This is a genomic window from Shewanella sp. N2AIL, from assembly GCF_022690845.1.
Taxonomy (GTDB): Bacteria; Pseudomonadota; Gammaproteobacteria; order Enterobacterales; family Shewanellaceae; genus Shewanella; species Shewanella baltica.
The window spans coordinates 1-57,671 of record NZ_JALBYT010000009.1 but is presented as its reverse complement, the minus strand read 5'-3'; the positions used below and the strand labels follow the sequence as shown (position 1 = coordinate 57,671).

The 57,671-nt window shown below is 46.7% G+C and carries 43 protein-coding genes and 1 pseudogene (1 of these 44 running past the window's edge); 18 read left to right on the top strand and 26 right to left on the bottom strand.

Going from position 1 to position 57,671, the window contains the following annotated elements; all coding sequences use genetic code 11:
* Window positions 1-733, bottom strand: partial view of an ATP-dependent DNA helicase gene (locus MO387_RS07490; protein ID WP_199908725.1) — the 5' end (the start) only. It extends 1,277 nt beyond the left edge of the window; 733 of the gene's 2,010 nt are visible here — the first part of the coding sequence; its start codon is at window positions 731-733; its stop codon lies off the left edge, out of view.
* A 1,107-nt stretch (window positions 734-1,840) separates the two neighbouring features.
* Here MO387_RS07490 and hisG point away from each other — a divergent pair.
* From hisG to MO387_RS07430, 12 genes are all read left to right on the top strand, one after another.
* Entirely contained in the window at window positions 1,841-2,740 is a 900-nt protein-coding gene (hisG, locus tag MO387_RS07485; RefSeq protein ID WP_006086295.1) for an ATP phosphoribosyltransferase, read from the top strand.
* A gap of 3 nt (window positions 2,741-2,743) precedes the next feature.
* Window positions 2,744-4,045 carry a histidinol dehydrogenase gene (gene hisD, locus MO387_RS07480; RefSeq protein ID WP_242326178.1) on the top strand — a complete coding sequence of 434 codons (1,302 nt, stop codon included), beginning with the start codon at window positions 2,744-2,746 and terminating at the stop codon, window positions 4,043-4,045.
* A 44-nt stretch (window positions 4,046-4,089) separates the two neighbouring features.
* The gene (hisC, locus tag MO387_RS07475; RefSeq protein WP_242326177.1) at window positions 4,090-5,289 is read left to right on the top strand and encodes a histidinol-phosphate transaminase; all 1,200 of its coding nucleotides are present in this window, start codon (window positions 4,090-4,092) and stop codon (window positions 5,287-5,289) included.
* A 100-nt stretch (window positions 5,290-5,389) separates the two neighbouring features.
* Complete coding sequence (gene hisB, locus MO387_RS07470) at window positions 5,390-6,481, top strand: bifunctional histidinol-phosphatase/imidazoleglycerol-phosphate dehydratase HisB (protein ID WP_242326175.1); 1,092 nt, start codon at window positions 5,390-5,392, stop codon at window positions 6,479-6,481.
* Window positions 6,482-6,512: 31 nt separating this feature from the next.
* On the top strand, window positions 6,513-7,340 hold the full coding sequence (gene hisH, locus MO387_RS07465; protein ID WP_242326173.1) for an imidazole glycerol phosphate synthase subunit HisH: 828 nt from the start codon (window positions 6,513-6,515) through the stop codon (window positions 7,338-7,340).
* Between the two features lie 70 nt (window positions 7,341-7,410).
* Window positions 7,411-8,148: a 1-(5-phosphoribosyl)-5-[(5-phosphoribosylamino)methylideneamino]imidazole-4-carboxamide isomerase gene (gene hisA / locus MO387_RS07460; RefSeq protein WP_242326171.1), complete on the top strand. Its 738-nt coding sequence runs from the start codon at window positions 7,411-7,413 to the stop codon at window positions 8,146-8,148.
* The gene (gene hisF, locus MO387_RS07455) at window positions 8,130-8,903 is read left to right on the top strand and encodes an imidazole glycerol phosphate synthase subunit HisF (protein WP_006081894.1); all 774 of its coding nucleotides are present in this window, start codon (window positions 8,130-8,132) and stop codon (window positions 8,901-8,903) included. Before hisA ends, hisF begins: the two co-directional genes overlap by 19 nt.
* Window positions 8,904-9,037: 134 nt before the next feature.
* Window positions 9,038-9,679 (top strand): bifunctional phosphoribosyl-AMP cyclohydrolase/phosphoribosyl-ATP diphosphatase HisIE, encoded by a 642-nt coding sequence (gene hisIE, locus MO387_RS07450; RefSeq protein ID WP_242326170.1) that lies wholly within the window; start codon window positions 9,038-9,040, stop codon window positions 9,677-9,679.
* A gap of 576 nt (window positions 9,680-10,255) precedes the next feature.
* Window positions 10,256-11,443 carry an aromatic amino acid transport family protein gene (locus MO387_RS07445; RefSeq protein ID WP_242326168.1) on the top strand — a complete coding sequence of 396 codons (1,188 nt, stop codon included), beginning with the start codon at window positions 10,256-10,258 and terminating at the stop codon, window positions 11,441-11,443.
* A 412-nt stretch (window positions 11,444-11,855) separates the two neighbouring features.
* On the top strand, window positions 11,856-15,323 hold the full coding sequence (locus MO387_RS07440) for a YdbH domain-containing protein (protein ID WP_242326167.1): 3,468 nt from the start codon (window positions 11,856-11,858) through the stop codon (window positions 15,321-15,323).
* 13 nt (window positions 15,324-15,336) lie between these two features.
* Window positions 15,337-15,555 (top strand): YnbE family lipoprotein, encoded by a 219-nt coding sequence (locus tag MO387_RS07435; RefSeq protein ID WP_006086286.1) that lies wholly within the window; start codon window positions 15,337-15,339, stop codon window positions 15,553-15,555.
* Between the two features lie 24 nt (window positions 15,556-15,579).
* On the top strand, window positions 15,580-15,915 hold the full coding sequence (locus MO387_RS07430; protein ID WP_006081899.1) for a YdbL family protein: 336 nt from the start codon (window positions 15,580-15,582) through the stop codon (window positions 15,913-15,915).
* Between the two features lie 445 nt (window positions 15,916-16,360).
* Here the strand turns inward: MO387_RS07430 and MO387_RS07425 are convergent, their stop codons facing one another.
* From MO387_RS07425 to MO387_RS07360, 14 genes are all read right to left on the bottom strand, one after another.
* A complete protein-coding gene (locus MO387_RS07425; RefSeq protein ID WP_242326166.1) occupies window positions 16,361-17,461 on the bottom strand; it encodes a TIR domain-containing protein in 1,101 nt (366 codons plus the stop codon).
* A gap of 694 nt (window positions 17,462-18,155) precedes the next feature.
* Entirely contained in the window at window positions 18,156-18,689 is a 534-nt protein-coding gene (locus MO387_RS07420; protein WP_006081901.1) for a cell division protein ZapC, read from the bottom strand.
* A 200-nt stretch (window positions 18,690-18,889) separates the two neighbouring features.
* Window positions 18,890-19,909: a quinone-dependent dihydroorotate dehydrogenase gene (pyrD, locus tag MO387_RS07415; RefSeq protein WP_012089375.1), complete on the bottom strand. Its 1,020-nt coding sequence runs from the start codon at window positions 19,907-19,909 to the stop codon at window positions 18,890-18,892.
* A 63-nt stretch (window positions 19,910-19,972) separates the two neighbouring features.
* Window positions 19,973-24,817 carry an NAD-glutamate dehydrogenase gene (locus tag MO387_RS07410; protein WP_242326165.1) on the bottom strand — a complete coding sequence of 1,615 codons (4,845 nt, stop codon included), beginning with the start codon at window positions 24,815-24,817 and terminating at the stop codon, window positions 19,973-19,975.
* Between the two features lie 264 nt (window positions 24,818-25,081).
* Window positions 25,082-27,397, bottom strand: a complete 2,316-nt coding sequence (locus tag MO387_RS07405; RefSeq protein ID WP_242326164.1) for an MMPL family transporter — start codon at window positions 27,395-27,397, stop codon at window positions 25,082-25,084.
* Between the two features lie 32 nt (window positions 27,398-27,429).
* Entirely contained in the window at window positions 27,430-28,446 is a 1,017-nt protein-coding gene (locus tag MO387_RS07400) for a YCF48-related protein (RefSeq protein ID WP_242326163.1), read from the bottom strand.
* A 54-nt stretch (window positions 28,447-28,500) separates the two neighbouring features.
* The gene (locus MO387_RS07395; RefSeq protein ID WP_106650706.1) at window positions 28,501-29,865 is read right to left on the bottom strand and encodes a DUF1329 domain-containing protein; all 1,365 of its coding nucleotides are present in this window, start codon (window positions 29,863-29,865) and stop codon (window positions 28,501-28,503) included.
* A 13-nt stretch (window positions 29,866-29,878) separates the two neighbouring features.
* The gene (locus tag MO387_RS07390; protein ID WP_107947827.1) at window positions 29,879-31,918 is read right to left on the bottom strand and encodes a DUF1302 domain-containing protein; all 2,040 of its coding nucleotides are present in this window, start codon (window positions 31,916-31,918) and stop codon (window positions 29,879-29,881) included.
* A gap of 338 nt (window positions 31,919-32,256) precedes the next feature.
* The gene (locus tag MO387_RS07385; protein ID WP_006086278.1) at window positions 32,257-32,472 is read right to left on the bottom strand and encodes a DUF2835 domain-containing protein; all 216 of its coding nucleotides are present in this window, start codon (window positions 32,470-32,472) and stop codon (window positions 32,257-32,259) included.
* Between the two features lie 43 nt (window positions 32,473-32,515).
* The gene (pepN, locus tag MO387_RS07380; RefSeq protein ID WP_107947830.1) at window positions 32,516-35,065 is read right to left on the bottom strand and encodes an aminopeptidase N; all 2,550 of its coding nucleotides are present in this window, start codon (window positions 35,063-35,065) and stop codon (window positions 32,516-32,518) included.
* A gap of 84 nt (window positions 35,066-35,149) precedes the next feature.
* A complete protein-coding gene (prc, locus tag MO387_RS07375; RefSeq protein ID WP_006081910.1) occupies window positions 35,150-37,195 on the bottom strand; it encodes a carboxy terminal-processing peptidase in 2,046 nt (681 codons plus the stop codon).
* 28 nt (window positions 37,196-37,223) lie between these two features.
* Complete coding sequence (gene proQ, locus MO387_RS07370) at window positions 37,224-37,853, bottom strand: RNA chaperone ProQ (RefSeq protein ID WP_006081911.1); 630 nt, start codon at window positions 37,851-37,853, stop codon at window positions 37,224-37,226.
* Between the two features lie 282 nt (window positions 37,854-38,135).
* Complete coding sequence (locus tag MO387_RS07365; protein ID WP_107947832.1) at window positions 38,136-38,594, bottom strand: GAF domain-containing protein; 459 nt, start codon at window positions 38,592-38,594, stop codon at window positions 38,136-38,138.
* A 17-nt stretch (window positions 38,595-38,611) separates the two neighbouring features.
* Complete coding sequence (locus MO387_RS07360) at window positions 38,612-38,911, bottom strand: YebG family protein (protein ID WP_006081913.1); 300 nt, start codon at window positions 38,909-38,911, stop codon at window positions 38,612-38,614.
* Between the two features lie 207 nt (window positions 38,912-39,118).
* On the opposite strand from MO387_RS07360, the gene MO387_RS07355 reads away from it, so the two are divergent.
* From MO387_RS07355 to MO387_RS07345, 3 genes are read left to right on the top strand one after another with little or no spacing between them, the layout of a single operon-like run.
* Window positions 39,119-39,751, top strand: coding sequence for a paraquat-inducible protein A (locus MO387_RS07355; RefSeq protein ID WP_006081914.1), 633 nt, complete (start codon window positions 39,119-39,121; stop codon window positions 39,749-39,751).
* Between the two features lies 1 nt (window position 39,752).
* Entirely contained in the window at window positions 39,753-40,370 is a 618-nt protein-coding gene (locus MO387_RS07350) for a paraquat-inducible protein A (RefSeq protein WP_011846987.1), read from the top strand.
* Entirely contained in the window at window positions 40,357-42,996 is a 2,640-nt protein-coding gene (locus MO387_RS07345) for an MlaD family protein (RefSeq protein WP_107947834.1), read from the top strand. Before MO387_RS07350 ends, MO387_RS07345 begins: the two co-directional genes overlap by 14 nt.
* A 139-nt stretch (window positions 42,997-43,135) precedes the next feature.
* On the opposite strand, the gene MO387_RS07340 is transcribed toward MO387_RS07345, so the two are convergent.
* Window positions 43,136-44,362 carry a spore maturation protein gene (locus tag MO387_RS07340; RefSeq protein ID WP_107947836.1) on the bottom strand — a complete coding sequence of 409 codons (1,227 nt, stop codon included), beginning with the start codon at window positions 44,360-44,362 and terminating at the stop codon, window positions 43,136-43,138.
* A gap of 223 nt (window positions 44,363-44,585) precedes the next feature.
* Here MO387_RS07340 and rsmF point away from each other — a divergent pair, with 223 nt between their 5' ends.
* Complete coding sequence (gene rsmF / locus MO387_RS07335) at window positions 44,586-46,046, top strand: 16S rRNA (cytosine(1407)-C(5))-methyltransferase RsmF (protein WP_086010621.1); 1,461 nt, start codon at window positions 44,586-44,588, stop codon at window positions 46,044-46,046.
* 296 nt (window positions 46,047-46,342) lie between these two features.
* Here the strand turns inward: rsmF and MO387_RS07330 are convergent, their stop codons facing one another.
* From MO387_RS07330 to apbC, 9 genes are all read right to left on the bottom strand, one after another.
* Window positions 46,343-47,131, bottom strand: a complete 789-nt coding sequence (locus MO387_RS07330) for a YchF/TatD family DNA exonuclease (protein WP_006086270.1) — start codon at window positions 47,129-47,131, stop codon at window positions 46,343-46,345.
* Between the two features lie 196 nt (window positions 47,132-47,327).
* Window positions 47,328-47,654 carry a PilZ domain-containing protein gene (locus tag MO387_RS07325; RefSeq protein WP_006081920.1) on the bottom strand — a complete coding sequence of 109 codons (327 nt, stop codon included), beginning with the start codon at window positions 47,652-47,654 and terminating at the stop codon, window positions 47,328-47,330.
* A 6-nt stretch (window positions 47,655-47,660) separates the two neighbouring features.
* On the bottom strand, window positions 47,661-48,617 hold the full coding sequence (gene holB, locus MO387_RS07320; RefSeq protein ID WP_107404401.1) for a DNA polymerase III subunit delta': 957 nt from the start codon (window positions 48,615-48,617) through the stop codon (window positions 47,661-47,663).
* A complete protein-coding gene (tmk, locus tag MO387_RS07315; RefSeq protein ID WP_107947838.1) occupies window positions 48,611-49,237 on the bottom strand; it encodes a dTMP kinase in 627 nt (208 codons plus the stop codon). Before tmk ends, holB begins: the two co-directional genes overlap by 7 nt.
* A gap of 22 nt (window positions 49,238-49,259) precedes the next feature.
* Window positions 49,260-50,297 (bottom strand): endolytic transglycosylase MltG, encoded by a 1,038-nt coding sequence (gene mltG / locus MO387_RS07310; RefSeq protein ID WP_107947840.1) that lies wholly within the window; start codon window positions 50,295-50,297, stop codon window positions 49,260-49,262.
* Window positions 50,294-51,103: an aminodeoxychorismate lyase gene (gene pabC, locus MO387_RS07305; RefSeq protein ID WP_107947843.1), complete on the bottom strand. Its 810-nt coding sequence runs from the start codon at window positions 51,101-51,103 to the stop codon at window positions 50,294-50,296. Before pabC ends, mltG begins: the two co-directional genes overlap by 4 nt.
* A gap of 5 nt (window positions 51,104-51,108) precedes the next feature.
* Window positions 51,109-51,690: a dCTP deaminase gene (dcd, locus tag MO387_RS07300; RefSeq protein ID WP_006081925.1), complete on the bottom strand. Its 582-nt coding sequence runs from the start codon at window positions 51,688-51,690 to the stop codon at window positions 51,109-51,111.
* A gap of 31 nt (window positions 51,691-51,721) precedes the next feature.
* Window positions 51,722-52,360: a uridine kinase gene (gene udk / locus MO387_RS07295; RefSeq protein WP_006081926.1), complete on the bottom strand. Its 639-nt coding sequence runs from the start codon at window positions 52,358-52,360 to the stop codon at window positions 51,722-51,724.
* An 11-nt stretch (window positions 52,361-52,371) separates the two neighbouring features.
* A complete protein-coding gene (gene apbC, locus MO387_RS07290) occupies window positions 52,372-53,487 on the bottom strand; it encodes an iron-sulfur cluster carrier protein ApbC (RefSeq protein WP_012089389.1) in 1,116 nt (371 codons plus the stop codon).
* Window positions 53,488-53,647: 160 nt separating this feature from the next.
* Between apbC and metG the strand changes: the two genes are divergently transcribed.
* Together metG and MO387_RS07280 are read left to right on the top strand one after the other, a co-directional pair.
* Entirely contained in the window at window positions 53,648-55,717 is a 2,070-nt protein-coding gene (gene metG, locus MO387_RS07285; RefSeq protein ID WP_107947845.1) for a methionine--tRNA ligase, read from the top strand.
* A 308-nt stretch (window positions 55,718-56,025) separates the two neighbouring features.
* The gene (locus tag MO387_RS07280) at window positions 56,026-56,982 is read left to right on the top strand and encodes an AEC family transporter (RefSeq protein WP_107947847.1); all 957 of its coding nucleotides are present in this window, start codon (window positions 56,026-56,028) and stop codon (window positions 56,980-56,982) included.
* 114 nt (window positions 56,983-57,096) lie between these two features.
* Here the strand turns inward: MO387_RS07280 and MO387_RS07275 are convergent.
* A pseudogene (locus tag MO387_RS07275) lies at window positions 57,097-57,671 on the bottom strand (IS4-like element ISSba6 family transposase); the annotation flags it as partial.

Sequence of the window (57,671 nt, the reverse complement as noted above, 5' to 3'; positions counted from 1 at the left end):
CTTTCAGTACGCTATCGGCGAAAAACAAATGGTGGTTCACCACTATGATTTTCGCATCCATGGCACGGCTGCGCGCCTTGCGGGTAAAGCAGGCATCGTAAAAGTCGCAACGCTTACCAATACAGCTTTCTTTGGTACTGACCACGAGCGGCAGCGCCGAGGAATTCTCAGGTACTGAGGTTAAACCGCCAATATCGCCATCTTTACAGGTGCTTGCCCACTGATTGATTTTCAACAAATCATCCAATAAACGCGCATCGATATGTGTCGCCTCGCTCATTTGCTTATCGAGTCGCCACTGGCACAGATAATTATTGCGCCCCTTTAGCAGCGCCAGTTTGGGCTCAATCCCCAACATGGCGACCAGCGCGGGTAAATCTTTAAAAAACAACTGCTCTTGCAGATTTTTACTGCCGGTACTGACGATAACTTGCTTGCCGCTCAATATCGCAGGGATCAAATACGCAAAGGTTTTACCCACCCCTGTGCCCGCCTCAATCACCACATTACTCTTCGCCGCTATCGCCTCACTCACTTGCTGCGCCATCTGCATTTGGCTTGTTCGCGCACTAAACCCTTGAATGTGCTTAGACAATACTCCATCGGGCAAAAATGCGCGTTGCACTTCAGACGCAAGTCGACTCACCGCAGCAGCGCCTTTTGCGGCAGCAGGCTTAACCACTGTTTCTTTAGAGGAAGCATGCTTTGAGTTAGGTAGGCGGGAGCGAGTCAAAGGGAGAATCAATCCTTTATCAAGGTGTTAGAGAGCGTTATAAAAAATGTAGTAAGGCCACACTATAAACTGCTGAGCGAGTGCATTGTGATGACTTTAATTAACCACAAGCACTGGTTAGTACCGCAAGCCGCGGCGGTAAACGATAGCGTTAAGCTTAACGGCTCGAAGCATTATGCTGATTTAAGATAAGACTACAAGTTAGCAAAAATAATTTCTCGGGTTCTTTCCCTTGCGCCATACATGAGCCACCATTTAAAGCTGTTCATTATGGGTCGTCAGTTTTGATACAAAGCTCCCAAAACAAGATACTTGAGTACGCGCAGCATTAATTGCCATTGTTTCCCCAGTGACTCGCCATAAACTCGTCGCTGAAGGCTCGACGGCGGCATATATGGATATATTCACGGCGTGTCACTGGAATGACTGTGCTTAATGATTACATACACATTGACTTCACGACTTTCTCGGTCATTGGAACAGATTACGCTGATAATAGTTCGGCACGACTTGCCAACACATTTCGGTCCACTTTCAACATTCCATCAACAAATATGCTCAATGGCTTTATTTAGCGATAACCACCAGCCTTTCACAAAAACGCATAAATATTCTCATTTAATTCAAAATTGCTGTTGCAAAGGCTCATAAAAGCGGTTAGTTTAAATCCACTTATACGGATAGACGTCCGTAACAACGCATTCAACGCTTCACTGTATTTCGAGCAGTTGAGCCAATAAAACTAAATACCGAGAGAGTAAAATGAGCCCACTACTGAACGCTATCCACCACCATCACCACCATATGCGGTAGCCTTCGGACGCTCACTGCCGGAGGACTATATCCTTCTGGCGGACTGATTCAAGATGATCATAAACCCCTGGAAGGAATTCCGGGGGTTTTTTGCATTTAGGCGTTAATTTTGGTTTTAATTATGATTTTAATTTAATAAGAAATTTTAGATATTTTATAAATTATCAATACGTTAGCTAGATCCCTTAGCAAGATTACTTAGCTAGAGGCCATTGAACGGCAAGACGTATTAAACCGATTAAACAACACACTTTTGAATCTTTTAATTTTGATACTTTTGAGCGAGATAACACTATGACTGAATCGAACCGTTTACGCATCGCCATCCAAAAATCTGGCCGTCTTTCTACTGACTCTCAGCAACTGCTAAAAAGCTGTGGTGTTAAATTTTCCATTAATGAACAACGCCTTATCGCTCACGCCGACAATATGCCTATCGATTTACTGCGCGTTCGTGATGATGATATCCCAGGATTGGTGATGGACGGCGTGGTTGATATGGGGATCATCGGTGAAAACGTGCTCGAAGAAGAACAAATCGAGCGTCAAACACTGAACAAGCCCGCAGATTGCCTCAAACTGCGTCAGTTAGATTTCGGATCATGTCGCCTCTCGTTAGCCGTACCAACAGAATTCAGTTACGCCGATGCCTCCTCGTTAGAAGGATTACGCATCGCCACGTCTTACCCAAACCTGCTGCGCCGATTTATGCAACAAAAAGGCATAACTTATCGCGACTGTATGTTAAAAGGCTCGGTTGAAGTCGCCCCGCGTGCCGGCCTTGCCGATGGTATTTGTGATCTCGTGTCGACGGGCGCCACCTTAGAAGCCAACGGTTTATACGAAACCGAAGTGATTTACCGCTCTATGGCCTGCATCATTCAATCGACCCAAACCCAAACGCCGACTAAACAAGCACTCATCGACAAGATTCTGTCCCGCGTCAATGGCGTTATCCGCGCCCGTGAGAGCAAATATATCCTGCTGCACGCGCCAACCGAAACCTTAGATCAAATCGTCGCCCTGCTGCCCGGCGCTGAAAACCCAACCGTATTGCCATTAAATGATGATACTAACCGCGTCGCTATCCACGCCGTCAGTACCGAAGATTTGTTCTGGGATACCATGGAACAGCTGACCGCACTCGGTGCCAGCTCGATTCTGGTGATGCCAATCGAAAAAATGATGGGGTAATGTATGGAAATCCTAACTTGGTCAACCTTATCAACCACCGAGCAGAAAACGGCGCTGAAACGCTCGCCCTTAATTGGTGACAGCGGCTTAGAGCAAAGCGTTCGTGCCATTCTCGATGCGGTGGCAACGCGGGGTGATGCCGCCATTCAAGAATTTAATCAAAAATTTGATGGTTTCAATAGCGCTAAGATTGGTGAGCTGCGCATGGGCGAAGCTGAAATAGCTGCGGCAAGCGCACGGGTATCGCCAGAGCTGAAAGCTGCGATATCCAAAGCCATGGCGAACATAGATGTGTTTCACAGCGCCCAGCAATTTCGCCCAATTGATATGGAGACAGAGGCGGGAGTACGCTGCGAGCTACGTAGCGAACCGATTGAAAAAGTGGGTTTATATATCCCCGGTGGCAGCGCACCATTAATTTCTACCGTGATGATGCTTGCCCTGCCCGCCAAGATCGCCGGCTGCGAACAAAGAGTATTGGTCAGCCCACCGCCGATCAACGATGCCATTATCTATGCCGCCAATGCCTGCGGGATCACTGAAATTTATCAAGTGGGCGGCGCGCAGGCCATTGCGGCACTGGCCTTCGGCACGGAAACGATTCCCGCAGTTGATAAGATTTTTGGCCCAGGTAATCGCTATGTCACTGAGGCTAAACGCTTAGTGTCACAGGATGGTCGCTGCACTGTGTGTATCGATATGCCAGCAGGCCCTTCTGAGGTGTTGGTGATTGCCGATAGCGACGCCAATTGCGAATTCATTGCCGCCGATTTGCTTTCACAAGCTGAGCACGGCCCTGATTCACAAGTGATTTTAGTGACAGATTCGCAAGCTATCGCGGACGGCGTGAATGACGCACTGACAAGACAACTTGCCGTCCTGCCGCGTTGTGATATCGCGGCAACGGCGCTACTGAGCAGTCGCACTTTTGTTGTGGACGATATGCTACAAGCCGCGCAGGTTTCGAATCAATATGGGCCTGAGCACTTAATCATTCAAACGCGCTTTCCCCGAGAGGTATTGAAAAACATTCGCGCCGCTGGCTCGGTATTTTTAGGCGCCTATACGCCTGAATCTGTTGGCGATTATGCCAGTGGCACCAACCACGTGCTGCCGACTTACGGTTACAGCCGCGCCGTGTCGAGCCTGTCATTAGCCGATTTTAGCCGCCGCTTTACCGTGCAGGAACTCAGCGCTAAGGGCTTAATCGGATTGGGGCAAGCGGTCATGACGTTAGCCAGTAACGAATTGCTTGATGCACACAAAAATGCCGTAGCCATTCGTCTAGCTAGCCTAGAGAAATGATCCGCTTAATCTTAAGTGATTGAAAATATAGCTGAGTGAAGAAAATGAGCCAAGTGAGCAGCATGGAAAAGACAGCAGAACCCGCAGCATTAGCATCGACGTTAGCACCATTAACGGTAGCGCAATCGGCGCCGCTAAATTTAGCTGAGCGCCTAGCGCGCCCTGAGTTACTGGATTTAACGCCCTACCAGAGTGCCCGCAGACTGGGCGGTCGTGGTGATATTTGGATCAATGCCAACGAATCGCCGTTCAATAATGTCGATACGGCAGCGCTCGATTTATCGAAATTGAATCGTTACCCAGAATGCCAACCGCCGCAGCTTATCAATGCCTACAGCGAATACAGCGGCGTAAGCGCCAGCAAGATAGTCGCCAGCCGCGGCGCCGATGAAGCGATTGAACTGTTAATTCGCGCCTTTTGTATACCAGGCGTCGACAGCATCGCCTGCTTTGGCCCGACGTACGGCATGTATGCCATCAGCGCGAACACATTTAATGTGGGTGTTAAAGCGTTAAATCTCAGTGCAGAATATGGCTTGCCGACAAGCTATGCCGAGGACGTTCGCGGCGCAAAACTGGTGTTTATCTGCAATCCCAATAATCCGACCGGGACTGTGATCGACAAAGCCATTATCGAGCAAGCGATCAAAGCCCTGCCCGACGCGCTTGTGGTGATCGATGAGGCCTATATTGAGTTTTGCCCTGAATACAGTGTGGCGGATTTACTGGAAAGCTATCCGAATCTAGTGGTACTGCGCACCCTATCAAAAGCCTTTGCACTCGCCGGCGCACGCTGTGGTTTTATGCTGGCAAACGAGGCCGTAGTCGAAATTGTTATGCGCGTGATTGCGCCCTATCCTGTGCCGCTGCCAGTGAGTGAGGTCGCCACGCAAGCGCTATCAAGCGTAAGCGTTGCGCGGATGAAAGTGCAAATCGCAGAATTAAATGAGCAGGGCGCCAGACTCACAGCGGCGATCAGCGCCTATTGTTCAAAATCGAATAACTCAGATTCTCGAGCCCGCGTGCTTAAGCCTAACGGCAATTATGTACTGGCTGAATTTGATGATGTCGCCAAGGTCGCAGCGTTACTGCAAGGCAGCGGCGTTGTCGCCCGCGCCTACAAAGACCCAAGGCTTGCCAAGGCTATCCGCTTTAGCTTTAGTTCAAAGGCGGATACCGATGTGTTAGTGAATTTATTTGAATCGCAACACACTGAGCAGTCACCAGAAACGAATAATAAGTAACTGAACATAAAAACTAATAAAACCAATAAAAAGCGAATGCCGCGCTGAAGGTAAATCAGCTTAAGCATTAGCTAAACGAATTGAATTTGAAGGTAGAGCCATGAACCCACAATTTATCCCGAACGTTGCACAAAAAATTCTGTTTATCGACCGCGATGGCACCTTGATTGAAGAGCCCATCACCGACAAACAGGTCGATAGCCTAGCGAAATTAGTGTTTGAGCCACAGGTGATCCCCGCTTTGCTACGTCTGCAAAAGGCGGGATTTCGTTTAGTCATGGTCAGCAATCAAGATGGCCTTGGCACACCGTCTTTCCCGCAGGAAGATTTCGACGCGCCCCACAATATGATGATGCAAATCCTCAAAAGCCAAGGGGTGAACTTTGAAGATGTGGTGATTTGCCCGCACTTTAACGATGAAAATTGCAGCTGCCGTAAACCTAAGCTTGGGCTAGTAAAAGACTATCTCACCCAAGGCTGTATCGATTTCACCCAATCAGCTGTGATTGGTGATCGCGAGACCGATGTGGAACTGGGCAATGCCATGGGCATTAAAAGCCTGAAATATCAACGCGACACTTTGGGCTGGAACGCCATCGCCGATGCACTGCTCAATAAAGGCCGCACCGCGACGGTTGTGCGCACCACCAAAGAAACCGATATTCGTGTGACTGTGGACCTCGACAGTTCAGTCAAAGGCAAAATCGACACTGGCATTGGCTTTTTCGATCATATGCTCGATCAAATTGCCACCCACGGTAATTTTAGAATGGATGTGACAGTCGATGGCGATTTAGAAATCGACGATCACCACAGCGTCGAAGACACGGCGCTGGCCATAGGTGATGCCCTTCGCCAAGCGCTCGGTGACAAACGCGGCATTGCCCGTTTCGGCTTTAGTCTGCCGATGGACGAAGCCAAGGGCGAATGCCTGCTGGATATCTCTGGCCGTCCTTTTATCAAGTTCTCAGCCGATTTTGAACGTGAGCACGTAGGTGAAATGGCCACAGAAATGGTGCCACACTTCTTCCGCTCCTTTGCCGATGGCCTGCGCTGTACGCTGCATGTGTCGACCGAAGGTGATAACGATCACCACAAGGTCGAAGCCCTGTTTAAAGTGCTCGGCCGCGCGCTGCGCCAAGCGGTTAAAGTCGAAGGCGATATTCTGCCATCGAGCAAAGGCGTACTTTAAGGCATCAGCATAAATCGTTTAAGAGGTTAGGATGCAACAAGACACTCTATTAACAGCTGGTCAGCAATTAACAGCTAGCCCGCAATTAACAGCAAATGAATCACCAGATGCTGAAACCGTCATCATAGACACGGGCTGCGCCAATTTAAACTCAGTACGTTTCGCCTTCGAGCGTTTAGGCGCTAAGGTGTTGGTCACAGACGATAAAGCCAAAATCAAAGCGGCAAAACGTGTGGTGCTGCCGGGTGTGGGCACAGCGGGTGCCGCCATGGCGTCCTTGCATGAAAAAGGCTTAGTCGAACTCATTCAAGGCCTGACTCAACCTGTGCTGGGCGTATGTCTTGGCATGCAAATGTTGGCAGCGATTTCTAAGGAGCGCGGCGGAAAAGGTCAAGATTGCGAGTGCTTAGGCATAATCCCAACCGACATTTGTGAACTGGATACGCAGTTACTCAAAGCTGAAAGCCTACCTTTGCCACACATGGGTTGGAACCAACTTAAGCTCACGACAAACTCACAAGGCGCCAACAGCCCTAACGTTCACCCGCTGTTTGCGGGTATTGAAGATGGCAGTTATGTGTATTTCGTCCACAGTTACCGCGCGCCACTGAGTGAATTTACCTTAGCCGAATGTTCCTATGGCGAAGGCTTTAGCGCCGCCATAGGCAAAGGCAACTTTATGGGCGTGCAGTTCCACCCCGAAAAAAGTGCCGCCGTGGGCGCGCAAATTCTGCGTAACTTTTTACAGATGGACGAGTTACAGATGAACAAAGCTCTGGTGAACGAAGCTCTGATGAACGAAGCGCTGCAAAGCAGCTCTGCTGATGGCCAAGCGGGTGCAAAGAAGGCTGACCAATGAATAAATTACTCATTAAAAAACCATTTATTAATAAATTACTTATAAACAAATCAATTAAGGATCTGAGCTTATGATTATTCCTGCGATTGATTTAATTGATGGCAATGTTGTCCGCCTTTATCAAGGTGATTACGGCCAACAGACCACCTTTGATTTAAGTCCTTTGGCGCAGCTGCAATCCTATGAGGCACAAGGCGCGAAGTGGTTACATATTGTTGATTTAACAGGCGCGAAGGATCCCGCTAAACGCCAAACTCTCCTTATCAGTCAACTCGTGGCGGGACTAAACGCTAATATTCAAGTTGGCGGTGGCATTCGCACAGAAGAACAAGTCACTGAATTATTAAATATCGGCGTAAAACGTGTGGTAATTGGCTCGCTGGCGGTGAAAGAACCTGAGTTAGTTAAGCAATGGTTTATCAAATACGGCAGTGAAGCGATTTGCCTCGCACTCGATGTCAATATCAACCAGAGCGGTGAGAAAATTGTCGCCGTATCCGGTTGGCAAAGTGGCGGCGGTAAGAGTTTAGAATCCCTCGTGGAAACCTTTAGCGCTGTCGGCTTAAAGCATGCGCTAGTGACTGACATTAGCCGTGACGGCACCTTAACGGGCGCAAATACCGCGCTTTATCAAGAAATTGCCGCGAGCTATCCCGGTATCGCTTGGCAAGCCTCCGGCGGTATTGCAACTCTTGAGGATGTTGCCGCCGTGCGTGACAGCGGCGCGGCGGGCATCATTATAGGCAAAGCCTTGCTTATCAATCAGTTTAACGTGGTGGAGGCAATCCAATGCTGGCCAAACGACTAGTCCCCTGTTTAGATGTCAAAGACGGTAAAGTAGTGAAAGGCGTACAGTTTCGTAACCACGAAATTGTCGGTGATATCGTGCCCTTAGCCGCGCGTTATGCCGAAGAAGGCGCCGATGAGCTGGTATTTTATGACATTACCGCCAGCGCCCATGAACGTGTGGTCGATAAATCTTGGGTGAGCCGCGTGGCGGAGCAGATTGATATTCCCTTCTGCGTGGCAGGTGGCATTAAAACCATTAGCCAAGCCCGTGAATTATTAGCCTTTGGGGCGGATAAGATTTCGATTAACTCGCCCGCCTTAACCGATCCAAGTTTAATCTCACGACTGCAGGACGAGTTTGGCCGCCAGTGTATCGTGATTGGCATCGACTCCTTTTTCGATGCCACCAGCAACAGCTATAAGGTAAAGCAATTTACCGGCGATGAAGCGGCGACTAAGGATACGCAGTGGTTTACCCAAGACTGGGTTGAAGAAGTGCAAAAACGAGGTTGTGGTGAAATCGTGCTCAATGTGATGAACCAAGACGGCGTGCGCGGCGGCTACGATATCAAGCAGTTAAGCCTTGTTCGTGCCATCTGCGACGTGCCTTTAATTGCCTCTGGCGGCGCTGGAACTATGGCGCATTTCCGTGATGTGTTTATTGAAGCCAAGGTCGATGCGGCGCTGGCAGCGAGCGTATTCCACAAGGCGATTATCAACATCGGTGAGTTAAAAGCCTATTTAGCGGCCGAAGGCATTGCGATTAGGCGCTAGCGATTGCAATTAGACGCTCGCGGTCAATCGTTTATAGCGAGCTAATGCCGCCTACCGATACAGTAAGAGCATGAGTAAGAGCTAGCAACCACAATACGTCGCTAAAAAGTATCAACAAATTAAGAGTGAACACTATGTCTACGCAAACAAACACTAAAGCGGATTTTAGCGAGCTGGATTGGGACAAACAGGATGGACTTATTCCTGCCGTGATCCAAAATCACTTATCGGGCAAGGTATTAATGCTCGGTTACATGGATAAGGCCGCGCTGGAAAAAACCTTGAGCACAGGTGATGTGACCTTTTTCAGCCGCTCAAAACAGCGTTTATGGACTAAGGGTGAAACCTCGGGCAATACCCTAAAGTTGGTGGCTATCGATAAGGACTGCGATAACGACAGCCTGTTAGTGCAAGTGATCCCCAACGGCCCAACCTGCCACAAAGGCACCGAAAGTTGCTGGTTAGATGACAATGCGCACCCCTTTTTGAACAACCTCGCCAGCTTAATCACCTCGCGTAAAGGGCAAAATGCCGATTCCAGCTATACAGCGTCTTTATTTGCGCGCGGCACTAAACGTATCGCCCAAAAGGTCGGGGAAGAAGGTCTCGAAACCGCCCTTGCCGCTGCGACCCACGATAAGGAAGAGTTAGTTAACGAAGCCTCAGATCTTATCTATCACTTGCTGGTATTGCTTGAAGATCAAAACTTAAGCCTCAGTGACATCACAGCAAACTTGCTGGCAAGACATCAAAAGGCACTGCAGAGCAAAGCATAAACGTCTCACTGTCTCTGATTTCAAGCTAGTCTCTGATTTCAAGCTAATCGCTTACATCAAGAAATGCCGCACACTTAAGCCAAGTCTGCGGCATTTTTTATCACGCGATAAACGTGGCGAACTCCTCTTTCTTCTCCCCTCGTTAACCATAAACTCAGTGTGAGTTAGGTATGTCTTTAAGCTTAGTCACATGACAAAAAACAAACAAAATACTGTTGTAATGGTTGACAAGTACACCTCAACTCCCTATGGTAGCCTCCGTTGCCGTTAGGTTATTAAGGCAAGGCATAAAAACACTTATCCGTTTTTACTCAACACACGCTAAGGCAAGTTTTATGTGTTTCACACCCTTTTATTATCCCTATCTGTAGCCGCAATGGCATAGATAGGCTCCCTCGCCTGACCTTCCATTGTGGCCATATCCTTTCGGATCCGCTGAGCGCCACTGTCTCATTTGCTTAAATCATTTTGTGCTTGAATCGTTTCACATTGAATCACAGCAAAATATTTTATGACAGTTGCTTTCGGATCAAATCTTTAGCTCTTTTTCATCCGACACGCTTTTGAGATTATGTTATGACACAGAATAAAATTTTCGGCAGTTTGCTGCTTATCGCAGGCACCACAATTGGCGCGGGTATGCTGGCTTTGCCTATCGCATCGGCGGGACTTGGTTTTGGCACGTCCTCCGCCATCATGTTGATCCTGTGGGCGCTAATGGCCTATACAGCGCTGCTAATGGTGGAAATCCATCAATTCGCCCCCAGCGATGCCAGCCTTAATCACTTGGCGCAACGCTTATTGGGTCGTAAGGGCCAGTTGATCGCCAATAGCGCCTTGATGTTTTTACTGTACGCCCTTTGCGCCGCCTACATTGCCGGTGGCGGTGAGCAAGTGAACCAAAAGCTGAGCACTTGGCTAGAGCTAAGTTTGCCACCGCAGGCGGGCGCCATCCTGTTTACCCTGCTGATTGGGGCGATTGTGGGCATGGGAACTCACTGTGTGGACCTTATCAATCGCGGTTTATTTGCCCTTAAGCTATTGGCATTATTGCTTATGTTGGCCTTGTTACTGCCGCAGGTAGAAAGCCCACATTTGCTTGAACTTCCGCTCAACCAAGGTTTAATTATCACGGCTATTCCGGTGATTTTTACTTCCTTTGGTTTCCACGGTTCGATTCCATCAGTGGTGCGCTACTTAGGCGTTGAGGTCAAAGCCCTGCGCAGGATCATGCTGCTCGGCTCCGCTTTACCACTGATCATTTATCTTTTGTGGCAAGTAGGTAGCCAAGGTGTACTAAGCCAAAGCCAATTGCTCGAAAATCAAAGCTTATCGAGCTTTATCAATCAACTGGCGAGCGTACTGCACAGCGAATACTTAAGCAGTGCGATCAGTTTGTTTGCCGATCTCGCTCTTGCGACTTCGTTTTTAGGGGTGAGTTTAGGCTTGTTCGATTTTATGGCTTCGACCTTAAGACGAGAGGATGATTTTTCTGGTCGTAGCCTAACTGCTGCCATCACCTTTTTACCGCCCTTAGGTTTTGCCCTCTTCTACCCCCAAGGTTTTATCACAGCCCTGGGTTATGCGGCGATTGCGCTGGTGATCCTCGCCATCTTTTTACCTGTAGCCATGGTGTGGACACAGCGCCAGACGCGAGATGCGGCCAATATGCCGACGGGATATCGGGTCGCGGGCGGTAAGTTTGCCTTAATGCTCGCCACACTTTGCGGAATAGTGGTTATCGCCGCGCAGATGTTTAGCTAGTCGCAATTCACTCACCAAGAGTTATTTAATCAAAAGTTAGCTAACCCAAAGTTAGCTAGCCCCAATTCACAAGCCCTATTCGCTAGCTCGAATAAAAGATTAGGTACAAGAGTCTGTAAAGCTTCAACTATTGACAGCAGGCTCTTGTCTATTCGATGATCCTTTCACATTAGTCAGCTAAGCCCTTGAGTGTTAAACTGCCTCTGATGCTTGTGCACGCTGCGACAGCGGCTAAGAAGACGGCTCCTAGAGTCAGTGACTAAAGACGGTTACTAATGTCAGTTGCTAAAGTCAGTTGCTAAAAAAGTACCTCAGCAAAAATGCCGATGCAAAGCAGGCGTGATTGTATTTGTTCAATGCTAAGGCACGAGTTTGATCAGGGCTCAGTGAATAAGGAAAGAAGTCGAACCCAATGCCAATCCACAACAAGCCAAGCCGTAGCAGTGCCTCCGATAGCAAGGCACCTCAACACGAGGCAACGGAGACATCCGCTGGCCCTCGCAGTGGTGCTGCAGGTTCTGGAACGGATGCCACGGTAGCAACACAAAGCCGCCGTAAATTCCCCCTAAAAAAGACCTTATTAGCGACCAGCTTAACGGGCATCTTGGCGGGCGTGGCGTTAACTGTGTGGATTGTGAATACTCAGGCTGAAAAACTGATTATGCAGGCGGCAAACTTTGCCCTCGTAGGCATGGACAGCGAACTGATTGACATTGAATTAGGGAAAAGTCAGTTAGAACATTGGCGCATTACTTCTGCCAATCTTAGGGTGCATGACAGCCATATCACGCTTAATGATGTGAGTATCCAGCTAAAACTTGACTGGCCGCAGAGCTTTGCCGAGCTGAAACAGTTCAGCCAAATTGCTTACCTCACTCAAAAAATCACCCAAATCTCCACAGGTGATATTGAAGTCGAGTTAGGGCAATCGCTATTTTTACCCAATCGAAATGCCATCGATGAACAAGGCCCCGCCTTGGCCTTAGATATCAAATCGTTACCCCTCATCGATATCGGTAAAACCAGCCTTATTCTCAAAGCTCACCATCTCGACCCCCAAAATGATTTACCCGCCTATCGTTTGGTGATGGACAAGTTGAGCCTTAACGGCGCGGGGGAAATCAACAGCGAGTTTAGCCACGAAGGTGAAAGCATCGCCAAACTCAAAGCCACACTCACAGCCCAACAATGGCAACTGGCAAGTCAAATTACACTCGCGCCGCTGCTTGCGAGCTTGCATCAAATCAGCCTGAGGCAAGCTCAAGACAGTGTGCTGAGTCCGTTAACGGAACTTGATCAAGAGTGGCAAGCGTTAGCGATTGATCTACAAGGCCAATTAGTGTCCGACAGCCGTATTACATTAACTTCGGGCGAGCTTATCAGCCAGCACCAGTTAATTGATCCTAAGCTGACCTTTAATCAGTTGGCGGCGCTAGAACTTGCGCCTAAACCTGAGCTCGCATTTAAGATTACTGGGCATTTAGCCGAACTTGACCTAAGCCTTGAGCCCTTTACCTTAGCCTTGACTCCCAATGAAGCGCAGCAACAGCGATTGATGCAGCTGCTCGATGAGACGCTGGCTAAACCTTTAACTCAGCCTCCATCCAACTCGGCAGCCAAGTCCGCTTCGGAGCAAGTGCCGGAACAAGTTGCAAGTCAAACAGCAGGTCAAATCGCTAAGCTGCTGTCAGGGCTCAAAAGCACAGATGCACCAGTGGGGATCGCGCTGACATTAAGTGAAGCCCTGCATTATCCGCTGACTCAAATCCAGCAAGATGCACAGAGTCAACCGCTTAAGAATGAGCCGCTTGATAATAAGCCGCTTAGCTTCAAACTTCCCCGAATTGAGCTAAAAACCTTAGGCAGTAAACTCGATACCCAAATCGATTTGGCCAATGTTGAAGTGGTCAAGTCCGCCGAAGCGCTGTCCTTCAAAACAGATTGGCGCCTTAACGCTAAGCAAACCAGTTCACTGCTATTATCTGAATTGTGGGCGAATACGCCCCAAGATCTCAGCTGGAATAGCAGCCAGTTAACCACTGCGGGCAGATTGAGCTTTAATCGGACACCAAGCTCAACCGACTGGCAATTCATTACCACGCCTATCGGCGCTGCCACCCAAACACAGCAAAATGCCGGCGACACACTGCAGTTCACTGTGAGCGAGCTTAAACAGCTCCGCGCTCAAGATAACAATGCAGCTAAACATGCCGATGTGAGCCTTGGCAGTATCACAATAAATGCCCTTGCACCGCTTACCGTCAGCTCGCAGCGCAACTCAAATACCAGCTCAAATATCAGCTCAGCACAAACTTCAGTGCCCGCGTCCGATACTGCAAACCAATTCACACTGGCCTTACCGCCTTTGAACTTGGCACTGGAGCAGCTGCATTTTTCGCAAACCACACAGACGGTTGTTAGTGAAACGGCTGCTGTTGAAACAAAAAAGGCTGAAACAACTGCTGTTGAAACGAAAGTGACAGAAGCTAGCGCTGACAAAAGCACAAACACGAGCATCACAACTAAAACCGATATGAGCGCGGGCAGTTTCTCGATTGCATTCCAAAAAGCCATGTCATTTGAGTTTAAGCCCGAGGTCGAAGCCCCACTCGACTCGTTGCTCGCAGCCACTTGGCAGAATCAGCTTGAATGGCAAGCCAATCAGCTCAATATCGAAAAGCAACTCAGCAGCAAAGGTCGCAGCCGCAAAGAAACCGTACTTAAGCTAGACAAGTTAACGCTGGCACAAAGCTTAGATTGGAAAAATAATACGCTCTTTGGTGATGAGCACTGGCAAGTGGGCACGGTTGAGCTGCAAAGCCAACACAAGCTGAACCTTGCCACCGCGAGCAAACCTCTAGTGCTGACGGGTCAATGGGTTGTCGACACCAGCATGACCGAGGCATTGTCCTTGCTCAATCAAACCCAGCCCTTACCTGCTGAGCTTAATGTCACGGGTCATAACCAATTACAGGCACAGTTTAATTTAACCCAACAGCGCGATCAGACCCAATTTGCCATGCAAATTACTCAGTCGATGACCGAACTTGAAGGTTTTTATAAGGACACCACCTTTGAGGGAGGGAAACTGCAGGCGCAATGTCAGTTTACTTGGGGGCAATCTTATAAAAAAGAGTCTCATAAAAAACCGCAGGATAAAGGCTATTTTAGCAGTCTCAGTAAGCTAAATTGTCCGCAGACACTGATGACCTTTAACCTGTTTGATCCTGGCTTTCCGCTGACCGATATCGAAATGGAAGCCGATATCGCCCTTGGTAAAGATGCCGAGAAACTGCCCGACAATTGGATACAGCAACTCACAGGCTTAAGTGACACCGATGTTTCCATGACCGCCAAAGGTAAAGTACTCAGCGGCCAGTTCCTGCTGCCAGAATTTAATCTGAAATTACAGGATAAATCCCATGCGTATCTGCTGCTGCAGGCCATGAGTCTGGAAGAGGTTCTGCGCATTCAACCGCAAATTGGCGTCTATGCCGATGGCATATTCGATGGCGTATTACCCGTCGATTTAATCAACGGCAAAGTCTCGATCACAGGCGGTCAATTAGCGGCCCGTGCCCCCGGTGGCTTAATCGCCATTTCGGGTAATCCGGCGGTTGAACAAATGCGCCAATCCCAGCCATACCTAGATTTTGTCTTTTCGACGCTAGAACACTTACAATACAGTCAATTATCGAGCAGCTTTGACATGGACCAAGCCGGTGATGCTAAGCTACTCGTCGAAGTGAAAGGCCGTAGCCAAGGGGTTGAACGTCCTATTCACTTGAATTACTCTCATGAAGAGAACATGCTGCAATTATTTAGAAGTCTGCAAATTGGTAATGACTTGCAGGACAGAATCGAAAAATCAGTGAAGTAACAAGGAAACCTCAGTGAAGATAATTCAATTACAGCAAGTTAGCCTAGGTGCCCGAAGCGCGATCGTCGCATTGTTCGCACTCGCCGCATTGCAGGGCTGTGCGCCCACAGTAAAAATAGAACCGCCGGATAAACCTATCGTGATCAATCTCAATGTGAAAATTGAACATGAGATACGGATCAAAGTGGATAAGGAATTAGATCAACTCCTATCAGACGATAAGCTGTTCTAATTTAATAAGAATTGAGGAATCACCATGAAATCAATCCGACTAAAAACAAAGTTATTATTGCTATTAACCCTCAGCGTCTTAAGCCTCAGTGCTTTTGCCATGTCACTTCAAGATGCTAAATCACAGGGCTATTTAGGCGAACAAGCCAACGGCTACTTAGGATTAGTGCAAGCCAATCCCGAAGCTAAAGCCGTGATGGACGACGTAAATAACAAACGTCGCGCCCACTACGAAACCATCGCTAAGAAGAACAAACTCTCCCCTGCCGACGTCGCTAAACTCGCCGGTGAAAAAGCCATAGCCGCCACAGATAAAGGCAACTATGTGCAAGATGCCAAAGGCAAATGGATTAAAAAATAATCCGCTTTTAAAGCGCACTAGCGCATAAAAGCAAAACGAATAGACATAAACAAAACGCCTGCAATTGCAGGCGTTTTTGTTGATGGAGTTTGATTATGCGCACTCATTCCAGTGATACGCCGTCCTGTTACCTAGTAAGAAGTATCCCTATAGGCTCGATCATGACATCCCTGTCACGGACGGTCACTTCCATGACTGTGCTTAATCTCATCAACCCCTGCGTATACAGGTAACCAAATTTAACAATGGGTGTCTTATTAAATTCTCCTCTACTGTCATTATTCGGTAGATTTTCTTACCTAACTCAGCTGCATCAATATTAATGAAATTATTCATCTTCGACATTCACGGATAGAATTATGTACCCTAACGCCTCAATAATCGGCCAGACGTCAGGAGGGTCCGGCGCGTTTTTTGCGCGAAGTTGATTGATTTGTTAGCTTTTTTAGTTGTACCTGTCTGGACTAGGATTATTCTTAATATCATTAATAGCTTCCAATAACCTAATTGTGGCATCTCCATCCAGTTTGTCATCGGTGTAGCGTACTTCATATAGCCCCTGTAAATTTGAAGGAAGCTTTACACCGTTTTTTACCAACAAAATAAAACGACGACCATACAGCGCCATAGCGGCACCGATTTCAATCAATACATTCTCATTAACTAAATTAAATTCATTTGCTTCTTTGTCGATAAGAGTTCTTTCCGCATCTACATGTATTATTGCTGCGCCACAACTTCTCATGTCGTCCATTACCTTATCGGGAACTGGTTTCGAAACTGATTGTTTCTCCACTGAAACTACAGAAATCATTTCACCAAAGCCAAGAAGCTTTTTAATAGGCTCAATAAAGTCCTTATTCTTACCGTGTGTTATAAATACCCTTCTAGACCTACCATCATCCGCATTTTTTGAAGTGTGAATCACTTCAGGTGAGTTGTTTTCGGTATCGACAACCTCTTCGCTATCATCTTCCACTTCTTCGCCATTAGGGACATTTGCTTTTACAATCGCAGCGCCAGAGGCTATGGAATTTAGATGTATATATTTCTTTCCTTTTATCTCTTCAATAAAACCCATCGATAATGCACTTTCTTCAATTCTCGCTCTGACATCTTCTGCCTGATCATCAGGCACACCCATTTCTATTAATACATTTCGAGCAATATCGTCGCGCGGAAAAGTATGGGTGTCATATTTTCTTAGAAACTCACCAAATATTCTCGGTTTGAGAAGCGCTTCTTTGCGCGCTTCTAAATCAGCGCCTTCATCAAGAGGTCGCAAAATAGTTTTAGCAAGGTCAGTAATAGAAATAGATGATGACTGAGCTCCGCCTTCTGTAAGACCAAAAGCGATTGCAGATCCAGTAATGACTTTCATCTGGCTGCCTTTGGGGTCTAGACCTAAGGCTTTAGCGACATTGAATGGCGTCGTCGCCGCCCCAGCATATTGATCCAATATTGCTTTCGGCACTCTAAGCGCTTCATCTAGCGAGGTTCGAGGAACATCAGATTGCTTTAAGTAACTCCGTTTTTTCTCTGCCATTTAAATTTCCACCTTAATTATTTTTGATACCTAAAGGATAACAAAACCTCGTAAATAGCTTAGTACCGTGTAAAGCTAACCTTTGTATAGTGCGCATGCTCATTTACCTCATTAGACCAGTAAAAACGCGCATAGTTAACTAACTGTAATAAAAGAAACTTATCAGCTTTTGTTTAGATATACCATCCGGAAAAACGCGCATGCGCGTTTTCCAAACCTATTATCTCAAGCTGTAAAAAATAGGTTATTGATTATAAATGCTATATACATGAATATCTTATGTAAACGCGCACAAATATTTTCAATCTAGTCCTTGAAATCGGCACAAACTAGATAACACTGTGTAAACAATCAGTAATAAAGAAAAGATCGGACACCTGCAACTTTCTTGCTTAGCGCTGCACAAACAACACCGAGATAACCAGTTCAAGTCCGCGCAAAATGCAAACTCCTGTCTTTAAATCAACAGACTACGCAAATTCTGAAAGGTGCGCCATGATGATTAGCGAGACGACCGTCCGCCCCATGGACGGGGCGGTCGAGCATCCAAGGACGGACTTGCTGCGAGTCGACGAGTGAATACCATGGCAAACCAGACTGCGTAGTGAGTTTAATACTAAAAGCAGGGCCAAATAGAGAAAACTAAGACTCACGAATTATCGGTAAGTGGTTAATATCAAAAACCAATGATGAGTTATGCCGCAACCACGTGGCGCTGCGCACGCAGTGGGTGTAAGCGATTATGCATCACTTTGATGGTTTCAAACTGCACCATAGTTTTCGCGCCCGACAAAACACATTCAGGTGACAATAACATCACTAGCGCGGACTGTAGGGTATTTTCAACCACGAGGGCGAGCACTCTTTGCTTTTGGCATTTTAGCTCAAAGACTTTACCCACATCGCTGTAAACACAGACATCACTGGTATCAAAAAACCATGATTTTGGCATTTGCGGTGTCAGCATAAAATGGGCTGCGGTGGCATTGAGGGCAATTTGAACAATTGCAGCATCGGACAAAGACAGGGTTTTAGGTAATCTATCGAGTAAGCTCATATAGAATTTGGCGTGCGCAATATTAAATTCCATGCTTGATAAGGCATCAGGAATGAGTAATTTTGCTTTATAAGACGTCAGAAATTCAATCTCGGAACCTAACGATACGCCTAAAACACCATACGAATCGTTATATTTCCATTGCCAATCTTTTTGTGGCATTAATAACATAACGGTGACCCAATATTTGAACACTGGGACATAATAGTAGATATTTTATCCAATATCAAAATAAAAATAATAAAATACAAATTATTTAACAGTTACTTAGTCGATCTAATATAGGATCTTAACAGCGATCTAGGTATCCTTTTAGATCGCTGTTAAAGAATAAGATCTTATTTTAGATCGTTATATTGATCTTAAGATCATTATTTTAAGCGATATGCATTCACAATTTCTTTAATTAACTTCGGACCTTGATAAATAAAACCCGAATAAATCTGCACCATAGTGGCACCAGCATCAAATTTGGCTAAGGCATCTTCGGCACTATTGATGCCGCCCACGCCGATGATCGGGATCTGCCCTTTCAAGCATATAGCTAACTGCTTGATCACTTTGGTAGACAGCTCTGTCAAGGGTTTGCCACTTAAGCCGCCGCTTTCATTGGCGTTGGCAAGACCGCTAACACCATCACGCGTTAAGGTAGTATTAGTCGCAATTGCGCCATCAAATTTGTTTTTAATCAAAGCTTGCGCGATATTTTCAATTTCTTCGATGGTTAAATCTGGAGCAATTTTAAGCGCGATGGGCACGTATTTTTTATGCTTTTCGGCCAGTTCAAGTTGCTTAGTTTTAATTGCGCTCAATAATTCATCTAATAGATCGCCATATTGTAGCGATCGCAATCCTGGGGTATTGGGTGATGAAATATTCACCGCAATATAAGCCGCATGGAGATAAACTTTATCCATACAGATCAAATAATCGTCTTTACCTTGTTCTACTGGGGTATCTTTATTTTTACCAATATTGACGCCAACCATAATGTTGGTCTTTTTAGCGATCAAATTTTTGACCAGATTATCGACACCTTTATTATTAAACCCCATGCGATTAATAATGCCTTTGGCAGGCTTTAATCTAAATAGACGGGGTAAATCATTACCAGGTTGTGGTCTTGGGGTCACAGTGCCCACTTCAACATGACCAAATCCCATCGCATGAAAGGCATCAATCGATTCGCCGTCCTTGTCCATACCTGCAGCGAGTCCCACTGGGTTAGGAAAAGTCAGTCCCATAACACTCACGGGAGCCGGTGCAATCGTTTGTCCGTATAGACACGTTAACGGGCTATTGGCGGTCATTTTTAGACTGCCTATAGCAAGATGGTGAGCTCGCTCAGGATCCATCTGAAACATGACTTTCTGTGCGATTTTATAAAACATGTACTTTCCTCGACCTAAAAAAAGCCCCGGCGATCGCCAGGGCTTCTGATTGTTATAATAAGTTTACTTTTGGCCTTCGCAATGAAGGATCAGAAGGTTAAGTTCACGTAGGGCGACAGAGAACTTAGCAAACTCATGGCTTTGCGACGTTTTGAAGTCAGCTAGCATATGGAACCATCTTTCCAATAAGCCTTGATTGATCTCAATCCACTGAGAAATCACGCTTTCGGCATCACAGGTTGCACTGCAGGTTCTTAATACCACTGAACTTAATGCACGTTGTTGCCAATCCAACTCTTCCCTAAAGGCGGCACGAGCCAGTGCTTGCCAATGGTTAGCCACAGGTTGAGCGCTGATCTGTTCTAAGAACCAGTGCAGCTCAACGCGGGCGCCGAGTTTGAAGTAAGTTTCAGCCACTAGCGCAACTGACTTATCTTCTGTTTGGGCAATTTGGGCAATGTCTAAGGCAGAGAACAAGGTGCTCATGTTAGCCACAATGGTTGCCACAGCTTGTGGTACGTTTTCTTTGACCAAAGCATTGATCTCAGATTGGATACCCTTCGCTTCTTCTTCAACCAGATATAAATGAACATTATCTTTAATTTGTTCAAATACAGGTTTGAAGAAAGCAACGGTTTGTTCGATGCTACCAGTGCGGTTACGGTGACGGAGGAACCAGCGGCTAGCACGACGCATATTGCGGCGTAACTGATGCAGCATTTCACCTTGAACCACAGCAGGAACTATGCCGTTTAAGTCAGTGATCGATTTAGTTAATTCAGCTAAACCAAATACTTCGCGGGCCATAGTGTAGCAAATTGCCGCGTCAGCAACTGAGGCACCTGTCTCATCTTGCATACGTTGAACAAAATTCAAGCCCATGTCGTTAACGAGTTCATTGGCGAGTGAGGTCGCAATGATTTCGCCACGCAGTGGATGTGTTGCCATTTTGTCGCTGTATTTTTCCTGAAGTTTTTTCGGGAAATAGGCGATAAGCAGTTGGCTTAACAGCGTATCTTCTGTGATTTCTGGCGTCACTAATTGCTCTTTCAGCACCATCTTCGCATAGGCAACCAGTACTGATAGCTCAGGACGTGTTAACGCACGACCACTGGCTAAACGCTCAGCCAATTCGTCGTCAGACGGTAAGAACTCTAAGGCTCTGTCTAACTTGCCTTCTTTTTCCAGATACTGGATAAAGCGGATCTGCTCTTTTAACTGCTCAGCACCACGCACTTGAGTCACAGAGATAGTACGCGTTTGATCTTTACAGTCTTGCAGTACGATGTGGCCGACTTCTTCAGTCATTTCTTCCAGTAAACGGTTACGTTGTTTCAACGTCAGTTCACCTTCAGTTACCATAGCGTTCAGCAAAATCTTGATGTTCACTTCGTTATCTGAACAGTCCACACCACCAACGTTATCCACGAAGTCAGTGTTAATACGGCCGCCGTTAGACGCATATTCGATACGACCTAACTGAGTACAACCTAAGTTACCGCCCTCGCCGACTATCTTAGCGCGCAGTTCGCCACCGTTGACACGCAATGCATCGTTGGCGCGATCGCCGACTTCAGCATGGGTTTCGCGTGCAGATTTCACATAGGTACCGATACCGCCGTTCCAGATCAAATCAACTGGCATTTTCAGCAGTTCTTTCATCAGCTCAGTTGGGGTCATAGAGGTTTTCTCTGTGGCCAACATTTGCTTAATTTCTGCCGATAACGGAATGGATTTAGATGAACGTAGGAAAATACCGCCACCTTTAGAAATCAACTTGCTGTTGTAGTCTTCCCAGCTTGAACGTGGCAGAGCGAATAAACGCGCCCGTTCATCATAACTTAATGCCGTATCCGGATTCGGATCGATAAAGATATGCATGTGGTTAAAGGCTGCAACCAGTTTAGTGTGCTTAGACAACAACATACCGTTACCGAATACGTCGCCCGCCATGTCACCTATACCTAAACAGGTAAAGTCTGTGGTTTGGCAATCAATACCGACTTCGCGGAAATGACGCTTAACAGATTCCCAGCCGCCTTTGGCCGTAATACCCATTTTCTTATGGTCATAACCGTTACTGCCACCCGATGCGAATGCATCACCGAGCCAGAAGTTGTATTCAAGAGAAATCGAGTTCGCGATATCAGAGAATGTCGCAGTGCCTTTATCGGCTGCAACCACTAAATATGGGTCATCTTCATCGTGACGAACCACATCCAATGGATGGACGATTTCACCGTTCAAAATGTTATCGGTAATATCGAGCAAAGCACGGATAAAGATGCGGTAGCATTCTTGACCTTCGGTGAAGAAAGCTTCACGGCCGCCTTCGGTTGGCAATTGTTTACAAACAAAGCCACCTTTAGCACCCACAGGCACGATCACAGTGTTTTTCACTTGCTGTGCTTTTACCAGACCTAATACTTCGGTACGGAAGTCTTCACGACGATCTGACCAACGCAGACCACCACGGGCCACTTTACCGTAACGTAAATGCACACCTTCAACCCGTGGCGAATAAACGAAGATTTCGAATTTCGGCAGTGGACGTGGCATTTCAGGGATCAGTGAAGGCATGAATTTAAACGAGATATAACTCTTAGATTCGCCTTTAGCATCCTGTTGGTAGAAGTTGGTACGCAAAGTGGCGTTAATCAAGTCTAAATAACGACGAATAATACGGTCATCATCTAAGCTAGACACTTCGTCTAAACGTAAATTGATCTGTTCCATAAACTTGCCCAGAGTACGGGTTTTCAGTTTAGGGTTAAATTTACGGATGAACATCTTCACCAACAAATCAGCGATTTGTGGGTAACGACCGAAGGTTTCTTCGATATAAGACTGACTGAACGTCGCATCGATTTGACGCATGTATTTGGCATACGCGCGCAGTACCGAGACTTCACGGCCCGTTAAGCCTGACGCCAGAATAATGCGGTTGAAACCGTCATCTTCTAACTTCTTTTGCCACACTTGTGACAGTGCAGTTTGGAATCTGTCTTGGCTATCGGCGATGTTGTCTGTGTTGACGACTTTAACTGTCATCAAGAAGTCTAAGATCCAGAAGGTAGAACCGTCTGAGGTCGTGACTTCATATGGACGCTCGTTAATCACCCGCAGACCAAAGTTTTCCAGCATTGGCAGCACGTCAGAAAGATGAATTGGCTCATCTTTATGGAATAGCTTTAAACGCACTTTGTTGTCGTTCAGCGCCGCTTCTTGCGGTTGATAGAACAACATGCCGAGCTTGTGTTCGTCATCCAGTGCTTCGAGCTGTTGCATGTCAACGACGGCAGAGCTTGGCAATACATCTTCTTTATAGCTTTGCTCAAACGCATTGAAATAACGCTTTGTCAGATGAGTGCCGGCTTCTTCACCGAGTGCACAGTTAAGCGCAGTGCTTAACTTATCTTCCCACGAACGTGCCGCTTCTATTAAGTTGTTCTCTATGGCAGCCACATCTACATCCATATTATTGTTATCAACTTTGACTATGTAGTGAGTGCGGGCTAGCGTCGACTCGGAGAAATAAGTCGTAAACTCTACATCTTCTTTGCTGTTAAAATGCTGGGCCAGAATACGTTGAGTATCTTGGCGGAGTTTAGTGTTGTAACGATCCTTAGAAACGTACACTAAACAGGATAAGAAACGGCCAAAGCCATCTTTGCGCACAAAGAGTTTTAGCTTGTCTCTGTCTTGCATTTCTAACACGCCATGGGCCATGTGCGATAAATCATCAACATTGGCTTGAATTAGCTCGTCACGAGGTAAATTCTCAAGAATGTTTAGCAGGGCTTTATAGTCGTGTGAACGTGGGGTTAAGCCTGAACGATCTAACACACGCTGCACTTTTTCGTTCAGCAGTGGGATTTCACGTGGGCTGCGGTTATACAGGTTTGACGCATATAAACCGATAAATCTATCTTCACCAACCACATTGCCTTTCTTATCGAAACGCTTGATACCGATATAATCGACATAAGCTGGGCGATGTACGCGGCTCTTGGCACTGCTCTTTGTGAGGATCAACAAGCTGTGATCTAAGGCTTCTTTGCGGGCGCTATCGGAGAAGCTAGATAGCAACAAACCTTGCTCAGGTTGCGCTTTAGTGTGCTTGTTCATCAAACCTAAACTAGAGGCGATATTAGGCACTAACTCAACATCACCTTCGACACGATTCAAATCGTATTGGCGGTAACCTAACAGCGTAAAGTGATGATTATTCAAGTAAGTCAGGAAGTTAATCGCTTCTTCTAACTCTTGCTTATCGCCCGGGAACGGACGTTTTGGCAATTCCTTGATCATCTCACCCAACTTGGCAGACATGGCTTCCCAGTCATTGACTGATGAAGCAACATCGGCAAGCACAGACTGAATTTCGCGCTCTAATGCTTTGATATCGACTGTGCTGCTTTGACGGTCAATTTCAATCAAGAATACGGCGACATGTTCAGTGCTTTCAGGGCTCTGATTAAGATAAGTGACATTGGTCACACCGCTATCTGAACGCTCAATGGCCAGCGGAGTGTGTAACATCATGTGAGCAGTAATACCCATACGATTCAATGCCATACCAACTGAATCTACCAAGAATGGCATGTCAGGCTGGATAACTTCAATGATCGAGTGAGTCGATTGCCAGCCGTGTTTGGCCTGGCTAGGGTTGAACACTCGTAAGTGAGTGTTACCTTTTGGCGTTTTGTTCAGGGCGTTCCATAAACTGAGAACCGCACCGTATAAATCACTGTCATTACGCGCATTGAGATCGTCTTTCGACATGTGGGCATAAAGGCAGGTGGCGAACTGTTCAACTTGCTTGGCTTGTGAATTAGGGACTTTAGCGTGAATTAAACTGACTACATTTTCAAGTAGTACTGAAGGCATTGCATCTTTCAAGGCCATGTTGCTGTTTCCTTAAGCGTCTATGGCAGCGCTTTTTTCATTATTTGGATGCTTCGGCTTAACGATCTCAGATAAATTAATGTGATCTGGATCATCGCGCGAAGTTTATTACTAAAACCGCTGTATTTCGAGGAAAATTTTAGTGGTACATCCTCTTGAAATCCAGTATTCGCGTAAACAATGAATGACAAATGACCAAACAATCGATAAAGCAGACTAAGTATTCAAAAACAAATGGGGAGCTAAGCTCCCCATTCGTAGACCCTACTTAGGTTGGCGCCAGAAAACGGCGGCCAATGCAGGAAGGATAATTATGGCACCGAGCATATTTACCACAAACATGAATGTTAACAATATTCCCATGTCCATTTGGAATTTAAGTGCCGAGAAGAACCAAGTGCTGACACCAATCGCCAATGTGAGGCCAGTAAAGATCACCGCACTGCCCCGTTCGACCAACGCCTCATAGTATGCCTGTTGCACTGGCATACCGTTCGAGAGCTTAGACGACATGGTCGAGAGGATATAAATACCGTAATCCACACCGATACCGACACCCAGCGCAATAACTGGTAAGGTACTGACTGCTAAGCCAATATCCAGTTGCGTCATCAAGGCTTGCGCCAATGTCGACACCACATACAGCGGGATAATTACCGCCACAGTCGCTTTCAAGGATTTAAAGCTGATTAAGCACAGTACAAACACGGCACCATAGACGTATAACATCATAGGTAATTGCGCTTCAGCTACCGCTTCGTTGGTCGCAGCCATCACGCCTACAGGACCCGATGCCAGTTTAAACTGCAGCTTGTCGTTATCCATTTTCGCGGCGACGGCTTTCACCTTAGCGACCACAGTTTCTATGGTTTCTGCCTTGTGATCTTTCATAAACAAATACACAGGCATGACAGAACAATCGCCATTTAACAAACCAGAGGTCGTCGGAATTTGGCCAATGGCCTGCACTAAACTCGCGGTCGTGCGCGGCAGCACTTCCCATCTTGGATTGCCTTCGTTAAAGCCTGCGTTCACTTTTTTAGCCACCGACGCCAGACTCACAGTCGATTCAACCCCAGGCGTATTACGCACTAACCACTCGAACTCATCAATTTGAGTTAGCACATCGTGATAAGTACAGGCTTCAGGTGCTGCCTCAACAACCACAGTCATCACGTCGGTGGTGATGGAGAAATGATCTGTGATGAAGAAGGTATCGAGGTTATAACGCGAATCTTGGTGTAACGCGGGAGCCCCGCCCTGCAAGTCACCAATCTTCATCTGATTGGCTTGCTGCAGACCAGCAAAATACAGCACCACAGTAGCAATAATCACCACGACAGCGTATTTAGGCGTCGCGAAACGTGCCAAGAAGCGCCAAATCGCTTCGGTGCGGACTTCTTCAGCCGTTGGCTCTGCGTGTTTATCGACTTTGATTTCAGTAAAGGAAATCACCAAAGGCAACAGGATAAGGTTAGTGAAAATGATCACGCCCACACCGAGTGATGCCGAAATCGCGAGCTCACGAATAATCCCAATATCAATCGACAATAGAGTAATAAAGCCAACAGTATCAGACAGTAATGCGACTCCGCCTGGTACTAATAAACTGCGGAATGCCGAAGCAGCAGCCGCTTTAGTGGTCTGTCCGTCCATCACGCGGCGTCTAACCGCGTTGATCATTTGCACCCCGTGACTCACACCGATGGCAAATACCAAAAAAGGCACCAGAATCGACATGGGATCGAGGCCAAAACCAATCACAGTCAATAAACCAAGCTGCCAGACCACGGCGGTTAAACTGCAGACGAGGGGTAAAACGGTCAGAATGATTGATTTAGAGAAGAGGTAAACCATGACGGCGGTGATCAAAATCGCGATCACAAAGAACAGCAATACGCCCTTAGCACCATCGGCCACATCCCCCGCCATCTTGGCAAAACCTATGATGTGAATTTTAACCTTGTCGGTTTCGAACTTGCCCCTCAGCTCTTTTTCGAGCTGCGCCGCAAAGGCAATGGTATCTAAGGGTTTACCTGTTTGTGGATCAAAATCCATTAACTGCGCCGACACCATGGCCGCGCTGTAATCGTTAGCAATTAATCGGCCAACGATGCCCGCTTTTTCAATATTATCGCGCACGGTTTCGAGCCCAGACACTGTGGTCGAAAAATCCGCTGGAATAACGGGCCCGCCAGCAAAACCATCTTCAACGACTTCTGTAAAACGAGTGGAAGGCGAAAAAATCGATTTCACCTGCGCGCGATCAACCCCAGGAATAAAAAACAGCTGATCGTGCACATTTTTTAAGGTATCAAAATAGTTCGCATTAAAAATATTGCCGCTGGTGTCTTCCACCGCCACCATGATGCTGTTGGCGCCACCAAAATCTTTTTGATGTTTCAGGTAGGTCTGCATATAACTGTGATGCAGTGGAATGTTTTTGATGAAGGCCGCATCCATTTTGAGTTGACTGGCTTGATAGCCTAAAAACAACGTCAAAAACACAAAAATGCCGACGACCCACGCACGATTGCGGAATAAAAATGACTCAAATCCGTTGACCAGTTTTTCTAACATCTTCTCGGCCCTGTTATTGTAGTTTTAAAATTTTATGGCTTAAGAATAAACAGCCCTTGGCTGCCGGATAACCACATATTCCCTTGATTATCCTTCGCAATAGAGACTAAGTTTTCCCCTTGGCGACGAGTGACAATACTGCTGGTGTCATCCCCATTCAGCTTAATCACTATCCCTGCATTTCCCACGAGATAAACCGCATCGTCCGACACTGACATCGCCCCATTGATTGAAGATTGCACTGGCAGTTCGATTTCATTCCACTGGCTTAAACTCACGTCAGCTTTGAATATATGACCGCGTAGGCCCATCACATACACGGCATCTTTCGTTTCAATGGCATTAAACATAGAGCCATCGTAATCAAAACTGGTACGCGCAAAGGTTTGGCCTTGATCGCTTGAAACGGCCACTAGGCCTAACTCGCCGACCAGTAATAAACGTCCGTCAGTCAAGGTTAAAATACGATTAAAGTGCGGCAATAATGAAGCGCGTGCGCTCACATAGGCTGATTGATCGCTGCCTTTCAACTCCGCTAAATAGGACACATCTTCTTCGGCTAACAGCTCCTCATGGAACTCGTCGCTCCAATGGGCGCCACCATCGTTGGTGCGATAAAACAAACCGTAAGCCCCAATGGCGATACCCATTTTTTCATCTAAAAAGACCACATCGAGGAATGGCTTTTCAATCTCGGGCGAATGCATCTGCTGCTGCCAAGTTTGGCCACCATCCTGAGTATGTAAAATGGTCGCATCATGGCCCACGGCCCAGCCGAGTTTATTATTAAGGAAAAACACTTTGGTCAACTGCGAGCTCACGGGCGTCGCCACTTGATGCCAACTGCCGTCATAAACCAGAACATGACCGCGTTCACCCACAGCCACTAAGCCTGTGCCCACATTGGCAATATCTAAAATCAAGGATGAAGCCGCAAGCGGTTGAATTTGAGAAAAAATCGGATCAGAGGGGGTTGCAGATAACGTAGAAGGGAAAAAAGCGCCACCGAAACTTAATGCAGCAACACACTGAAGGATGCGAAACGACATACAAACTTCCTTAAACTAATGAGGGGCGCAGAGCGCCCCTTTATTTGTGGCGTATTAACGGATACCTTCGCGACGCAATGCATCGGGGGTAAAGTTAGCTTCAGTCAGTTTGGCATCGAAGTTATACATACCACTTTGGTTGTCTAAACCCATGGCGAGATAACGACGGGATTGCAAATCATGGAAGACTTCCAGCGTGTCCCATTGAGTTGGCACTTCGTAGTAGTTCAAGCCATGTGCAACAGCCACACGATACAGCTGATCACGGTTATCGTAGAGATCGGCTATCGACACTTGCCATGAATCTTCGTCAAGGTACATATCGCGCACTTTGTAAATGTGGCGCATACCGTCTTTCAACGTCGCCTTCACTTGCCATACGCGGTGTTTTTCCCAACGAACATACTCAGGATTAACATGCCCAGGTTTTAAGATTTGGTCATATTTCAGCTTGTCTGAGTGCAGTTTGTAATCGTTGTACGGGATGTAAATTTCTTTCTTGCCAACCAGTTCCCAGTTATAACGCACTGGAGAGCCGTTAAACATGTCGAAATCATCCGTCGTACGCAGACCATCAGACACTGTACCCGGTGTATCGAAAGCGACGTTTGGCGCTTTACGGACACGACGTTGTCCTGTGTTATAGGTCCAAGCTTGGCGTGGCAACGCCTCTTGATCCATGGTCTCTTTTACCAATAACGCAGTACCCGCTAAACGGGCTGGTTGAGTCACCACTTGCTTAAAGTAGAACAACGTATTGCTGGCTTTAAGCAGATCTAAAGTCATTTCAGGACGAGAATACTCGAAACGAATTTCCTCAGCCGTTTCTACCAAACTAAAGCTTCCATCGGCCGTTGGTGCTGCTTGACTACGGGAAGTCTCAATGTCGATACCACGAAAACGCAAAATGTGGTTCCAAATCGCTTCTAAGCCATTTGCAGGGATCGGAAATGGAATACCAATAGCAGCGCCAGAAATACCATTGCCCTGTGCAATCAATTCTGCACGTGTCGCGTTAGCTTTAGTCGCATCGTAGACAAACTGCGGCACAGATGCGCTACGGCGAGTCTTATACACATTCATCTTGTAAGTATCAGGATAAAGTTCGAACAACTTCATCTGACCCGGTGTTAAAAAGTCTTTATATTGCGCTTTGTTAGCATTGGTAATGGTGAATTCAATCTTATCCTCAGGGAAAGGATCTGGATGATGCATCCCTTTGGTATAACCCGCCACAGGCTTAGTGATACCACCATCCCACGCAGGAATAGAACCATCAGCGTTACCCGCCTTTTCAGCACCTAAAGGGGTGAGCTCATTGCCAAGTTTAGCCGCGTCAGCCTCTGATACCTTAGCCATAGCGACTGGCGCTACAAGTGCAAACATCACCGCACTCGCCAATATCGTCAGTTTCTTCATTGTTTGAGTCCTTTTAGATCGAATACTTGATATTGAATGAAACATAATCACGATCTGCCATCGCATTCGTCGTACCGACACCGCCAAAGAAATTGTTATAGGAGATATCTGCACCCCAACGGTTTTGATAGTCGAAGTTAACGCCTAGCGCGACAGACTTGCGTCCTTCCGTGAACAGGAACATAGGATCCGGAGTAATGCCGTCAACGTCATGGGAGAAAATGACCCGTGGCGACATATTGACCCCAGCAAAGACGTTATTGAAATCCGCTTTTGCCACTAAACGGTAGCCCCAAGCAAAGTCAGTTGGGAACGGGTTAGTTTCAGGACCATTGTGCAAGCCTTGAATGATGCCTGGCATGTTGGGATTGCCACCAGAACGTGACGTACCAGGACCATTGAGACGTAGCTCATCGAAACCTGGCATATCGTGGATCCACACACCGCCCACTTCGGCCAACATAGTTAAGTTGTCTAACCCTAAAGTTGGGCCAAATAGATGGGTGAAAGTCACCTGTGCCTGTGTGGTATCAAGGCGGATAAAGCCATCGACGGTTTCACCCGGTTGAACGTCTTTAATCTGCGAAATACCATCGAGCTCGGGACGACTACCCGCATTGGCTAACTGTTGTGGCATACCGGCGAACAGCAACTCAACGTCATCAATCTGCAGTGGTTCATCTTGACGATGGGCAATCTCACCCGCGACAGACGTATCACCAATTAAGGTGTTGAAGCTGAAACCGTAGAGTTTAATATCTTCTGGATAGACGATTTGCGCCTTAGAGAAGCTCTTCAGGCTTAGCAGCAATTCACGGTTTATGTTGCCCGCGTTCTGGACTACAGTTGTCAGATCTGACGAGATTGCACCCTTGCTAAAATCTGCGGCAGTACCACTGATCAGTGGACGACGGCTATGGTAATTCATGAAATAGAAACCAAATTCCGTTTCACCTAGTTCAGGCGCGTAATAACCTAGCTTGATACCGTATTGGCCATCATTGCTTGGTTCTTCTTCATCCTGCACTAGTGTCACTTTAGTCGGATAAGCGAGGGCCAGGGCCCCCAACTGATCTTTCGTAAATTGGCCGCTGGCGATCATGCCCGCTAAACGCTCATATTCTTGCATCACAAAATCTAAGTTGATGTCAGGGTTAGCGTTAAAACCAAGCTGAGCGTTTTGAGCATAACCACCAAAACCGGCAAAATCGTTAGTCGCAAAAATGGAGCCCGGAGTTGGGACCCAAATAGGTTGCCAATCATATTGATAGAATGCTTCAACCGTTAACGAATCTGTCAGGCCAAGGGATGCCCACACCATACCTTGCGGTCTAAACGCTTCTTTTAACTCAGCACCAGGCGCGTTAAGAATGTTCAAATCCACGGCGTTAATTTCACTGATCCCATGGGCAATCAGCGTACTTTCACCCCATGAGACCACTTGATTACCAACACGAATAGATAATGGATTCGCACCCTCATTCAAATCGAAGTTGGCATAAACAAACGCATCTAACAAACGGATATCTTTACATTGTACTTCTGAAGCGCGGCTATCTTCACAAGGGTCAAATTCTTTGCCCGTGATCGGATCGTTGTAGTCATAATTGCCATCGTTCAGTTTACGATCATAAAAATACATACCGCGGGCGAACAAACCGTAGTTTTTGTATTTCAACGATAATTCATGCAAACCTTTGACGATCTCAGACGTAGTATCGCCTTGAGAATAAAGTAAGTTACTTAAGTCATTGTTGCTGGAATACGACCCGGGCTGGGCCCAAATCTCAGCTGAAGTATATTTTGTATTACCAAATGCGCTGTAATTAGACCAATCGAATTGGGGTTGATTCACCTTACCAATTTGACCTTCCCAATCGCGCGCCCCAACACGCCAGCTCGCACCAGCAGTCCACGTTGAGTCAAATGTGCCCTCAACCTCTCCCCAATCAAAAGATATTGCATTAACGCTTGGGATCATTAACAAACTCAATGCCGACGCCACCCCCAAAGCAAGCGCCGATTTGTTAAAACTATTTTTAACAATTTTCATTTTAGCTCTCCGTACCCTGCTGGATTCTTTGTTTTAGGAATTACAACCAACATCTTGTTAGCTCACAGGTAACATCATTGTTACAGCAATTAATCCCCTTGGGCAAGGCGCAGTTAGAGAAAATTTTCTAAAGAATTAAGCATGTAGACACATTTGTGCCAGCAGTTGAAAAGGTGGGATTTAAATTAGAGAAAAGCGGGAGAGAAATGAAGCGGGAAAAGATATCAAAAAATCATATAATTCATTAACATATTTAAAAACTAAATATCACAAACCGAGCCTGATAATCAGCCGACCGTTTAAAGTAATTACTCTAAGCCCAAATAAACAAATTCAGACTAGACTCGATTTAATGAAACAAATTGTCCCTTGTCATCTAAAACCAATTTAAAATAGCCTTGAATGCCATTTTCGGTTAAAAAACGTCTGAAATGACGGCCATTAATCCACAAAATACGTCCTTGCGTTTCGCGGACCTCAATTTTATCAGCAAGCCCTTGATAGTAAGGTAAGAAATCTCGATAGCTGATCGTTAGTTTGAAATACAATTCCATAATATCAGGGCGGCATCGATTGCCGCCCTCCTCCTACAAACCGCTATTTTGCCAATGCCTTAGAGACTTTTTCGTACATATCCTTAGATAAGTCAGGTAAAGCCAAAAGTTGCCCTAAACAGGCTTTTATTAAGGTTTGACGGCCTAAGTCGAATTTATGGAACTGGATCAATGGCGTCACCATGCGCGCCGCGACCTGCGGATTGAGCTTATTAAGGGTAATTAAGCATTCGGTTAATAACGCATAACCCTTACCGTCTTGACGGTGGAATTGGTAAATATTCCCCGCCGCAAAACTGCCCACTAACGCGCGCACTCGGTTTGGATTACTCATACTAAAACGCTTGTGCTGCTGTAATTGACGCAGACGTTCAATCACATCTTGCGCATTACGAGTCGCTTGCAACATAAACCATTTATCCATTACCAATGGCGTGTCCTGCCAACGCAGCTCAAATGCGGTCATCAACTCATCTCGACAAGGCAAATCACCCACGTTCGCCGCAGTCAGTGCGCCGAGGGAATCAGTCATATTGCTGGCTTTATCAAACTGAGCAATCACTAACGCTTCAGCCTCATCCGACACCCGTGCTAACCAAGTTAAACACTGATTTTTAAGCGCTCTTGCCTGCGTACTATCGACTGGTACCAAAGAGCGATAGAGCGCGATCAATTCATCTTCAGAGTGTGAAGCCAGCTCAGTTAACACAAATTCACGGGCTAAGGCTAACGCATCGAGATCAACGCTCTCTGTTTGCTCAATCAAAGCAGATGCCGTAGGTATGGCTAAGATTTCGGCAATCAATGCTGGGTCAAGTTCAGTGTCTAACAACACGCCTTTAAAACTATCGCGCACGCGGGGATCGAGTGTCATGGCTTGTTGCTGCTGTAAACTCGCCACATTTTGCCAAATCGCTTGGCTCACTAAGGTCACTGAAGCTTCCCAGCGCGCCACTTCGCTGCTGGCAAAACGCATCAAGTGAACCAGTTGATCCACATTGAATCTGTATTGTAATTTGACTGGCGCGGAGAAGTTTTGCAGCAGTGAAGCCACCGGTTTATGACTTAACCCCTCAAAACTAAACACTTGTTCCACTTGAGTAAAGTCGAGAACTTCATTCACTAAAGAATGCCCCTTGGCATCTAACAGTTCGATGCTAAAAGGAATATGTAAAGGTGATGCACAGTTCGCTAAACTTTGCTTAAGGGTTAATTGGTAAACGCCAGTTAGCGCATCGAAACTGTCCATCGCAGTCACAATCGGCGTGCCTGCTTGGCTATACCATAAACGGAATTGGGTTAAATCTACGCCGCTGGCATCTTCCATTGCCGCCACAAAATCATCGCAAGTGACCGCTTGGCCATCATGGCGTTTAAAATACAGTTTCATCCCCGCTTGAAACTTTTCTTCGCCGAGCAAAGTGTGCATCATGCGGATCACTTCAGCGCCCTTGTTATACACAGTGACTGTGTAGAAATTATTCATCTCAATCACAGATTCTGGACGAATAGGATGGGACATAGGGCCAGAATCTTCAGCAAACTGTTGATTCTTGATCACTTTGATTGCGTGAATTCGATTCACCGCGCGTGAACCTAAATCAGAGCTAAATTCTTGATCACGAAAAACCGTTAAGCCTTCCTTTAAACTTAACTGGAACCAATCGCGGCACGTCACGCGGTTTCCGGTCCAGTTGTGGAAATACTCGTGGCCTACCACCGATTCAATACCGTGATAATCCTCGTCTGTGGCCGTTAAGGTATCTGCAAGCACATATTTAGTGTTGAAGATATTTAAGCCTTTGTTTTCCATCGCTCCCATATTGAAAAAGTCGACGGCAACTATCATGTAAATATCTAAATCGTACTCGAGGTCAAAACGACTCTCATCCCATGCCATGGATTTTTTCAGCGATGCCATCGCATGGTGTGCTTTATGTAAATTACCTTTATCGACGAACACTTGCAGGATCACTTTACGGCGACTGCGAGTAATGAACTCATCTTGCAACAGATCAAAATCGCCAGCGACTAAGGCAAACAAGTAAGCCGGTTTTGGAAACGGATCTTGCCAGCAAACATAATGGCGACCGCCCTCCAATTCGCCTTGATCAATCAAATTACCGTTACTCAGTAAAAACGGGAATGCGGCTCTATCGGCTTCGATGCGCACAGTATATTTGGCTAATACATCGGGACGGTCGAGGAAATAAGTGATCCGTCTAAAGCCCTCAGCCTCACATTGCGTGCAGTAGGCACCATCGGACATATACAGGCCTTCAAGGCTCGAATTGGCCTCGGGATCGAGCTTAGTGACGATGTTCAGCTCAAACTCATCAAGCGCCGTTTCTAAGACTAATTGACCCGCGCTAACATGGTAAGGCACTGCCTCACCGTCAACCGTCAACGAGATCACAGTTAAGTCTTCACCATCCAACACTAGGGCTTGGGTATGCTTAGAAGCGCGTTTTACCCGACTTATCGCCTGCACCTGAGTCGCATTGCCCGCCAGATTAAAAGCTAAGTCAATCGTGTCTATCGTGAAGAGTGGCGCTTGATAATCTTTTAAGTATTTTGCTTGAGCTTGTGTCATTTCGATCCCTTTAACGCTGATCTAAATAAGAAAAAACGCGCCATAAGCGCGTTTTGATATTGGATAAATCGACTCGAGTAGCGCCTACTTAGCACTAGTTTTAGCCAGTTTTTGCGCATCAGCCATATCTAAAGTGATATAAGCCGTTTCATCTAAAAATGCGTCTGGCAATTCGGCGTCGTCTTTAATGTCTTCCATGGATTTAACCGGTGCTAAACCATTGGCGACTCGGCGCTCGTTCGTTCTATCGAGGACTTTCTTCTCATCGGCTTCGCGGGAGGCAATGCGCTCACTTTCAACCAGAGAAACTGTCTTCTCTTTGTGGTGCTTTTTAAAGTCGGCAATATCTTGATTGATATAAGCAAACTCTACACTGCTTTTGATGCGGTTAAGGTGCTTGGCCTCAAGGCTAGTCACTAACTCAGGCGTCACATCATTGAGCGTGCCATATTGTGCCATTGGCACTTTATCCCAAGGTAAGGCATTTTTCTCTTCAGCTTCACCGTACTCACCTGGCTCTAACGCACTTGGGTAAGCAATGTTTGGTGTCACACCTTTAAGCTGAGTGCTGCCGCCATTGATCCGATAAAACTTTTGAATTGTGTATTGCACATGACCAATTGGTTTTTCATACATGTCGTAGATACGGCCTAAGCTCTTATGCTGCTGCACTGTACCTTTACCAAAGCTAGACTCACCAACAATAAGTGCGCGGTCATAGTCTTGTAGTGCGGCAGCAAAAATCTCAGAGGCTGAGGCACTGTAACGGTCAACCATCACAGTCAACGGGCCCGCATAACTGGTTTTGCCATCGTTATCACGGTGCGCAGACACACGGCCATCGGCATCACGAATTTGCACCACAGGGCCCATATCGATAAAGAGTCCTGTCAGCAACACGGCTTCTGTTAATGCACCACCACCGTTACCTCTAAGGTCGATGACTATGCCTTCAACTTTGGCTTCGTTTAACTTCACTAGCTCTTTCTCAACGTCCTGTGACAGATTCATGTAGAAACCAGGAATATGGATCACACCGACTTTGCGATTAGCGTACTCGCCATCTTTAGGTTCAATCACCTTAGAGGTAGCCGCTCTGTCTTCAAGACGAATTTTATCGCGTACTAAGGTAACGTCGAATGGCTTAGCATTCGAACCACCTTTCTTCGGTAAAATTTGCAGTACGACTTTACTGCCCTTAGGTCCTTTGATCAGATCAACCACGTCGTCTAAACGCCAGCCGATCACATCAACAATTTCACCGCCTTCTTGACCGACGCCGACAATCTTGTCTTCTGGCGACAGTTTTTCGCTGCCAGCCGCAGGGCCGCCAGCAATTAAGCTTTTAATAACAGTGTAATCGTCTTCAAGTTGCAGTTGAGCACCAATCCCTTCAAGGCTTAAATTCATTTCCATTTGGAAACGTTCAGCATTGCGTGGCGACAGGTAACTCGTATGCGGCTCAATGCTGCGTGAGAAGGCATTCATCACGCCTTGGAACACGTCTTCACTGTTGGTTTGAGTCAAACGTTTGATGGCGTTGTTGTAACGCTTTTGCAGGATCTCAACAATCTCAGGCCATTTTTTACCTGTGAGTTTCAGATTTAGCGCATCGTATTTGACACGTTGACGCCATAACTCATTGATCTCGGCTTGATCTTTTGGCCATGCCGCATCGTCACGGTCATACTCATAGGCATCGCCGGGGGCGGAGAAATCCATCTCTTTGTCCAGAAGGGATAAAGCATAGACAAAGCCTTCATAACGACGCTTTTGGACGATATCAAACATTTTATAGGCAGGCTCAAGTTCACCAGAACTGAGCATGTCATCGAATTGGGTAGCATAAGGTTTAAAGCTATCGACATCCGCTTGGGTTAACACATTGCGGCGATAGTCTAACTGCTGCAGGTAACGGTCAAAAATTTGCGTAGAAAAGGCATCATCAAGATTAAATCTATGATAGTGCGAACGAGTGTATAAGTCCGTTACCCTTTTGCTCGCGACCTTATGTTGCGCTTCCTGCTTGAGAGTGGGTAACTCGCTGATTTGAATCGTGGGTGGTACGGCCCAAGCCGAGAATCCGACAAAAACAGTGGCGATCGAGGTAGCCAAAGTGAGTTTTCGCATCAACAAGTTACTCCGTTTTAAAAAATGATTACAGCAGGATATGTTCTGCTCTAACTTTAATCGTTAGGCCACTATCAAGCTGAACATGAATATCTTCCTTGTTAATATCGGTAATCACACCGGCTACGGGTGTCATACCTAACTTAACATTGACGCGTTGTTTTTTCGTTAAATCAGTCAATTGTGCTTGGACATAATTTACGACTGGCGCTGCAGCTTTAGGCGCAGGCTTAGCAGGACGCTCAGTTTTAGCACGTTGAGGAACAGCCACCTTTTTAGGTGCTTTCTTCGCCGCAGGCTTAGGTGCGAGTGCTGCACGTTTCGCTTTCGCTTTATCCTGACTTTCTTTCAACATGGCTTGAGCATGGTCAATGTGCTCTTGCTCTAACTCGCCGCAAGGTTCGCCATCCAGATTAACGCGTTGTGCGCCCGCTTTAACGCACTTTAAATAGCGCCAGCTGCTGGTGTAACGTCTTAAGGCAACTCTGAGCTGAGTTTTACTGACTTTAGAATCATCAGCCAACCTTTCAGCCAAATCTTGAAACAATCCGATTTTTAATGGCTTAGTTTCACCTTCAGCAATAAAGCACAAAGGAAATGTTTCATACAAATACGCCAAAATTGCATTGGTGTCGGTCAACTTTTCTGTTGATTCCATCATTACTTCCACAGTCAAAAAGGGACATCGATTCGAGGTGATATATATCAACTTCTTACGTGTCGTTTATCTTCGTTAAACTCAATATTGAGTCAACGTACAAATTAGCATCCTAGCCGCGTTTACTAAAGTTAAAAAAAATATACCTTAACAAATTTTTACAGCTCAAAACACTAAGCTTATTCATTGCATGCCAATCAAACCAGCTTAATGCGTGCAGGCGCATATTATAAGGCGCACGCCACCGATTGCGACTATGAATTATGCGTTATTGTACGAAAATTAATCAAATAGGCAGTTTTCAAAACTTTTAACCAGTAATTCCAGCCCCTTTTGGTCTTCTTCATCGAAACGATCGAAGATTGGGCTGTCAATATCGAGCACAGCAATCACGTTACCTTGGGCACGAACTGGCACAACGATTTCAGAATTACTGGCAGAATCACAGGCAATATGGCCATCAAATTGATGAACATCGGCCACTCGCTGGGTTTGATTGGTGAATGCCGCCGTACCACACACGCCTTTTCCTAACGGAATACGTGTACAAGCCACTTTACCTTGAAATGGGCCTAGTACGAGTTGTTCGCCACGCATAACGTAGAATCCCACCCAGTTCAGCTCAGTCAAATTATCATTGAGTAAGGCTGAAAAATTCGCCATTGCCGCAACAAGGTCGTCTTCCCCTTCCAACAAGGCCAAGGCTTGACGGTTAAGTGACTCATAAAATTTCGATTTCATTACATTTCCTAACAATTTTATTCTGCTGCTTCGGTCTTTTTAGCCGCTTTTTTCGCAGCAGGTGGATTCGTTGGCGTACTATTAACCTGAACGACACCTTTAAGCAAGTTCGTCAGCTCATCTTTATTGTTAGCAAAATAGAATGCGAGCTTTTCGCCCACGCTTTCATCTATACCTAAATCAGCTTTTTGAATGAAGGGGATAAGGTTATCGGCGATATCGAGCATCTTATCGTAGGCATCAGCCTCCTTCTTAGATGTGAATGTCATCTTTTCAACCCCTTCTCTGACCACGACAAACTGTGTTATTACTGCCATGACTGCCCTCGCACTGTTTTTATATACAGTAACTAGAGTGACATAGATTGAACTTGTGATGCAAGTGTTCTGATTAATCTGATATTATTAGCGTACTTTCGTTGCCAAGATTATAAAGCGCTAGACTGTGCAGAACGGCTTATTAGCACTACACTTTGCACCGATCTCGCTGTTATTACTCCTATTTAGGCTAATATATATTTTTATATGCATGAAAACGCAGCAGAAAATTCAGTAATCCTTTGCCGTTCCTGCGATTTAGCAGTCCGCAAACGTGCCTTGCCAAGCGGTGTCAGAGCCCTTTGCCCCCGTTGCAGTACTGCACTTTATGACACTCCCTACTGCTCTGTAAATGGCATGCTCGCCCTATGTATCTCGGCATTAGTGTTTTATTTTCCTGCCAATTTTTTACCCGTACTCGAAATTCACTTTTTCGGCAGTATTCGCACCACCACAGTTTTTCAGGGCGCGTTTGCAGTATTTGACCAAGGTTATTGGGTTGTAGGTTTAGCCGTGCTTGCCGCCGCTGTGATTGGTCCAGGCTTATTACTATTGTCGATACTGACGCAGATTTTGATTGTGAAATGGGGACTGAGTCGTCTTTTTTGGCGTAACTCATTAAAGCAATTATTGAAGTTTCATGGCGTATTGTCGCAGCTCACTATGCTAGAAATTTATGTGATCAGCTTTTTGGTTTCATCGTTCCAGCTTTCTGATTTTTCGGATATTTATTTTGGTATGGGCACATTTTGCTTCACTATGTTGTTTCTCGTGACTTTATTTCTTCAACGAGAGTACGACTTAGAACACATGTGGACTTTATTGGAAGGTCATCGCTGATATGAAGCAACAAGGTAAAGATATCGGCCTGTGTCTGTGCAAGGTATGCCGCCAGCTCAATAGTAGTGACCTCACCCATTGCCAGCGCTGTGAAGCTGAGTTACAGGTCAGGGACTATTCTAGCCTGCAAAAAAGTTGGGCTTTGTTGATTACAGCAGCCATCTTGCTGGTGCCAGCGAATATTTACCCCATTACTATGCTGACCAATCAAGGGCAAGTGCGGCACGACACCATTTTTTCAGGCATTTTGCATTTAGTGCATTCAGATATGTTGCCCATTGCCGTGATAGTTTTTACTGCCAGTATTTTAGTGCCATGGATTAAAATCATCGGCTTATCCATTTATCTGTGTGCGATCAGCTTTGATATTCCGATTTCAAAAAAGAAATTGATGGTGGGTTTTCACATCATCGAATGGATTGGTCGTTGGTCTATGCTCGATTTATTTGTCATCTCAATCACAGTGGCATTAGTGAATATGGGACAACTACTCGATGCTAAACCCGCGCCTGCAGCGACTGCATTTGCCTTGGTTATTCTGTTAACTCAGTTAGCCGCAAAAGTGTTAGACACTCGTTTACTCTGGGATCGATTGGAACCTCAAGATGACACAAATTGAATCGCCGAAAGTTGTAAAGAAAAAACTCTTTTCGCCCATTTGGCTACTGCCTATTGTCGCGTTGGCATTGGGTGCATGGCTGGGCATCAAGAGCATTAAAGAATCGGGCGTTGAAATTCAAATTCACTTTCCGAGCGCCACAGGGATTGACGTAGGTAAAACCTTAGTCAAATACCAAGGCTTGACTGTCGGTAAAGTCAAAGACATTGGCATAGATGAAGATCTCAAGGGCGTAAACGTTAAAGTCATGATGGACTACCGTGCTAAGCCTTTCTTAAATAAAGAGACCCTCTTCTGGCTTGTCACCCCCAAGGCCAGCATCACAGGTGTTGAAGGCTTAGATGCACTGTTTTCGGGTAACTACATTGCGATTCAACCGGGTAAAGGTAATGCGTCAACATTTTTTGAAGCAGAACGCCAACCACCGCCGATGCAAATCGGCTCAGAAGGTGTGATGGTCGAATTGACCTCAGACAAACTCGGTTCGCTCGATGTTGGCTCGCCGATATTTTTCCGCCAAATTCCGGTTGGAAGCGTAGTCAGCTATCGTCTAGATGGTAATCAAAGAGTCATCATCAGCGCCTTTATTCAAGAGCAATACGCGCGATTAGTGAAGAAAAACTCTCACTTTTGGAATGTCTCCGGTGTTAAAATTGATGCTTCGCTGACTGGGGTTAAAGTCAGCTCTGAGAGTTTGGCATCCATTCTGGCTGGCGGCGTGAGTTTCAGCTCTGACGATAAAGCGGATATTGCCAAAAACGGCGACGTTTTTTCGCTTTATGATTCAGAAACCACAGCCCTTGGCGGCATAGAAATAAACCTAACCATGGCTGATGCTAACGGCGTCGACAAAGGCACTCGCATTGTTTATCGCGGCATCAGTATCGGCAGTATTTTAAGCAAGCAACTCACCGCCAATGGCGTAACAGCTGTGGCTAAGTTTGAACCTCAATACGGTTCACTGTTAACTAACGACGGCGTGTTTTGGCTTGAAGGTGCCGATATTTCCCTCTCAGGCATTAAAAATCCAGAGCGTTTACTAACGGGCAGCGTGATCAACTTCCTGCCGGGCATTAATACAAAAACGGCGATGCCAAGCAGTTTTGCCTTACAAGCCAAAGCGCCTGATTTACTGCAATCGAAGAAGCGTTTCTTGACCTTAACCTCAGCCGAAAACATGGGCATTTCAGCGGGCGCCGAAGTTCGCTTTAAGCAAATCCCTATTGGCTCAGTGCTTGCGGTTAAGTTAACCAAAGATTTATCGGCGGTGGAATACCAACTCGAGTTACAACCTGAGTTTGCTAGCCTAATTCGCAGTGACAGCTATTTTGTCCCTGAGTCAGCATTAACAGTAAAAGCATCACTAGAGGGCGTTTCAGTCAAAGCAAGGGACTTTACGACGCTCACTCAAGGTGCAGTGAGCTTGATCCAAGGCCACAGCGATACACCATTCGCCGCCAACAGTGCCCTCACCTTGTTTAGTTCTGTGGATGCCGCGACAGCCTTCTATGATCGTCAGCAACAAGTGCATCTGACCTTAATCAGTCAAGATGGCGCCGATGTCAGCCAAGGCTCACCGATTTACTATAAAAAGATGCAAATTGGCACAGTTGACTCAGTGAACTGGCAAAGTAAGACCGAAGACTTTGCTATCAAGCTCGCTATCGACAAACAGTTCCAGCCCTTGCTGAAAAAGCCGAATGTGTTCTGGCGTAACAGCGCCGTGGATATTAGCGCCAGTCTTGCCGGTATTGATGTTGCGGTCGCGCCGCTTCAAGGAGCATTAAAGGGCAGCATCAGTCTGGGATTGCTTGATAGTAATGGCAAAGCCAGCAATGCAGCTAACTTAAAACTCTATGAGAGCAAGCAGCTGGCATTAACTCAGGCGCAGGCAATTCGCCTCACCTTACCCGCTTCAAGTAAACTGGCGGCCAAGGCAGCGATTCGTTATCAAGGTCATCAAGTGGGTGAAGTGTCGCAGGTGAAGCTCAATGCCGATCTCAATACACTCACTGCAACGGCCTATCTCTACGGCGAATACGCCGAACATTTCAGCCGCAGCGACTGTGAATATCATCTAGTGGATGCGCAAATTTCTCTGGCGGGAATTAAAGCGCCAGAAACCTTGATCACTGGCCCTTATATCGGTGTACTGCCGGGTACAAGCAATCAAAAAGCGACCCAGTTTGTTGCCAACCTCGCTGCCAGCAGCTATGCCAACGTTGCCGAAGATGCGCTAAAATTCACCTTAGAAGATACCAACTTAGGCTCGATGAAAGTCGGCACACCTATCTTCTTCCGTGGTATCAAAGTCGGTCAAATCGACGGTTATCACCTGTCGACACAGGGCAATAGCGTGCTGATGCAGGCCCATATTGAGCCGCAGTACAGTCACTTAGTGAATCAAAGCAGTCAGTTCTGGGATGCTTCTGGGATTAAAGTCGATGTTGGCCTCTTTTCAGGTGCGCAAATCGAAGCGGGCTCGCTGGAAACCTTACTCGCTGGCGGCATTAATGTCGCGACTAAGGACACGACTCAAGAGGGTAATCGTTTAGCAGCAGGAACTGTATTAAGATTGCAACACAAAGCCGATAACGAATGGCTGGAATGGGCGCCAGCCCAGTAATTCTTTTCTTCAAAATACTTACACCAACGCACTAATATTAAAGCTCTTACAAATCAATCAGGCGCATTATGCGCCTGATTGATTTTCAGCTTATCGAAATGTCATTGACACATTCTAGGGCGCTCAACACTCTAACCCCTTATCCATAAAACCAATAACAAACGGCAATCGCAGCGCTGATCCCTGCAAAATCCGCGGTTAACCCACAGGCTAAGGCGTGGCGGCCATGGCGAATACCCACAGATCCAAAATACACAGCGAGAACATAAAAAGTAGTTTCAGTGCTGCCCTGAAAAATCGCCGCTAATCGGCCAGCAAAAGAATCGACGCCGTGATGATCCATTGTCTCGAGCATCATGGCTCTGGCGCCTGAACCACTAAAAGGTTTCATCAGCGCGGTCGGCATAGCATCGACAAAACGCGTATCAAAACCCAGTATCCGCACGCCACTGGCAATCAACTGCAACAGATAATCCAAGGCACCGGATGCGCGCAGTAAACCTATAGCCAATAACATGGCGAGCAAATAAGGGATCAGCTGGATAGATTGGGCAAAACCCGCCTTCGCCCCTTCAATAAACTCATCATAAACCGCCACCTTACGGATGCCCGCAACAATGACGAAGGTAAACACTAATAACAATAAAATGCCATTACCCATTGCCGTCGACACTGTGCCAATAGCTTCAGCACTTAAGGTCATCAGATAAAAACCACTCGCCACTAGGCCAGAGAGCATCAAGGCGCCATAACCGAGCACCACTGAGTTCAATAACGAAATCCGCTGCACTAACGCCACTACCAGTAAGCCCGCCAATGTCGAGGCCGAGGTTGCCAGTAAAATCGGTAGGAAAATATCCGCAGGCGCGGCAGCACCTTGCTGGGCACGGTAAAGGAATACTGTCACAGGCACTAAGGTCACCGAGGAAGTATTGAGCACTAAAAATAAGATTTGTGCATTAGTCGCCACGGTTTTTAGCGGATTTAAACTCTGCAAATCATGCATCGCCCTTAAACCAAGCGGCGTGGCGGCATTATCTAAACCAAAAATATTCGCCGTTAAATTCATCGTGATACTGCCAAAGGCGGGATGGCCCTTGGGCACTTCTGGCATCAAGCGGCGCAGTAAGGGCTCAAACACAAAGGCTATCGCGCTGACCACTCCGGCCTTCTCGCCCACCTGCATCAATCCCATCCACAGAGAAAGTACACCAATCAGCCCAAGGGAAATTTCAGCGGCAAGCTTAGCGCTAGCAAATAATGCGGCGACCGAAGCCGATAGGACGTCTATGTGCCCATTGAACAGTTGCACCGCTATTGCCAGCAATGCCGTAACAAAGAAAGCTAACCACACGCGATTAAGCACGCTAATCCCCTTATTTTTATTTGTTTTTATTCTATTAGCTCATGGCTACTGAGTGCTAGCTTTATAGCGACTCATTCCATTATTGCGGCAATCGTCAGTGCATAAACCTCAAATCACCATAACGGCTGAGGCACTTGGGATAAAATCTCAGACCCAATAAGGGATTATGATATACTCGCGCCAGTTGATACACAGTCTATTTTCCTATGGTTCAATGAAATCAATGGTTCAATTAAATCAAAATTTTATCGATACAATCACCCAAGAACTCCCCGCCCATTTATCCATGGACGAGTTTATTGCCGCCTGCGACAGGCCGCTTAGACGTTCAATTCGGGTCAATACCTTAAAAATCAGCAGCGACGACTTTAAGACTCTGATGCAACCTAAGGGCTGGACGTTCGATCCCATTCCTTGGTGTGAAGACGGATTTTGGATCAGTTACGATGAAGAAGAACAACTCGGCAATGCCTTAGAGCACATTCAGGGCCTATTCTACATTCAAGAAGCTAGCTCTATGTTGCCACCAACCGCACTTTTTACGCCTAGTGCATTTACGACTAGTGCAAAGTGGCAGTGCGTACTCGATCTCGCCTCTGCGCCGGGTTCAAAAACCACGCAAATGGCCGCATTGATGCAAAACCAAGGTTTATTGGTGGCGAATGAGTATTCGGCGAGCCGCGTGAAAGTATTGCACGCCAATGTGCTGCGCATGGGCGCAAGTCACTGCGCTCTCACCCATTTCGATGGCCGTGTGTTTGGCGAATACCTATACGAAAGTTTCGATGCCGTGCTCATTGATGCGCCCTGTGGCGGCGAAGGCACAGTGCGTAAAGACGCCGATGCGTTAAAACATTGGAGTCTTGACGATGTGTTGGCGATTAGCGAAACCCAAAAAGCCTTAATCGAATCGGCGTTTCTCGCCCTGAAACCCGGCGGCAGTTTGGTCTACTCGACCTGCACCTTAAACCGTCTCGAAAACCAAGGCGTGTGCGAGTATTTAAAACAAGTCTACGGCGATGCCGTGCAATTTGAATCCTTAAGTGATTTATTTGATGGCGCTGAGCGAGCCACGACTGCCGAAGGCTTCTTGCATGTCTGGCCACAGATTTACGACAGTGAAGGTTTCTTTGTCGCTAAATTGACAAAAACTGCCTCTGTGCCGCGATTACTGCCTGAGCCTAAACTGCAGAAAAACTTCCCCTTCACGACCGCATCAGCGAAACAAGCTCAAGGGATCAAAGACTATTTTCAGCAGGATTTAGGCATCAGCTTACCAGACGAACTCATCATGGTTCGCGATGATGAATTCTGGCTATTTCCCCATGAATTCAATGCTTTTATCGGTCGTATGCGCTTTCAGCGTATTGGCATTAAACTCGCCGATAACAGTAAGCACGGTTTTAAAGTCCGCCATGAAGCGATTATTGCTTTAGCGGGAAAACAACTTAGCCCAACGGCAAAAACGGTCGATGTGAGCGATGTTGAAGCCAAAGAGTATTTGATGGGGCGAGATATTCCCTTAGCGACCGCAGGCAAAGCCCAAGGTGAAGTGATCGTCTGTTATGGCGGCGCGCCGTTAGGCATGGCGAAACATTTAGGCAATAAGTTAAAAAACAACCTGCCCAGAGACTTAGTGAAAGATAAAGTGTTATTGCTACCAGAACAGACAAAATCGTTATAATTTCGCTGTTTTTTAGCGATAAATAACCTAAAAAAGGGGAAGGTGAACGCGACTCTAGGGCAAAAGCTCGACTACACTGAGTCTATTGTAAAGCGCATTGCATGGCGCTTTCACCTGTAGCGCACGGCTCTTCAACGAGCCATTCCCCTAGGCCCAAACAGCTTTCATCGTTTTGGGCCTTTTTTTATGCCAATGTCTTTATCCCAGTGCCTTTATGCCTGAGCTTTTTGCCTGATCCTTTATGTCTCAGTATTGGCAATCACGCAATCGCATAACGTGGGTCAAAGCACTTAAAACTAACGGCCGACTAAACGCGCCGCATCTTTGAATAAATTAAAGAAGTTATTACTGGTGTACTCAGCAAGATCTTCGTAGCGCTCACCTCTAAGCTCGGCCACAAACTCAGCAACATCCCGCACATAGGCGGGCTGGTTTTCTTGTCCACGGTGTGGAATAGGCGCCAAATAGGGCGAGTCAGTTTCAACTAGCAGGCGATCCTGTGGCACTTTACGGATAACGGTGCGCAGTTCACCGGCATTTTTAAAGGTGACTATGCCTGATACTGAAATGTAAAAGCCAAGATCAATCGCCGCTTTCGCCATTTCCCAATTCTCAGTAAAGCAATGCAGTACGCCGCCAACTTTATCCGCGTTGCCCTGCTTAAGCATAGTGATCGTGTCTTCACGCGCATCGCGAGTATGGACAATCAAAGGTTTATTCACTTCGACCGCAAGGGCGATCTGCTGCTCAAAACATTGTTGTTGCAGCAATTTAGTTTCGTCGGCATAAAAATAATCTAGACCAGTTTCACCAATCGCGACCACTTTAGGATCGGTGGCAAAGCGGCGGATTTGCTCAACATCAAGCCCTTCTTTAACGTCTAATGGATGCACGCCCGATGACAAAAATACCTGATCGAAGGCTGCAACTTTATCTCGCATCGATTCAAATCCCTGCTGGCGCACGTTGACGCATAGCATATAGTCCACGCCACGGGCTTTCGCGCTGGCCAGAATATGTTCTAGGGTTTGTTGATCAGGCGCCGCTTTAAGGCGATCGAGATGGCAGTGTGAATCAATAAGCACAGGGATTTCCAAGCTGAATAACAAAAGGACGACAAGGATACCCAGCCAAGGGATCGAGGTCAAATTCCGCGGAGGTGAAGAGTCAGTTTAGAGAGTGAGTAAATATAAAAATTTGAAAATTCAAACCAGCGAGATATTGAAATAAGAACGTTTAAGACGGTGCAAGCTTCAAATTAGAGCAAGAATGCGGACCAAGCTACATAGTGCAGGTTAGATCGCCGGAGGCCAGTTCGCGGGACAGTAACTTTTCGATGTGGTGTTTATGGCTATCGGGCTCAGAAACAATTTTAATGCCAATGCCTACAGGACGGCCGCCCGAAGCACCTAAGGGATTGATCCATACCACAACACCACGAAATTCATTCGTTATGGTCGCGCCCGGTAAGCGATACGCAATCGTCAGTGGCTGGCCAAGGTAATGCCCTTCACTAGTCGCAATGAATAATCCTGCCGGCTTAATAAAAGGCATATAGGCACGATATAGCTGATGTAAGGTATCAAAATTAACGACGAGATCTACCATGGCATATTACTTATTTGTTATCTCTCTATATTCTAAGACATAACTTTGACACAAAGCCAGATAATTGACGCTCGGCATTGTACTTAAGCTATGACACATTCCCATGATCTTGGCCGCCAAGTTCCCGAGCTGCGCATGGATAAACGCATCTTGGTGGCTATTTTTCAGTAACACTTGTCGTATAAGCAGGTATAAAACCTTAAGAACATCAATTATTTGTTGTTCACTTATAGTTAACAAACTAGCACACAGATGACCAGACGACAAACTTTGGGCCCAATCTTTGCGAAACTGTAGCAAGGATTGATAACGGCTCTGTTGACCACCTTCAGACTGCAAGCTCTCTGCCAACTTTAGCGGTCCACCCACCACACTCAAGCACCAAGTAACATCCTCTTGGATATCACATTGCTGCGCTAACCAGTTTTTGATGATTTCTCGACTTGGCACAACGAAGGGAATGCGCTGACAACGGCTGCTGACCGTCGCCATTAAACGTGCAGGCGTATCCGACTGCAATATCAGTAAAGTGTCTTTACCCGGCTCCTCAAGAGTTTTAAGGAGAGCGTTGGCGGCAGCGGAGTTAAGCCGCTCGCTATGATGAATAATCGCCACCCGCATACCGCTTTGCTGGGCTGTCGCCGTAAGACGCGTGCAAAGCTCACGAATTTGATCGACTTTAATTTGATTGCCATCGGCAGCAATATGGTAAAAATCGGGATGATTTCCCGCATCAAAGAGCTGACAAGACTTACAAAAACCGCAGGCCCCCGCCGGTGTTGGCTGCAAACACATGGCCGCACGCGCCATGAACACGCTCAGCAGCTCACCACCATAGGCAGAATCAATGCCGACAAGCTGCGCATGGGGCATTTTTTGCCGCGTGAGTTGCGCTAAAAATGCCTGTCTTGGCCCTTCGAGCCAAGGCAATTGCGCAGCTGTAAAACCTGACTCGGCTACCATGCCATCGCCTGTAGTACGGCTAAGATATCTTTATGCACTTCGGCCATGGTTTGACTCGCATCGATAACCACTATGCTGTCATCTTCGCTGGCAAGTTTAAGGTAAGTCGCGCGAGCTCGTTCAAAGAAATCAATCGCTTGTTGCTCGATTCTATCAAGCTCACCGCGTTTAGCCGCGCGGGTTAGCCCAAGTTTAGGATCTAAATCTAAGTACAAGGTGAGATCGGGTTTAAAGCCTTTAAGGGTGGCAGTGCTCACCGCTTCCACTAACGGCATTAAGCCCCTGCCACCACCTTGATAGGCCAGTGACGATAAATTGTGTCTGTCACCCAAGACCCATTGACCCTGCGCAAGCGCAGGCTTAATGACATTGGCAACCAACTGGGCTCTGGCGGCATAGATAAGTAAACACTCGGCCTCGTCACACAGGGGATCGGTCGCATCGGCAATTTTAACCAAATCACGGATACGTTCGGCCAGTGGCGTGCCACCCGGCTCGCGAGTGCAGATCGGCGCTTTACCCGTATGTTTCTCAATAAAGTCGCGAATAAGGCTAATCGCACTCGACTTACCCGCGCCTTCTAAACCTTCAATAACGATAAATTTTGCAAAAACTGACATTGGATTTTCTTTCTCTGCATTTTTACTTTGGTGATTTTTCTGGCGTCGCCGGTTTTTTCTTACGCTGATACACATCTACTGCGTGGTTATGTGCTTCAAGTGTGGATGAAAACACATGGGTACCATCGTTGCGTGACACGAAATAGAGATAACTCACACTGGCAGGTTTAGACACTGCCATCAGTGAGGCTTTACTCGGTGCTGCAATCGGCGTTGGCGGTAATCCAAAAATACGATAAGTGTTAAAAGGTGTATCTTCGACTAAATCTTTACGGGTGATATTGCCCTTATAGCGTTCGCCCATGCCATAAATAACCGTCGGGTCGGTTTGCAGACGCATGCCTTGATTAAGACGATTAACGAATACTCCGGCAATTTGGTCGCGCTCATGGGCTTGGCCGGTTTCCTTCTCGACTATCGATGCCAAGATCAGCATTTCATAGGGGGATTTTAACGGCAGATTTGGTGCCCGTTCCGCCCACGCTTTAGCAAGCTCTTGCTCCATCATCTTATAGCTTTGAGTCAGCAGGACTTTAACATCCGCCTCGGCGGTATAATGATAGGTGTCGGGGAAGAATTTACCCTCTGGCAAACCTGAGTCATCGCCCTGCGCCATCAAGACAGCGGCAAACACCTCTGGTGACATCTGTAAATGCGGCGCGCTGGCAAGTTGTTGTTCCCATTCAACGATGGTTTTGCCTTCAACTAAGGTCAAACTGAAGGTTTTCACTTTCCCGGCAATCAAATCATTCAGCAAATCGGTAATGGTTTGTGAAGGTGAAATTTCGTAAAGGCCCGAGCGGATCTTAGCAAGCTCAGGGCGGAACTTAAGTAACCACTTGAGTTTCCACGTGTCTTGAATCACGCCATCGTCGGCAAGTTGCTTCGCAAGTTGGTTGACACTGGTACCGCGTTCAACGGTCAGCTCTTTAGGCTCGCTGAGACTCAGCGGCGTTTGACTGTATTCGATAACCGTTTGATAGCCCCAAAAGGCGCCCAAACAGACTAATGTCAGCAAGGTCAACAGGGTTGAACTGCCGATAAGAATGAGTTTTTTCATAGGGTGAGTGAAAGTGTCTGTCTAAGTTGCGCGGTAATCGGAGCTCGGCTGAACTTGAGCGAATCAATCGCCAGCACATCCACAATTCCTAAAACGCTGTTAGTGATAAACGCTGAGTCAAATTCAATTAAACGCTCGGCGCCAACGGGCAAACATTCAATATTCATGTTCTGTTCAAGCAAGGCTATCATAACCTGTTCGCGCATCACACCCGCCACGCCGCACTGGGCTAATGAAGGGGTTATAACGCGATTGCCTTTGATAAAAAACACATTCGCCATCGAAGATTCAATCACATTGTCTTCGATATCGTTAACTAACCAGTCATCAAACCCCTGAGGTAAAGGGTGGGATTTTATCAAGACTTGTTCGAGTCGATTTAAATGCTTCATCCCAGCCAACAAGGGCTGCAAACCCAATCGTATCGACGAGGTTTTAAGGCAAATGCCCGCTTGCTGCCACTTTGCATAATGGCTTGGGATAGCATGAACTGAGACGATTTCGGTAGGATTAACCATTTCTGGCGGTTTGTAACCACGGCCACCGACACCACGGGAAACGATTAACTTAATGCAATGATGTGGATATTCAATGGCTAAGGCATGAAGCTGTTGTTGCAGTGCTTCACTCATTTGCCATTGAAACCCAAGCCTTGCGGCGCCTGCGGTTAAACGAGCTTGATGGGCGTTGAAAAACAAAATCCCCTCAGCGCCTGTCCGCATAGTCGCAAACAAGCCATCACCGTAGGCAAGCCCTCGATCGGAAGGGTCGACACTCGCCTGCGATGCGCCATTCACCCAAAACACTTGTGTTAGTCCTGACTGATACGGCTGGCGACCGCTTCTTGCTGATCTTTATACTTGGCACTTTTACGGGTGTTATAAGGACGTGCAACCGCATGATTGAGGCGTTCAAAGTTAAGCGCGCCTATGGTCATACGTGGACGCAGGGCCAAAGGTAACTTGCCGCTGTTATAGAACTCGAGCACGATTTTACCCTGCCAACCCGGATCGATACGGTGCGCAGTCACGTGCACCATCAGGCCTAAACGCGCCAATGATGAACGACCATCGAGCCAACCGACGATATCGGCGGGCAGCGTCACGCTCTCGTAAGTCACCGCCAAGGCCAATTCGCCAGGATGCAGGAAAAACGCTTCGCCATCAGGGATTTCGATAATTTCACTCATCACCCGATCAAGCGCAGCTTGCATCTCGACGCTTGGGCCACTCAAGTCGATATAAGGCGCAGTATGATCTTTAAACACGCGAAACTGTCCACCTAAGCGCACATCAACACTGACGCCTGAAATAGCTTCTATGCCTGGGCGAGGTTCTATTACGATAGTGCCGTTATCAAGGGCCTGTTCAATTTCGATATCGGTTAAGCGCATCTTGCCTATTACTCCTTGAGTTTTTATGTCGTTATTTTGCCAGTAAATGTTGGATACGAGTTTTTAAAATATCGGTCGCAATACGATTCTTACCGCCACGGGGAACGATAATATCGGCGTATTGTTTCGACGGTTCGATAAACTGTAAAAACATAGGACGCACGGTTTTCTTGTACTGAGAAATCACAGATTCCATCGTACGGCCCCGTTCTGCCACATCACGGGTTAAGCGACGTAGGAAACAAATGTCCAGCGGTGTGTCCATAAACACACTCGCGTCCATCAGCGCACGTAATTTAGGATCGGTCAGCAGTAAGATACCTTCTAAAATGATCACCTTTTTCGGTGTCATCGTCAGGGTTTCTGCTATACGAGTGTGTTCTGTGTAGCTATAACATGGGATATCAACAGCTTCGCCAGACTTGAGCAACTGTAAATGGGTGCACAACAGTTGATGGTCCAACGCTTTTGGATGATCGTAATTCGTTAACACCCGTTCATCCATGGATAAATGACTCTGATCGCGATAGTACGCGTCTTCATTAATTACCCCAATTTGATCTGTGCCTAAATCGCGGCGTAATTCGTCAAAAATCGTTTTGGCAATTAAACTTTTGCCCGATGCTGACGCGCCAGCAATTGCAATAATGACACACTGCTGAGAATTCATACCCTTAAACCTTACTCGTCATCTGAAACACTAATAGAAACTGTTTTCTGGCTTTGCTTTAAAGCCAATTCTGCGCCCACTTTACGGGCAATTTCCCGATAAAGTGCGGCTACTTCACTGTCTGGATCGGCAACGACCGTCGGTGCACCGTTATCCATGGCTTCACGGATATTGATGTGCAGCGGCAAGGCGCCTAACAGTGGAACTTGATAACGCTCGGCGATTTTACTGCCACCGTGTGTTCCAAATGGATGTTCTTTATGGCCACACTCGGGACATAAATGGAAACTCATGTTTTCGACGATACCCAGCACAGGAATGTTCACTTTCTGGAACATATTGATGCCCTTCTTGGCATCGGCCAGCGCGATATCCTGTGGCGTAGTGACGATAACAGCGCCACTCACTGGCACTTTTTGCGACAGGGTTAATTGAATATCACCCGTACCCGGCGGCATATCGACGACTAAATAATCCAGCTCTGGCCATTGGGTTTCATTGAGCAGTTGCGCTAGCGCGCCCGCTGCCATTGGGCCACGCCACACGGCGGCTTCATCACCGCTGAGCATAAACCCAATCGATTGCGCAGCAATGCCATGGGCACTGGCGGCGGTCATGTGTTTGCCATCGGGGGAAAGCGGTCTGAAATTAGGAATACCTAGCATCATAGGCACTGACGGGCCGTAAATATCCGCATCGAGAATACCCACCTGCGCGCCTTCTGCCGCGAGGGCCAAAGCTAAGTTCACCGCTGTGGTTGATTTACCCACACCGCCCTTACCTGAGGCAACGGCAATCACTTGCTTCACATTGGCAATCGGTGCGATAGAAGATAACGCTGAATAGGCTTTAGGTTGAAAATCGATTTCACATTCGACTTCATCAATAGCATCTAGCACGGCCAACTTGTTGGTCAACGCCATCACAGTGTCGCGATACTGGGTCATGCAAGGGTATGGATAGACTAAGCCAAGCTGCAAACGCTTACCTTCCAACGCCAGTTTATTTACGCATCCTGCGCTCACTAACCCTTTCGCGAGATATGGGTCAATAAATGAATCGAGAATAGCCAGAACTGGCCCGAGAAGATCGTCATTTAGACGATAATCAGTTTGAGTTGAAGACAAAAGAATTACCCCCACCAATAAATTTGCCCAAGTGTACCAGATAATGCAGAAAACATTAGCGCAGATTTAGCTCAATCGGCTCAGCTTTTGATGAAAATCATCCTGTAATCGGTTAGTATCTCTACCAATATTTTTGGCCCACCACGATATTTGAGACAAGATGGCAACTTCACAACGTAAAATTCTCGTGACCAGCGCACTTCCCTACGCAAACGGACCGATACATTTAGGTCACATGTTGGAATACATCCAGACAGATATCTGGTCGCGTTATCAAAAACTTCGTGGACATGAGTGCCACTATATTTGTGCCGATGATGCCCATGGCACGCCGATCATGCTTAAAGCCCAGCAATTAGGCATAGCGCCTGAAGATATGATCGCCCAAGTGAACAAAGAACATCAGCAGGATTTTGCCGATTTTAATGTCGCTTTCGATAACTATCACAGCACCCACAGCGAAGAAAACCGTCTCATGGCGAGCGATATTTATCTCAAGCTACGTGCCAACGGCTACATCAAGAGCAAGAGCATTTCTCAGTTATTCGATCCTGAGAAATCTATGTTCCTGCCCGACCGATTCGTAAAAGGTACTTGCCCTAAGTGTAAGTCGCCTGATCAATACGGCGATAACTGTGATTCTTGCGGCGCGACTTATAGCCCAACTGAACTGATCAATCCAAAATCAGCGGTATCGGGTGCAACGCCAGTGATGAAAGACACTGAGCACTTTTTCTTCGACCTGCCCGCCTTCGAAGGCATGCTAAAAGAGTGGACTCGCTCTGGCGCACTGCAAGTCGAAATGGCAAATAAACTCGACGAATGGTTTGAGCAAGGTCTACAACAATGGGACATCACCCGTGATGCACCGTATTTTGGTTTCGAAATCCCCGATGCACCGGGCAAGTATTTCTACGTGTGGTTAGATGCGCCTATCGGCTACATGGGTTCATTCAAAAACCTGTGTGCAAAACGTCCTGAGTTGAGCTTCGATGAATTCTGGGGCAAAGATTCAACTGCTGAGGTTTATCACTTCATCGGTAAAGACATCGTTTACTTCCACAGCTTGTTCTGGCCAGCCATGCTGCACGGCTCAGGTTATCGTCAGCCAAACAGCGTCTATGCCCACGGTTATGTGACGGTCAACGGCGCGAAGATGTCTAAATCGAAAGGCACCTTCATTAAGGCGCGTACCTATTTAGATCATTTAGATCCTGAATATTTACGTTACTACTACGCCGCCAAACTCAGCAGCCGTATCGACGATTTAGATTTAAATCTGGAAGATTTCGCCCAGCGCGTGAACTCAGATTTAGTCGGTAAGCTAGTGAACTTAGCCTCGCGCACCGCAGGTTTTATCACTAAACGTTTCGATGGCAAGCTCGCGAAAATTAACGACACCACCCTGACTGAGGCGTTTTTAGCCAAGCAAGACGTGATTGCAGACTTTTACGAGTCGCGCGAATACGGCAAAGCGATGCGCGAAATCATGGCATTAGCGGACATCGCTAACGGGTTTGTGGCCGATGCTGCGCCTTGGCAAATGGTGAAACATGACGACCAACAGGAAGCGGCCCATCAAGTGTGTTCAAACGCCTTGAATCTGTTCCGTATTCTCGTGACGTATCTAAAACCTGTATTGCCACGTTTAGCCCAAGATGTGGAAGCCTTCTTCCAATTGCCACTCACTTGGGATGCATTGGGCCAAGATTTAGCGGGTCATGAAATCGCCCCATTCAAGGCAATGATGCAACGTGTTGAGCTGGATAAAGTCAATGCCATGGTTGCTGACTCCAAGGATAACCTGCAAGTCACGGCCGATGCACCAAAGACGGCAGCGCCTGAAAAAACCGCTGAAGCTTCATCGGTTAGCAGTGAACCGCTGGTTGACGATCCGATCAGTGAGACCATCAACTTTGATGATTTTGCGAAAATCGACCTGCGTATCGCTCGCATCGTCAAAGCAGAGCATGTTGCTGACGCTGACAAGTTACTCAAGTTACAACTCGACATCGGTGGTGAAACACGCCAAGTGTTTGCCGGGATCAAATCGGCCTATTCGCCAGAAGATCTCGAAGGTAAGTTAACTGTAATGGTGGCGAACTTAGCGCCACGTAAGATGCGTTTTGGCATGTCAGAAGGTATGGTGTTGGCCGCTGGCCCTGGTGGCAGCGACCTGTGGATTTTAGAACCCCATGAAGGCGCACAGCCTGGCATGCGTGTTAAGTAATCTGCGCTAAATAACGCTCGAAAAATCAATAAGGCCGCATTTATGTGGCCTTATTTGTTGGTATCGATTGTTTGAGCCTATTTGTAGCTTCGAGTGTCACTCAGTCTTTTAAAAGACTGAGTTTACGCCACTAGGTTTCGCTGACAGGTTTAGCAGACAGGTTTAAGCGACTGATTTAAGTGACAGGTTTCAGAGATCGAGTTAATGCTCGTATTTCTATCGACAAGGCATTCGCTGCAATGTGATATTCATATCTGTGACAGGTCTAAAATCGACGCAGTGTTCAGTGAATCATTCGAGGAGTAGTTATGGGAAATATCGTTGAGCAGTTGCTGTTTTCTGCCTCGATTACGGGTCCAATCTGTTTGATGTTAGCGCTCGGTGTGATCCTAAAACGCACCCAAATCATCAATGAAAACTTTATTGATGTCGCATCAAAATTAGTCTTTAACGTGACGCTGCCAGCCTTGCTGTTCCTTAGCATTATTAGCTCCAATCACGATCTCGCCTCCAGTGCGCCCTTAATTGGCTATGGTTTAGCGGCCAATTTCCTGTTTTTTATACTCTCCACCTATGCAACTGGGCGGCTATTTCCCAAGCACAAAGACCAAGGCGTGATCATTCAAGGGGGATTCAGGGCCAATACCGCGATTATCGGCTTAGCTTATGTTTCCAACGCCTACGGCAGTTCTGGTGTTGCTTTAGCTGCGGTTTATGTCGCCTCGATGACGCTGCTCTACAATATTCAAGCGGTTATTTGCCTAAGCCCTAAAGGCGAAGAATCCAGCCAACGCGCATTTGGCGTGATTATTAAAACCATTACTAAAAACCCGCTGATCATTGCCATTATGGTCGGTATGTTGTTCTATTTACTTGCAATTCCAATACCGAAAATGGTGCTCGATGCGGGCCAATATTTTGCCAATATGACCCTGCCACTAGCGTTACTGTGCACTGGCGGTTCGCTCGATATTGGTTCACTCAAACATGAAAAGCATTCAACTTGGTTCTCGACCGCATTGAAACTGATCTTTGCCCCGCTTTTTATCACGATTGGGGCCTTGCTGTTGGGCTATCGAGGGATTGAGTTAGCGCTGGTCTTTTTAATGAGTTCTGCTCCCACCGCAGCCGCAAGCTATGTGATGGCACGCGCCATGGGTGGCAATGCCCCCCTTGCGGCCAATATTATCGCGCTGACCACAGTCTGCTCGTTAATCACGTGCACCTTAGGCATCTTTGTATTGTCCACTTTGGGGCTGATCTAGCTACAGCTAAAGGCTAAGAGCTAATTGCTCAAACGCTAGAGGAACAAGTTTGAGTGCTGATAAGTCACCATAACTCACAGTAAAAAAGGCGAGCCATGCTCTAATGCCGTTCACTTAAGAGTGAACGGCATTTTTCTTTGGTCTAACCGGATACTTGTTTTTACTCATTTTAAGGACTCTTGGATAAGCCCTTTCCCGTTTACCATCCAACTTAAATTGCCGTGCATTTCGTTCTATATCCAATACGTCTCTCGGGACATTCCCCGGCGTTTGTGATGGCAGTTGTGTCAACTTGAAGATGATATAACTCGCCGCATCCCTAAAACTCAGTTGATTAGGATGGACCGATGGCAAGCTTTTAGCCATCAGCAACATCTTGTATCTAATGAGATTATAGGCCAGTAGCACGCCCCACAGTTCTTGAGTCACCAGCTCCGGTAGTTGACTGCGTAGCGTAAAACGGCTCTCCAACAGATGTTGTTTCATCTCTCTGTAGCCCAGTTCGATTTCCCATCGATGGGCATATAAGTCGACGATGTCTTCGCTGGGGTAACGCATCGGGTCAGTCAACGAGGTCAAAATGGCGACTGACTTACCTTTCACTGTCTTAGTGAGTAAACGCGCTTCAAGGGTATCAGGGAGCTGCGGCCATTTCTTTCTGGCTTGAGGCGTGGTGGTGAGCTTCACCC

What these genes read in the sequence shown, in the direction of transcription:
- hisG (WP_006086295.1), top strand. Translation starts at nt 1,841, where the DNA reads ATGACTGAATCGAACCGTTTACGCATCGCCATCCAAAAATCTGGCCGT.
- hisD (WP_242326178.1), top strand. Translation starts at nt 2,744, where the DNA reads ATGGAAATCCTAACTTGGTCAACCTTATCAACCACCGAGCAGAAAACG.
- hisC (WP_242326177.1), top strand. Translation starts at nt 4,090, where the DNA reads ATGAGCCAAGTGAGCAGCATGGAAAAGACAGCAGAACCCGCAGCATTA.
- hisB (WP_242326175.1), top strand. Translation starts at nt 5,390, where the DNA reads ATGAACCCACAATTTATCCCGAACGTTGCACAAAAAATTCTGTTTATC.
- hisH (WP_242326173.1), top strand. Translation starts at nt 6,513, where the DNA reads ATGCAACAAGACACTCTATTAACAGCTGGTCAGCAATTAACAGCTAGC.
- hisA (WP_242326171.1), top strand. Translation starts at nt 7,411, where the DNA reads ATGATTATTCCTGCGATTGATTTAATTGATGGCAATGTTGTCCGCCTT.
- hisF (WP_006081894.1), top strand. Translation starts at nt 8,130, where the DNA reads ATGCTGGCCAAACGACTAGTCCCCTGTTTAGATGTCAAAGACGGTAAA.
- hisIE (WP_242326170.1), top strand. Translation starts at nt 9,038, where the DNA reads ATGTCTACGCAAACAAACACTAAAGCGGATTTTAGCGAGCTGGATTGG.
- MO387_RS07445 (WP_242326168.1), top strand. Translation starts at nt 10,256, where the DNA reads ATGACACAGAATAAAATTTTCGGCAGTTTGCTGCTTATCGCAGGCACC.
- MO387_RS07440 (WP_242326167.1), top strand. Translation starts at nt 11,856, where the DNA reads ATGCCAATCCACAACAAGCCAAGCCGTAGCAGTGCCTCCGATAGCAAG.
- MO387_RS07430 (WP_006081899.1), top strand. Translation starts at nt 15,580, where the DNA reads ATGAAATCAATCCGACTAAAAACAAAGTTATTATTGCTATTAACCCTC.
- MO387_RS07425 (WP_242326166.1), bottom strand. Translation starts at nt 17,461, where the DNA reads ATGGCAGAGAAAAAACGGAGTTACTTAAAGCAATCTGATGTTCCTCGA.
- MO387_RS07420 (WP_006081901.1), bottom strand. Translation starts at nt 18,689, where the DNA reads ATGTTATTAATGCCACAAAAAGATTGGCAATGGAAATATAACGATTCG.
- pyrD (WP_012089375.1), bottom strand. Translation starts at nt 19,909, where the DNA reads ATGTTTTATAAAATCGCACAGAAAGTCATGTTTCAGATGGATCCTGAG.
- MO387_RS07410 (WP_242326165.1), bottom strand. Translation starts at nt 24,817, where the DNA reads ATGGCCTTGAAAGATGCAATGCCTTCAGTACTACTTGAAAATGTAGTC.
- MO387_RS07405 (WP_242326164.1), bottom strand. Translation starts at nt 27,397, where the DNA reads ATGTTAGAAAAACTGGTCAACGGATTTGAGTCATTTTTATTCCGCAAT.
- MO387_RS07400 (WP_242326163.1), bottom strand. Translation starts at nt 28,446, where the DNA reads ATGTCGTTTCGCATCCTTCAGTGTGTTGCTGCATTAAGTTTCGGTGGC.
- MO387_RS07395 (WP_106650706.1), bottom strand. Translation starts at nt 29,865, where the DNA reads ATGAAGAAACTGACGATATTGGCGAGTGCGGTGATGTTTGCACTTGTA.
- MO387_RS07390 (WP_107947827.1), bottom strand. Translation starts at nt 31,918, where the DNA reads ATGAAAATTGTTAAAAATAGTTTTAACAAATCGGCGCTTGCTTTGGGG.
- MO387_RS07385 (WP_006086278.1), bottom strand. Translation starts at nt 32,472, where the DNA reads ATGGAATTGTATTTCAAACTAACGATCAGCTATCGAGATTTCTTACCT.
- pepN (WP_107947830.1), bottom strand. Translation starts at nt 35,065, where the DNA reads ATGACACAAGCTCAAGCAAAATACTTAAAAGATTATCAAGCGCCACTC.
- prc (WP_006081910.1), bottom strand. Translation starts at nt 37,195, where the DNA reads ATGCGAAAACTCACTTTGGCTACCTCGATCGCCACTGTTTTTGTCGGA.
- proQ (WP_006081911.1), bottom strand. Translation starts at nt 37,853, where the DNA reads ATGGAATCAACAGAAAAGTTGACCGACACCAATGCAATTTTGGCGTAT.
- MO387_RS07365 (WP_107947832.1), bottom strand. Translation starts at nt 38,594, where the DNA reads ATGAAATCGAAATTTTATGAGTCACTTAACCGTCAAGCCTTGGCCTTG.
- MO387_RS07360 (WP_006081913.1), bottom strand. Translation starts at nt 38,911, where the DNA reads ATGGCAGTAATAACACAGTTTGTCGTGGTCAGAGAAGGGGTTGAAAAG.
- MO387_RS07355 (WP_006081914.1), top strand. Translation starts at nt 39,119, where the DNA reads ATGCATGAAAACGCAGCAGAAAATTCAGTAATCCTTTGCCGTTCCTGC.
- MO387_RS07350 (WP_011846987.1), top strand. Translation starts at nt 39,753, where the DNA reads ATGAAGCAACAAGGTAAAGATATCGGCCTGTGTCTGTGCAAGGTATGC.
- MO387_RS07345 (WP_107947834.1), top strand. Translation starts at nt 40,357, where the DNA reads ATGACACAAATTGAATCGCCGAAAGTTGTAAAGAAAAAACTCTTTTCG.
- rsmF (WP_086010621.1), top strand. Translation starts at nt 44,586, where the DNA reads ATGGTTCAATTAAATCAAAATTTTATCGATACAATCACCCAAGAACTC.
- MO387_RS07325 (WP_006081920.1), bottom strand. Translation starts at nt 47,654, where the DNA reads ATGGTAGATCTCGTCGTTAATTTTGATACCTTACATCAGCTATATCGT.
- holB (WP_107404401.1), bottom strand. Translation starts at nt 48,617, where the DNA reads ATGGTAGCCGAGTCAGGTTTTACAGCTGCGCAATTGCCTTGGCTCGAA.
- tmk (WP_107947838.1), bottom strand. Translation starts at nt 49,237, where the DNA reads ATGTCAGTTTTTGCAAAATTTATCGTTATTGAAGGTTTAGAAGGCGCG.
- mltG (WP_107947840.1), bottom strand. Translation starts at nt 50,297, where the DNA reads ATGAAAAAACTCATTCTTATCGGCAGTTCAACCCTGTTGACCTTGCTG.
- dcd (WP_006081925.1), bottom strand. Translation starts at nt 51,690, where the DNA reads ATGCGCTTAACCGATATCGAAATTGAACAGGCCCTTGATAACGGCACT.
- udk (WP_006081926.1), bottom strand. Translation starts at nt 52,360, where the DNA reads ATGAATTCTCAGCAGTGTGTCATTATTGCAATTGCTGGCGCGTCAGCA.
- metG (WP_107947845.1), top strand. Translation starts at nt 53,648, where the DNA reads ATGGCAACTTCACAACGTAAAATTCTCGTGACCAGCGCACTTCCCTAC.
- MO387_RS07280 (WP_107947847.1), top strand. Translation starts at nt 56,026, where the DNA reads ATGGGAAATATCGTTGAGCAGTTGCTGTTTTCTGCCTCGATTACGGGT.